Genomic DNA, 57,671 nt, shown 5'->3' with positions numbered 1-57,671 from the left:
ACTCGCATTCGCGTCACGCAAATCGCTCGAGGGAAAGGACGCCCGGTCGATGGCGCTGTGGATGCTGTCACTTTCACGCTCCGAGTACTCCGCCGCATTCAAGGGATCTCCGATGAAGCGGGCGAAGCTGCGGGGACTGAAGCGCAATGCAGCGGTGGTGCTCGGCAACGTGGGATCAGCACAGGATGTACCGTCGCTGATTTCCGCGCTCTCCGACGAAGAGCCGTTGGTGCGAGGGCACGCTGCCTGGGCCCTAGGACGGATCGCCACATCGGCCGCATTGGCGGCGATCCACATGGCGCTGTTATCGGAAGCCGACTCCGATGTCCGGGCGGAACTATCCGCGGCAGCGGACTCGATCTCAGTGAGATCTTCGCCCAGTGAGAGCAAGTAGGGCGCCTTGGGTGCCGTACGTAGCGTCACCAACGCGGCCTTATGGTTTGCGCGTGGCATGTTGGCGACGGGGCGTACCACGATGAGCACGTCTAGCACCCAGTAGTCAAGAATCATCGAACGTTGCTCCAGCGAAGACGATTCCCACAGATCGCCGATGTTTCGACTCTCATCGATGACCGCGTGCAACTGACTCAGCACGTCATCACGTGAGACAGCGAAGTATGCCGCGTCTGCGACTGCACGTCTTACCGCGTCCACGCGAGCAGCAGCTCAACGACGGCGGAAATCACGGGTCCCGTAGAGTCTCCCCCGACGGCAAGTGGCTCGCCTACGTAACGGAGCAAGACGGCCAGAAGAACGTCTTCGTCCGGTCGATGTCGCCAGGCGGGGGACGAGTGCAGCTGTCGACGGAGAATGGCACGGCGCCCACGTGGGGACGGCAAGCGAACACGCTGTACTATCGCGCCGATAGCCGCGTGCGCAAAGTGACGCTCAACCTGACGGGCGCGCTGCCAGCGGTGTCCGCACAGGATTCCCTGCTGGCGCTTCCGTCGAGCAGCGGCACGTTCGATGTGCATCCCGATGGCCGGCAGTTCGTATACGTGCGGGATGGTGTCGAAGACGCGCGGCCGGTGGTGTTCACGAATTGGGCGCGCACGGTCGTTGGTAAGGTGCGCAATCGACAGCAGGAAACATCGCGACACTGTGCCTCGGTCGACTCGATCCGTGGGCATCCGCGCTTGGTGGCGCTCCGACCCGGAGTACGGCATTGGGAACTGTTTACCAACCTGTGTCATCCTGGCGCGGTGCGCGGAAACGTAGGAACCGATGCGACTCATTTTGCGCTCGTGACAGAGGCCGGCGCTGAATGAGTCACGACGGATCTCGACTTCGCCCGATTAGCGGGGTTGCGGAGGCGCCATCCACTTTGTGACTAAAGCGCGGTAGCTTTGGCGCATGACCGATCCCCACCGCGAGCAGCTCCAGACGGCAATTGGCACCGCGTATCAGCTCGATCGCGAGATCGGTGCTGGCGGTATGGCAACGGTGTGGCTCGCCCACGACCCGAAACATCAGCGTGTCGTAGCGATCAAGTTTCTTCGCAATGACGTCGGTGAAGCCGTTGGCGAAGAGCGCTTCTTCCGCGAGATCCGCACGACGGCGGCGTTGCGTCACCCTCATATCCTGCCGCTGTTCGATTCAGGGCGAGCGGGTGATCGTCTGTACTACGTGGCGCCGTTGATCGAGGGTGAGTCGCTACGGGCGCGGATCACGCGAGACGGTGCCCTGCCCCTCACTGACGCGCTGCGATTGCTCCGCGAGGTGACATCAGCGCTGGCTTACGCGCACGAACGCGGTGTGGTGCATCGCGATATCAAGCCGGAGAATATCCTGCTCGGTGAGGGCGGCGCGATCGTGGCCGACTTTGGGATCGCGAAGGCGCAGCTCCCCACGGCGCCCACTGATCTGACGCCGCTGGGGTTCGTACTCGGTACCCCAGCTTATGTCGCGCCAGAGCAAGCCGTGGGAGAGTCGATCGGCCCAGGCGCCGATGTGTATGCGTTGGGGTGCGTGGCGTACGAACTGTTGACGGGATTGCCGCCATTTGCCGGGAGGTCGGCCCAAGGGCTGCTGGCCGCACATCTCATGGAGACGCCGGCGGCGTTGTCGTCGAAGCGCTCGGATGTATCAGCGGAGCTCAACGAGCTTATCGCCCACTGTCTGGCGAAGGAGCCATCGCGACGGCCAGCCGACGCGCGCGAGCTGCTCACGCGTCTCGACGCGCTTGTGTTGCCGACGGCGCAACTGCCATCGACGCCGGCTCGCGCCGCCGCCGTGCCGACGACGGGCGCGACCGAGCGAGCCGTGAGCATCGCGGTCCTGCCGTTCACGAATCTTAGTGCCAGCGCAGACGATCAGTATTTCAGCGACGGTATGACGGAAGACGTGATCGCCCAGCTGTCCGGTGTGCGATCGCTGAAAGTCATCTCGCGGACAACCGTGATGCGGTATCGCGGCACGACCAAGAGCGCCGCGGAGATTGCCGGTGAACTGTCGGTGACTCACCTACTCGAAGGCAGTGTGCGCCGCCACGGCGATCGTCTACGAGTCGTGGCGCAGCTGATCGACGGACGGGACGATCGACAGGTGTGGGCGGAGACGCTTGACCGAAAGCTGACCGACGTCTTCGAAGTGCAGAGCGAACTCGCGCAACACATTGCCGCCGCGCTGCGCACCACCTTGACCGACACGGAGCGACATCGGCTGGTGAGCCGACCCACCACCGACGTGGAGACCTACAATCTCTACCTGCTCGGGCGACACCACTACAATCAGGTCGGGCCGGAATCCTTCGCGCTGGCGTGCGACTACTATCGGCAGGCGATCGCGCGCGACCCGAAGTTTGCCCCAGCGTATTCAGCGCTCGGCAGCGCACAGATCTACCTGGGCACCGGCTATTGGGGCGTACGGCCTGACGACGCGTATCCAGAAGGCGAACGACTCGCGCGTTTGGCACTCGCGCTCGATCCGGATGATGGTGAGGCACAGTGCCTGCTCGGAACCGCCGCTGCCTGGTACCGCTGGGATTTTGAGACATCGCGTGCCGCACTCGAAGCAGCGTTGAAGTGTAATCCGAATGACGGGTGGACGCACAGTGTTCGTGGGCATCTGCTCACGCTGAGCGGTCGATTCGACGCGGCAAAGACGGCGTTGGATCGGTCGATCGAACTCGATCCGAGCTCGCCGATGCTCCGCCTGAACGCTGCGATGCTCGCTGGCATGGGCGGACGACCTGCCGAGGCCATCTCGCACGGAACGGTGTTGCACGCGATGTATCCGGACACCGTGATCGGCGAGCAGGTGCTCGCCATCGGCTATCTGTATGGCGGTCGCGCAGACCTCGCCGTGGCACCGTTTCGGAACGCGCATCAGCTGGCGCCCAGTTCATTCGGTGCACTCTGCCTCGCTTTCTCGCTCGCGATGGCAAAGGAGGAGCGCCAGGCGCGCGAAATCCTCGACGCCCTGCGCACTCGCGAAGCGACCGAGTACATCTGGCCGATGGGTTTTGCGCTCAGCTATGCGCATCTCGGGGAGACGTCGCGCGCGCTGGATTACCTCGAAGAGGCGTGCGACGAGCGCGTGGGGTGGATGCTGTTCATTGGGGTCGAACCTGGCTTTGACGTGCTGCGCAACGAACCACGCTTTCAGGCGGTGCAGCGGCGCGTACTCGGGCACGCTGCACCGTAACCGAGGCGCCGTAACCGAGGCGCCGTAACCGAGGCGCCGTAACCGAGGCGCCGTAACCGAGGCGCCGTAACCGAGGCGCCGTGCGCCGCGCTACATTAGAAACCGGACGTGGTCGATCTTTCCAGCGCGCACGCGATACACGACGCCGATGTGCAACTCTGTGGGGTAGCCCGGCAGGTTCATGCCGCTGCAGTACTCTTCGAGCACGGTGAACTCACCGGTCGTGAATTGTGATCGTACCTCCGCCGAGAGTGACGGGCTGTTGGCGAAGAGCGCCCCGTACATCTCGCGCATCGCGGCTTCTCCGGCGACTAGTCTGTCGCCGGCAGCGTTCTCGATGACTACATCGGTTGCGTAGCAGGCGAGAAAGCGCTCGAGATCGCGGGCGTTGTAGGCGTCGACCTGTTCTTGGACGGGTTTCATGATCTGGTGCTCATGGTAAAAGAGGTGGCGAAGAGCCATTTCTTGCATTCGGAATTTAGGGCGCCTCTTCAAATGCGCTATGCGGCGATGGAGGAGGCACGGAGGGCACGACCGACATCCGTACGTGCTATGTTCTTCCCCATGACTGACACCACCGCGCTGGCGGCCGCGATCGCGGATCGCTACACCCTCGATCGTGAGCTCGGCCGCGGTGGCATGGCAACCGTGTATCTGGCACGCGACATCCGCCACGACCGCATGGTGGCGCTCAAGCTGCTGCATCCGGAACTCGGGGCCGTGCTGGGCGCCGAGCGCTTTTTGTCGGAGATTCGCACCACCGCCAATCTGCAGCACCCGAATATTCTGCCGCTCTTTGATTCCGGATCGGCGGCGGGGCTCGTGTTTTATGTCATGCCGTACGTGACGGGCGAGACGCTGCGCGACAAACTGGCGCGCGAAGGGCAGCTGTCGGTGAACGACGCGGTGCGCATTACCCGTGGAATTGCATCGGCACTCAACTATGCCCATCGACAGGGTGTGATCCACCGCGATATCAAGCCGGAGAACATCCTGCTGCAGGACGGGCAGCCGCTGGTGGCCGACTTCGGCATCGCGCTGGCGGTGAGCAATGCGGGGGGCACGCGCATTACGCAGACGGGCCTGAGCGTCGGGACACCGGCCTACATGAGTCCCGAGCAGGCGGCCGCGGAACGACAGCTTGATGGACGCAGCGACCAGTACTCGTTGGCCAGTGTGCTGTACGAGCTGTTGGCGGGTGGGCCACCGTTTACCGGCGCCAGCGCGGCGGCAGTCATGAGTCGCGTCATGACGGAAGTGCCACGTCCAGTGCATGCGCTTCGGCCGGCAGTGCCGGAGTCGGTTTCCGACGCACTGTCGCGTGCGCTCGAGAAGGTCCCGGCAGACCGCTATGAAAGCGTGGCGCACTTCGCTGACGCGCTCGCGGTAGACGGCTCGTCGGGATATCGCGCGTCGAAAGCCGTCGCCGCCGCTGGGCCATGGAAGCGACGGGCACTGGTGATTGCCGCGATCGGCGTGGTCGCAGCTGGCGCGTCGTGGATGGTGCCGCGTTCGTCGAGTGCCACGTTGTCCGACCATGGCAGCGCACCGCGATTCTTCAGTATTGCGCTGCCTGACAGTCTGCCACTCGTGCCCGGTCGTGATCGATTCGGCGCGGCGCTTCGGTCACTGGATATCAGTGGCGACGGGCGTAGGTTGGTGTATACCGCAGGGCGTGGAGATTCCACAGAACTCGCTATCGCGGACCTCGATGACGGCACGGTGGCGCTGGTCTCGAACACGCCCCGCGCGAGTATGCCGACGTTCGCTCCCGATGATCGCGCCATCGCGTTCATGCAGGACACGCTTCTCCGTCGCATCAACGCGAACGGCGACGGCGGTACTACACTCGCCGTGTTCAGAACGTTGGAGTCGCTGGCGTGGGGCCGTGATGGGCGGGTGTATGGTGCCGGGTATGCAAGCTGCCTTCAGTCGGTGCCGGAAACTGGTGGTGCCGTTCGCATCGACTCGGCGCCGGGCTGCCCGGTAGTCATTACTCCAACACACCAACCACTTGCCCAAGCCACGCCACTCGTGGTCGACTCTCGTTTGCATCTGATACCGGCCACTGGTGGTGCAGCGATACCAATTCGTGCACTCGCAGCAGCGCCGGGCGATTCCGACGTTGTGCAAGGATCGCATCCGCTATTGGTGGACAACCGCTTTCTGGTGTTTGTGCGTGATAGCACCATGTTCGCTGCGCCAATCGACATCAGCAGCGCGCGGCTGACCGGCGCGCCTCGGGTGTTGCTCAGTGGCGTTCACACCGAGCATTTCCCCGTGCAGGCGCATATGGCGTTGAGTGGGGAGGGCACGCTGGTATGGGTGAGCGGCCGTGACGCGTCGCGCGCGCAATTCGTTCGGGTGCGACGCAACGGCACCACCATTGATACGCTGCCGATCCCCGAAGGCGCTGTCAAGAGCTTCGCGCTGAGTCCGGACGGCATGAAGGTGGCGTGGTCCACGCCGGCGCGCTGGAGGAAGGAGCTCATGGTATACGATATTGGCCGTCGCGTCACGGAAACGTACGTAAGCGACCGGCCGATCATGCCGGTGTTGTGGCTTCATCGCGGCGGGGACTCACTGATCACGTCGTACAGCGGCAATACCAGCGCGGTACGTCTAGCCGGACGACGTGTCGATCAAATCAGCGCGCCGCCCATGTTCCACGAGTCAATAGACGGCAAATGGCGTTGTCGCGGAGGGCTGGTCTGGCCGGCCGCGCGGTTACAGGACAGCGTGCGCCTGATACTGTCGCCAACGCAATGTCGATTCTCGTACGATGTGCGATCGATTGTCATGAAGGCCGACGACGGACTGTTCGTCGCACCCGTCGCGAAGCTCGTTCCAGAAACGGTGGTTCGCATCTCCGCTTTCGGGGACGAGCCTCACTGGACCGGCGACAGCAGAAGCGTGTTGTTCCGCGATGGCGATCGCTGGTACGAGGTGCCCATGAGCGCATCCGGAAGCCCACTGTCGCCACCGAAGCTGCTCTTTACCCGATTTTTCAATCAAGCAAATGCCACCAGCTGGGGCCTCGACGAGCAAGGCCGCATGATGATGCTGCAGGGGCCGCCGCTGGTGCGCACGACGCGCATCAACGTGATCACAAACTTCCCACGCTTCGTCGCGGAGAAACTGAAGTAGGGCCTGCCCTATTCGGCATGCGGCGATTCCGCGCCGGGCGATCAACAGCTCTGCCCGGTGCGGCACCTAAAACCTGGTCGCGGGTGGTTCGGCAACGTGCGGCGAGGGCACGCGACTGTCACCGCCGGCTGTTGGCCAGTGTTTTGAGCAACTCTGCCACCGCCCGCTCGAGCTGCGTATCGCGACCGGTATAGCTCTCGCCCATCGGCCGGTCGACGGCGATATCCACGGGGCGTGAGTGCCGCTCGAGGGGCACCAGATCCCGCTGCGCATTGGTCATGAACGGCAGGCGCACTGTGGTCCCGTCCACCATCGTGCCGGCACTGGTATACACATCCCAGCCAGCCGTGGGCTCCCCAACCACCTTGCCGAGGCCGAGCGTACGGTACCCTTCGGTGAAGTTTTCGCCGTCGGACAATGTCTGCTGGCTGGTGAGGGCGATGGTGGGCATGTCGAGCGAACGCTGTCCGAGCACAGGCCGTCCGGGCACCGGCGGCGCGTCGCGACGCTGCATCGTGACGTACGACGTGCGCTGCAGCACGTCGAGCACATGACCGTTCATGAACCCGCCGTTGTTGTTGCGCACGTCGACCACGAGCCCACCACGCAGCTGGTTGTCGTCATCGAGATCGGTATTGAGATTCGCCAGCGCGTTGGCGCCCATGTCGAAGATGTGCGCGTACCCTAACGTCCCGTTGCTGGCTTTAGCGACAATGGCACGCCGCTCTTCGATCCAGGAGCGGTAGAGCGCCACCTTCTCGAGCGCGCCGTTGCGAGCGCTCACCGCTACCGTGCGCCGACGGCTCGCTGCACTCTCGCCGCTGGCGAGCGTGAGGGTCACTCGCCGCCCCACCTTGAAGGCAAGCAGCGAGTCGAGATTCACACCGGCGCCAAGTGGTGCGGCGTCCAGTTCGACCAGCCGATCACCCACGCGAACGTTGCCGGCGAGATCGGCCGCCGCGCCCGGAATCACGGCGCTGATACGGAATTCCCCACGCTGCTCGTACGCGTACCGGTCGAATTCAAGTCCGATTCGTCCGGTCGGTGTCGACTGTGCTGTCGGAGGCGCCGAGATCCCCATGTGCGACGCGTCGAGTTCACCGACCATGAGCGACAGCAGGCGCCGGAGCTCGTCCGCCGTTCCCGCACCCGCGATGAGCGGCGCATAGCTCGTCTGTACCCCATTCCAGTCGAAGCCATGGAAGTTGGGATCGTAGAAATTGTCGGCGAGGAATTCCCATGCCTGGTGGAACACGTCCCACTTTTCGCGATGGAAATCCACATCGAGCTCGGCCCGAACGGTCAACGGTTTGCTGGCGCGCGTGTCCAGCGCCACCGACGTGACGCGTCCACCGTCGAGATACCACAACGACTTCCCGTCGGGTGAAAACTGTACCGACCCCTTCGCACTTCCCGAACTCACCAGAGGCCGCGCCACGGCGGGTTCACTGGACAGATCATCAAGCGAGTACGTGTAAATAGTCGGCTGGTTCGCGACGACCGCGGTCACAGCCAGCTGCTTGCCGTCGCGTGACATCGTTTGCACGCCGACATCCACGCCAAGGGGCAGGAAGCTGAGGCGACCGCGGATCCCTTCGAACACAATGCGCACGTTGCGCGGGTCCGGGCGATAGCTGACACTGTCGCCGCGCATCGCACTGTCGGCGCGCACCGCGACCGGAGCTGGTGCGACCGGAGTCGCGATTCGACCCGGTGTCTCGTCACGAAAAAGCGCTTCGAGTTGCTCCTCACGGAAGCGTGGTGTGTACGGCAGCAGATCGACGCGCGCCACTTGGCCCGCCTCCACGCGCATGCCGGTATCGAGCAAGAGATAGCCACCATCGGCACTCCACGAAATGGAGTTCGCGCGAGTGTTCGACAACCAGCTCACTTGCTTCGCCTCGCCGCCGCTGCTGGAGACAACCCACGCATTTACAAACATCTTCGTGCCGGCGGTGAGAAAGGCGATCCAACGTCCGTCAGGGGACCAGGCGATGGCGCCGTTCGACACCATCGGGGCACGACCGAAGATCCCCTTGGCCATCGTGCGAGTCGTCTTGGACTCGACACTCACCACTCGCAACTCATTTCCATGGATGTACGCCACCTGCTTGCCATCCGGTGAAAAGCGCGGCGCGAGATCGCTCTCCCCACCATCCGTCAGCGCCGCTTCGCGCGAGAGCGTGAGGTCGTACGTGTACAGGCGCCAGCGTCCACCTCGATTGGCGGCGTAGACCAGCCGGCGCGAATCGGGAGCCCAATCCAGATGCGTCTCGGCCGCAGTGCTCGCCGTCACGCGAAGCGCATCGCCTCCATCGCTCGAACCAGCGACGAACACGTCACCGTGTGCAAGGAATGCCACCTTCCGACCATCGGGTGAGACGGTCAACTCGCTGAAGCCCGTTTGCAGATTGAGATGCTGCACGGCGTCGCCTGATACCGCACCACGACGCGCGATGGGAACCGGGCGCGCTGCGCCGCTACGCACGTCGAACGTCCAGATGGCGAAGTCCCGTTCAAAGGCGATGGTGTTGCCGTCGCCAGACATGGATGGCCAGAGCACGCGACCAGTGGTGAAGCGCGTCAGGGCGCGTGCGTCACCGGCCAATGGCTTTTGCCAGAGGTTCTGGCTGCCATTTCGGTCGGAGACGAAGTACAGCGACGTACCGTCGGCGCTCCACATGGGCCACAGCTGTCGCGCCCCTCTCGGCATCACCTGCTCGTATGCCGGGGGCTTCGAGCCATCTCCGCGCACGAGCCAGAGCTCGCTCTCGTCGAGATGACTCCGCCCTTTCCGCCACCATTGCGACAACCCGAAGCCTCGCGCGACGATGGCCGTGATCGAGCCGTCGGCGTTCGGTGCGGACATGAACTCGCTAGCGAACCGGTCGGCCGCCACCGGCATCGGCGTCCCGCCCTCAGCGCGCACGCGATAGACATCATTCATGCTCGAGATGTCGTGTGCGGTGCTCGAGAAGTAGATCCAGCGTCCATCGCGTGACCATCCATCGAGCGACTCGTTGCCGTCGTCGAAGGTCAGACGCCGAACGGCTCCCGTGGAGAGCGTCAGAATCCAGATATCGTTGCCGCCAGCGCGATTCGACACAAAGGCCAGCCGTGCGCCATCAGGCGAATAGAGCGGGTGCGACTCGTTGGCTGCGTGTGCGACGAGCAATCGCGCTTCACCGCCAGCGGTTGGAACGGTCCAGATGTCACCGGCCGATACGAACGCGATCTCACGGGCGTCCGGCGAGATACCTGGTTCGGCGAACGAGGCGCGGGCCTCAGCGACCGGCCGAAGCGGAGTGGACGGCGCCTGCGCAGATGCGGAACGGCCCGCAGCCAATGCGGCCAGAGCGACAGTAGTTACGGCGATGCGAGACATAGAGTATGGGAAGAGGGACCACTTGGGGCATCAACTTCGGTGCCGTCGCAAATCGGTGACCACGATGAGATGATCGGAGGTCCGTCGCGACATATCCCGTATGAGGTTCAGCGACGCCAGCAGGCTATCCGCCAGGCACTCGGATCAGGATCTCGAAACCCGCCTCCACATTGGTCGTCGGGCCCGCCTCGATCTAGGGCAACGGTCGTCCGAGGAATGCCCGCAACGCAGTGAGCGTCTCGGAGCGTGTGAGAATCCCGCGCACGCCGCTATGTGTTGCGCTATCGACTACGACGTACTCAATGGAAGGACGAAGTACCTTCAGCGCATCGAGGTCTGCCTTTAGCGGATCGAGTGATCCTACGATCGCGAGCGTTGGTACAGTCACGGCGGCGCCGGCTGCAGGCGTAATTACCTGGTCGGCTCGCGAGCGTGTGAGTGCTGCAAGAGCGAAGCGGTCCTGCGTTGTATCGGCAATGCAAGCCGCAGAGAGCGCACGCAGACGCTCGGCTGTCGGGGCAGGTTCCGTTGGGGGGCGTAGGCGCGCCATAAGCGTGGGGCTGATGCACTGCGCATCCCGCTCGCGCGCCTCGACGTCGGCGACCTCTGCAAGCGATGCATTCCACACGAGGCGCCCCGCGCCTGCGATCAGGACGGCCGAACGAAACCGCTCAGGATGCAGCGTCAGAAGCTGCGAGGTCACCATGGCGCCGAGCGAATAGCCGACCACGTGTGCCTTAGCGAGGCCGAGATGGTCCAGCAGGCGAACAACGTCCAGCGCCATCTCGCGGCCGTATGACGCTGCCTCGTGCGGCTTGTCGCTCCGGCCGTGTCCCCGCTGATCGATGGCTATGACGCGATAGTCGCGGGCGAGGTCGCCGAAAATTGGCACTCGGCGCCAGCCGGCGAGCGAACCCTCGATGCCGTGAATCAGGACGACAGGGACACCACGCCCCTGTTCCACATAATGAATGCGCACGCCCTTGCTCACGAAGCTCGTATCAACGAGCTGCGCGGGCGCAGCGGCAGGGGCCAGCGCGAATCCAACTGACGCGATAAGTGCGGTGACTCGCCACGACCGCGGGAACGGGGCCATCATGAACTCCATCGAAGTCGGGTGACGATTGACGGTGACTATGTCTGCTGCTGCGGCATAACGCTTACGTTGTGCAGCGGTCGCTCAAAATAGGAAGCCGTGAACGGAGGCGCGCCAGCGCCGCAGTTACACGGCGCACCGCTGAGCGGCCGTCTGCACCAACGTGAGGTTAGGCAGCCACTGCGCGGCCACTGCGGTCGCTCACGGCGACTGCATGTCGAAGCCCACCGTCAGCAGGCGCAGCGCCATCAGGCGTTCAAGATTCGCCAGATCGTGGGCGAGCACCACGTGGACGCCCGCCCGCTGCAGGTCGCGCAGCCAGCGGAGCTCCGCGTCGACCGCCAGCCGATCCTCGCCGCCAAACCGTCGCGTCGTCGCCTCGGGCTTGTGCCGTTGATTCGTGATGCCGTCCATCGTCCACGCGACGTCCCCCGCCAGCAACAGCTCCTCGCCGGTCTCGAGCTTCACAAACACCATCTGCGCGCCCGGCGTGTGCCCGGGGGCTTTGATCACGACCACGCCGGGTGCCAATGGCATCAAGCGGTCATAGTCGAACTGCAGATACTTGGCGCTCGTCACTGAGTCGATGTGGATGTCGGGGCGGCTGGGGTGATCAACAAGCGTGCGAACCTGCGCGCGCAAAAGCAGGGTGTGGGATTGGATGGTTGCGAGGAAGGGCGACTGCAGCACACCCGCGATATGGTCGTAGTGTTCATGCGTGACCAGCACCAAGCGCGCGTCGCGCATCGCCGCATGAATCCGCTGGTGCGTCGTGTCGTTAAAGGTCTTGCTGGTCGGCACGAACGAGCGATCCATCGCGGCGTCCACGATGATCCATCCACGTGGGAATCGGATCTGAAAGACCGGTACCGCCGCGCGCATGGTGTCCGGACCCGCGCCTTCGACCCAATCCGCACGCGGGATCGAGAACGGCGTCTGCAGCTCCAGTCGGATCGCGGTCGGCGCGGCGCCGGGGACGGTGCCGGCCAGGCGCCGAACCTCCGACAGCTGCGGTGCCGCGAAGGGCTCGCCCTGTGCCGCGAGGCGCGTGCGAACGCCAACGCTCAGCAGGGCACACATGACGAGGGAACGACAACCGACGCGTGCCATCAGGATTCGGGAAAGGATGCTGAAAGGAGAGGAGGCTGGTTGGCTGCCTTGTATCTACCGTTTTCATGATTCTGCAGTAGTTCTGATCAGGGCGCCAGCTCGTTGTTGCCTGGGTGATATACACCGTGCGTTAGCCGGAGCGGCGTGCCTGATTGACAGTCGTGAGAGCCCGAACAGTTGCGTGGGCCGACCAGGTGTCGAGCCCGAATTATCACAAGGACGGGCGCGGACGACGACCCCCGAGGCACTGGAGGCATGATGTTCGTCGGAATCGATGTCGCGAAGGCGGAGCTGGTCGTGAGCGTGCTGCCCAGCGCACAGCGCTTCGCGGTCACGAATGATGAAGTCGGGGTCCGCACGCTCGTCGAGCGCCTTCGTGTGGTGGCGCCGCAGCTGGTCGTGCTCGAGGCGACCGGTGGGTACGAACTGCTGACGGTCGCCGCGCTCGCGGCCGCGACACTGCCCGTGGTGGTGGTGAATCCACGCCAAGTGCGGGACTTTGCGAAGGCAACGGGGCAGCTGGCGAAAACGGATCGCATTGACGCCGACATTCTGGCGCGCTTCGCCGATGTCGTCCGACCGGAGGTGCGCCTTATTCCCGACGCGGCGGCGCACGAGGGCGAAACCGTGGTGAGGGCTGAGGGCGTGTCGAATTGCGCCCACACGAGGACGCCACGCCAGTCGTCGAACTGTCCGTCAATCACGACGCGCGGGGGCATCTGTTCGGCGCGCGCGTGCCGTTGGGCTGTGTCGACTCCTGAACTGGCGCGCGCGCAGGCTGCGAGGACGGTGAGCGCGAACAGCATGGCGGTGTGTCGAGTCGGCACTATCGCGTCACTCCGGGCACGCTCAGCAGATAGACGTCGCTGCGAAAGTCGTGGGTTTGACAGGTGCCCACTGGAGCGGCGCGAGCGACGGAAACCGTTTGCACCCAGCAACGAGGCGGGACAGCCATGACCGGAGTCACCGCTCCACCGGTGCTGAGGACGCGATACAACACCGGCGCGCCGGCGGCAATAGACCAACGCGCGAAGTATATAAGGCCGGAGGTGGTCCAGCTCAGGTATGTCGACGGCGCCGCCTGATCAAACCGCACGAGCACGCGGAACTTCCAACCGCTTGAGAGTGACAGCACCCCGAGCACGCTCGTTCCTCCCGACGACGCCACCACCGCTGCTTCACGCTCATCCGGGCCGATTGACATGGACACGATACGCATGCTGTCCGGCGCGACAATATACAGCGGGGCGGCGTCACGCGCGGAGAAGACGACCAACGAATCACCGTTGCGTCGCAGATCCACCATACCGGTCTGCGCGATCGGAAACGGGACGTTTGGTTGATATGTGGTGAGCTTTCGAACGACTCGTCGCGGTACGTCGAGCTCATTCACTTCTCGGATGTATGTACCCTCTTCTGGTTGCTTCAAGAAGATCAAACGGGCTCCGCTGACCGACAGCGAAGGCGCCGCACCGAAGCCGATCCCGAGGCTTGCGCTCAGCGGCTGCTCTTCCAAGCCCGGAGACGCCAAAGAGAGCTCATACATGTTGTCACCGAGTGCATCCCCACGCGAATAGTAGATGCGCTGCCCATCGGGCGACGGCGCGGGCGTCCCATACCAGCTCGTGCCGCGCGTTTGCTGGCGGCCGACGGCGGCGGCTCCGTTCTGAATGGGGAAGCTCCACAAATCCTGCACGGCATCACCAGAAACAAGCGCAACCCGTCCGCTCTTACGCGCCACGTCGAAGTCACCGCGATACAGCGTCTGCATGCGCGGCAGCAGGACCCTCGGCTCGCCACCGAATCGCGCGCCGTCGAGCACAGGAATCGCGACGAGCTCATCGTCGCGCGCAGGGGCAGGACGAAAAATGAGCAGCGCGGTGCCGTCCACATTCCAGCGCATCGTGCGCCTCACGGACCGTGCCGTCGAATCGAGCACGGTGCCATCACGGCGCAGCAGGTAGATGCCGCTCGGCTTGGCTACCGCGAAGCTTTTGCCATCGGGAGACCACGCGATCGATCGAATCTGCCGATCGGGCATGCGAATACTGTCGATAATCGATCCACCTTTCACCTCGACGATGTGGGCAAAAGCTGAGGTAGCTAGTTCATCGACGAGCGGCACGGCAATCAGCGTATCACCCACTGGATGCACATCGAAACGAGCACGAGGGCCGATCTGGCGAGCCACGCCGCCAAGCCGGGGCATTTGATACAGGCCTTCGCGCGCCGAGTCCAATCGCGCGACGAGAAAGAGCGCGCTGTTGTCGGCACTCCACCGCACGTCCGTGATGGATAGGACGTTCTTGAGTATCTCAACCGGCGTGGTCGTACCGCTATCCTGAATGACCAGCGACGAGCGGCACGGGACCTCGCTGTTGCCCACGTCGAAGTCGAGTGGAAACGCGGAATGCCCGGGTTGTTCACACGCGCCGCGAACGTAAGCCAAGACATCCCCATCGGCGCTCAGCGCGGGTACGGCGGTCTGTCCACTGAACGTAACCTGCGCCGAGGAGAGCGAGGAAGAGGTTGCCGTCAAACCCGCACGCCATTGGATGACGGTGATGGTCACGACCGCACTCAGGGTGGCGCCGATCAACACCGGAAGCCAGCGCCGTGACGCCGTTAGAGCCGCGGCTGTCGACGGACGGTCAAATGGGTGCGTATGTTCGTCAGCGGCAAGCGCCTCCGCGAATGCCGCCGCACTGGCATACCGATCGACTGGCAACTTGGCCAAGGCGCGCAGCACCGCCACCTCGGTACCCACCGGAACCGACTTGCGGGTGAGCGTGAGCCGCTCCGGCTCGGCGCTCATCACCTTGGCCACGATCGCCTGCACACTGGCCCCGGTAAAGGGCGGCTCACCGGCCAGCATTTCGTACGTCACCGCACCTAATGCATAGATGTCACTGCGCGCGTCGATGGTGCGTTCGCCCATCGCCTGCTCGGGACTCATGTACTGCGGCGTGCCGAGGGAGAGCCCCGTTTGCGTCATGCGGGCGCCGCCGGCGCTTTGCACGGCGAGGGCAATGCCGAAGTCGGCGACGACCGCGGCGCCATCTTGCAGGAGGATATTCTCCGGCTTGATGTCTCGGTGGATGATGCCTTGCTTGTGCGCGTGGTCCAGCGCGCCGGCGACCTCTCGCGCGATGCGAAGCGCGTCGTCGAGGGGCAGCTGTCGTTCACGATCAAGCCGAGCGCGCAGCGTTTCGCCTCGCACAAACGGCATCACGTAGTACAACAACCCATCGGCCGCGCCGGAATCCAGCAGCGGCAAAATGTGCGGATGCTGCAGCTTCGCAGTGGTTTTGATTTCACTCAAGAACCGCTCAGCGCCCAAGGCCGCACCGAGGTCCGGGTGCAGCACTTTTATGGCGACATCGCGCTCGTGCTTGAGATCGTGCGCGAGGTACACGGTGGCCATGCCGCCGGCGCCGAGTTCGCGCGAAACGCGATAGCTAGGGCTCAGGGCGGTGGTGAGGCGTTCGAGAGTGGAGGTCACCGCACCAATCTGCCACCTGAGCGGTGCGCCGTCGAGGCCGTTTGATTGTTCGCGTTACCTCTGCCAGGCAGTCCTCCACGCCTTCACTGAGTTCGGGCCGCTACTTCGACACGATCACCGCACGACTGGAACGTGCGACCTCGTTCATGACCGAGAAGCAGTTGTCCTTGCAGCCGTAGACCGGAGACAGTGCCTAACCCGCACCACGCGAGCATGCTCAGTCTGTCTATATCCGCAAAGTCGTCGGGGTTCATCGTCACGACCGTCGCCCGGTGCACGATGGCCCGTGTCGCGATCATACGGTCGAGCACCTTGCGGCGGGAGTAGCCGGCGCGCTCCACAATCGTGCGGTATACATCGGCCGCCGCATCGTCAAAGGCGAGCGCCGGAATCGCGCTCAAGACCACATCGAGGCGCGCACGCGCGATCGGCGCATCGACCGAATCGCGGTACACGCCGCCCTCAAGCTCGACACGGGTAACAACCGACATCAACACCGCCCCGTCTAATCCTGCCACGCGTTCGGTGATCGTCGAATCGCGTCGCGCAGATGGATCACTACGTTGGTATCCAGCGCGAACGACATCGGAGCGCCTCGCTGTTCCCGCTACGAAAGGTTCGACTGCGCGCAACGGTCATAGCCTCCCCGTTTTTGGAGATACACGTATATACGTCGTAGCCGTGCACGTGGCACACGGAGGCGCGCCACGAAACACACTTCGCGCGCGCCTAGATTGCCCAACTCATCGCCGCTCGTCTACCGACTCGAGCATCCAGATATTGGCTTCCTCGCGATGGACGGTGTAAAAAACCTTGCGGCCGTCGCGGGACACGACGACCAGTTGCCCCACAGCATGGCCGGGCAACGCGCCAGACACCCGTTGAACGTTGTTGCTGACGACGTCGAGCAGCCCGAATGTTCCGTCGCGCAACTCCGCCAACAGTGTACGGCTATCTGGGAGCCACCCGGGGTACCATGACACGGCCAGGCTGTCGAGCCCCCAGGCGCGCCGTTGCGCACGATCGTAGACCGCGAGTGCAGCGCCCCGGGGTCTATCTCTCCGATTCCCGACGATATACCGCCCATCTGGAGAATAGGAGGAGGGCGCAATCGGAACACCGTCGACGACCGCTCCGGTCAGCCGCCGAACCTGCGCGCGCGTTGCGGGCCACGGACCATCCGCCTCTACTGCAGCGAGCGAACTATCGGCGAAGAGCAACGTCCGTCCATCTGCCGTGAGCTGCGGATACGTGATCATCCCGTACGCGATCGCCGTGAGCGGCTCCAACGCACTGCCATCCGCATTCATGCGAAAAGCCTGATACGTGCCTGTTCTGTTCGAGTAAAACACGAGGCGTCCATCGGCCGTGAACCGGGGCAATCGATTGTTCGTGCCATCGGTGGTGATCTGGCGAAGGTTCCGCCCATCGCTGTCCACCATCCACAGGTCCGCGGGAGGCTCTTGGGAGAACAGCGCCAAGGTACGCCCGTCGTCCGAGACGTCTGACACGGCGAGCGTGACCGCACGGCTACTGAGGGGGCGCGCGTTCGACAGCGTGCGCTGACGTATGTCGAGATCCGCGACCGCCGGGTTCTGCGTGAGCGAGCGGGCCCTGAACACCAGTCTGCCCGCATCACGCGCCACGCGCGGAAACTCAAAGCCGGATTCGGCGCCCGCCGCCACCAACTGCGGCGAGCCCGTGGCTTCGCCAGAGCGTTGGTTCACGCCGATGCGCCAGATGCCCATGGTTCCGCCGCGATTACTCGCGTAGTACACAAAGCGGCCGTCGGCGCTCCACTCCGGCTCGAGATCGATCGCGGCATCACTGGTGAGCCGCACGGGAGTGCCGCCGCTAGCGGGCACGGTCTGGATATCCCGTTGGCCATTACGCAGCACCACCATGGCAAGGCGCTCCCCCGACGGCGACCACACGGGCTGATACACCGCATCAGGGCCGGTCGCCACGGTGCGCACCGCACCTGACCGCACGTCGACGATTTCCAAAGTCCCGACGGCCGTGACCGCGAGTGGATAGCGGCTCGATTCCGTCTCGTACACAATAGCATCACCCTTCGGCGACCAACTGGAGGCAAAACCGCGTGGCGATACGCGCCGTACATTCTCCCCGGTCGCCTCAACCACAAACACCCCATTCGCGCGGGAGAACGCGATGCGCTGACCATCGGGCGAGAAGGTGGGGAACTCTTCGTCGGAGCTGGAATCGCCCGCAATCACAATGGGTGTGCGTCCACCAATGCGCTGCACGTACACATCCCATGTGCCGCCGCGCTTGGAGGAGTACGCCAGCGTTTTGCCGTCGGGCGAGATCGCGGGGGTGGTCTCGATGCCTTCGTCGAGGGTGAGTCGCACCGTGCGATTGAATGTCACTGGTGCAGTACCCTGCCGCGCACCGAGCCAATAGGCCGCGCCGCTGAGCGCCAGCGCCGCAACGACACCCGTGGCGACGCGCCATCGGCTCGGCCTCATCGGCGTGCGGAGCGCCGAACGCTCCGCCGAGCGCGTGTCGGTGGCTGTTGCCAAGGAAGACGCAAACTGCCCGGCCGACGCGGGGCGATCGGCTGGCGAACGGCTCAATGCGCGCATGACCGCATCGTTCAGCGACGGGGGCACGGTATCGCGCAACGTGCCGAGGGACACCGGGCGCTCGCTCAACACTTTCGCCACAATTGCCTGTACGCTGGCGCCGGTAAAGGGCGGCTCGCCGGCGAGCATTTCGTACGTCACCGCGCCGAGCGCGTAGATGTCGCTGCGCGCGTCGATCGTGCGCTCACCCATGGCCTGTTCAGGGCTCATATACTGCGGCGTGCCGAGGCTCAGGCCTGTCTGCGTGAGGCGCGGGCCGCCGGCCTGTTGTACGGCGAGGGCGATGCCGAAATCGGCCACCACGGCCGCGCCATCCTGCAGCAGGATGTTCTCGGGCTTGATGTCGCGGTGGATGATGCCTTGGCGATGCGCGTGCTCGAGAGCGCCAGCCACTTCGCGCGCAATGCGCAGCGCGTCATCGAGTGGTAGCTGACGCTCGCGATCGAGCCGCGCGCGCAGCGTCTCTCCGCGCACATAGGGCATGACGTAGTACAGCAAGCCATCCGCCGCGCCGGAATCGAGCAACGGCAGGATGTGCGGATGCTGCAGCTTCGCCGTCGTCTTGATCTCGCTGAGGAACCGATCGGCGCCAAGTGCTGCACCGAGATCGGGATGCAGGACTTTGATGGCGACGTCGCGCTCGTGTTTCAGGTCGTGCGCAAGGTACACGGTGGCCATGCCGCCGGCGCCGAGTTCGCGGTCGACCGTGTAGCGCTCGGCCAGCGCCATCCTCAACTGCTCGTACACCGTCATTGCAGCGCCCCGCGTACAACGACCGTATGTGGTGGTCGTAGTGCGCGCACGAGCACGAACTCACCGTCGCGGCTTACATCGAACGAGGCAAAGGTGAATTCACTCAAGAGATAGTCACCAGAGAGTACAGACCGGGTGCGAATCACCGACGGTGACGCGCCAAGCGCCACGTCACATGCCATGATCCGATTTCCCTGCCCGTAGTACACGGCATTCCCATCCGGCGCCCACACCACGCTGAACGCGCCGTCTTGGGTTAGCTGCACGCGTCCGCCGGGTCCCGGGAACGCCGCGACAAATGCCTGACGCACGCCGTTGACGTCGGCAGTATACGCGACCCACTTCCCGTTCGGCGAGAAGCGAGGTCCGTAGTCATTCGATGGGCCTGTGGTGAAGCGGTGCGCGGTGGTATCCGCTACGGTCCACCACCAGAGATCACGACCGTCGTCGTCTTGGCGAAGCGTGAACTTGCCGATCATGGTGCGCCGATCCGGGGACATCTCGATAACGCCGACGCCTTTGGGTGAAGGAAGTACAGATTCCGTGTCTCGGCCATCGGCCGCACGCCACACGGGGCCGCGCCCTCCCTTTCCGAGATCCGCATACATCACTCGTGCACCGTCAGCGCTCCACGATGGCGCGGTTCGTCTACCGGGCCTCAGATCTGCCGTCAGATTGGACTGTATTCCGGAAGAACGATCGAGGGTATGAATCGCGATGGCGGTGCCAGTCTCCGCCGACATCATCACCACGTGTCGTCCATCGGGTGAGAATCGGGGCGAGAGAAGGCGCGTTGAGTCAGTGACCCGCTCCGTGACCTCTCCTCGTCGATTGGTGACCACGAGCTGAGAAGCATCCACGCGCTCGCGGTACACCAGATCACCGCGCGATGATAGTGCGGCGTCGGCGATGCTGACGGCCGGATAGGTGTCGAGTCCCGTGGCCAGCCGACGGGGCTTTCCACCGAGCGCTCCCGTGGCGAGATCGATGGGCACGGAGAACAGCTCCTGTTCTGACGAGACGTAGAGTAGCTCACCACGGTACACGCCGAGCGCGAGTAATGCGTCGACCTCGATTTTTGCTGACTTACCTGTGGCGGCGGACACCACGTACAGTTCGTGAGTCGCGCCGTTGGGCGACTGCTCCGTGTACAGCACGTGTTCACCGTCACCGGCGGCCATGGGCCACCGCAGGTCCACGCCTTCCGGTGCGCTAGCCAAGGGACGCACCGCTCCGCCATCAGACGACACGACTGAGAGCGTACGCGATCCCAACACTCCGAAAGCCAACTCGCGGTCGGAGAGCCAGGTAATACCACGCACGGTACTCGTCGCGTACGTCGTGACTCGTGTTGCGCTACCACCCTCAGCGGGAATGCGACGCAGTTCTCCGTTGGCAGTGAAGGCAATAGTGCGACCATCAGGAGAAAACGCTGGATTGAGCGCTCCGGCGGTATTCTCGATCGGCGAAGCACTGACGGCGTTCAGCGGCCGACGATAGAGCTGCGTTTGTCCAGTCGAATCGGCCGCGACATACACCAGCGTTGCCCCGTCTGGCGAAAACGCGTAAATGCGCCCCACCATATACTGCGGGACGACTTCCCCACGCCGAAAGTCGAGAGTGAACCGCGTTTCCAGGGTCGGTGCCACGGAGGACGTCGCTCCCCTGCCCAGCCATCCTGCTGCCGCGCTCACCACAGCACATGCGATGATGCCTGCCGTCACCATGCCGCGCGGAGTACGCGTTGCATACGCGACGGGAGTGCCGACTGTCTCGCGAACATTTGGCAGCGACAGCGCGAGCGCGAAGGCGCCAGCGCTGGAAAACCGATCGGCCGGCAGCTTGGCGAGCGCCTGCATCACGCCCTGCTCGACCACGACGGGGACTGTATCGCGCACCGTGCGCAGAGAGGCGGGGCGCTCCGTGAGAACCCGGGCCACAATGGCCTGTGTCGTGGCACCGGTAAACGGTGGCTCGCCGGTGAGCATTTCGTACGTGACGGCGCCCAGCGCGAACACATCCGTGCGCGCATCGATGGCGCGCTCGCCCATCGCCTGCTCGGGGCTCATGTACTGCGGCGTGCCGAGCGAGAGGCCGGTTTGCGTCATGCGCGCACCGCCCGCGTGCTGCACGGCGAGGGCGATGCCGAAGTCGGCGACCACCGCCGCGCCGTCTTGCAGGAGAATGTTCTCCGGCTTGATGTCGCGGTGGATGATCCCCTGCTTGTGCGCGTGCTCGAGGGCGCTCGCGACTTCACGAGCGATGCGCAGCGCGTCAGGAATTGGGAGCTGCTTCTCGCGCTCCAGCAGCGCACGCAGCGTTTCGCCTCGCACAAACGGCATCACGTAGTACAACAACCCATCCGCCGCGCCGGAATCCAGCAGCGGCAGAATGTGCGGATGCTGCAGCTTGGCCGTCGTCTTGATTTCACTCAGGAACCGCTCGGCGCCCAACGCCGCGCCGAGGTCCGGGTGCAGCACTTTGATGGCGACATCGCGCTCGTGCTTGAGGTCGTGCGCGAGGTACACGGTGGCCATGCCGCCTCGGCCAAGCTCACGCTCTACCACATACCGCTCTGCAATAGCCGCCGAGAAGCGCTCAAAGTCTGTCATTCGTTAACCGCGCTTCTCTGATAGTTTCGCAATTCGGTCACGTGCATTCTGCACGACCGGCTGTAAGGCCCGATCAGCGTGCTTCCACAGCTCTACAAAGTCCCCGTAGCGCTGAACCGCACGCTTGCTGTCTCCACGGGCTTCGTACAGTTCACCAAGACGCCGGTACGCGCGCGCCAGATGACGCATGTGATGTCGACTCGCGCGTTGCGACGTCGACATGACGTAGCGCTCGTAGTACATGACTGCCGAGTCGGCGCGACCCGCGAGATCATAGGCGCGAGCCAGATCTCCCGTGGTGCAGGCGCGGCAATAGGGATCTGCGCCCGCGGTGAACTCACGAATAGCATCGGCTCCGCGTCGCTCGGCGATGGCAATTTCGCCCCGGGCCGTGGCGACCTGCGGACCAAACCGCTTTCGATAGCGATCGGGAATAGCGGTATTCCAGTCTGTTGCCAACCGTTTCGCCTCGGCCACTTGCCCGAGCGACAGACGGGCGGCGATGAGGCTCGGATAGTTCCGGTTCAGCACTGGCAAGTTTTCCCAGCGAGCTTCCGCCAGCGCGTCATCGAGCAATGCGCGCGCGGTGACTGTATCACCCAGTAGCTCCACTCGCAGAATCGCCTCATCGGCAGCGCTGCCCACGACGCCAGCTGGAGCGCCTGTGGCGCGCGTAATCGTGCGGCGCATTTGCTCTACGCCAAAGGTACTATCCAGCTTACCGGAAATCGCGAAGGCAGAACGCCTGTACCGTGCGGCAGTCAGTCGATCGTTGTCGTTTGCCGCACTAGCGAGCATCTGCTCTGAAACCAACAGCACGGAATCAGGGCGGCGGATTCCGATATACAGAGCCATTCGAACCCGGGTTGAAACGGGGTGCGATTTCCCCAGTACGCTTTCTATGCGAGCGAGATTGCTCCGCGCTAATGCAAGTTGTCCTTGCTCCAGCGGCGCAATGACCGAATAGCCGGACACCGAACGTGCCCGCAGTTCGTCGGCCAGATTCTCGCGGAACAATCGGTCTGAGAGTGCCAGTTCCCCCTGAAGCTCATACGCACGGGCAAGGCTATTGCGTACAACGTGCACGCGTATGGGGCTGGCCAGCGACAGTGCTTGCGTCAGAGCCTTTGTCGCCGTCGCGTAATCGCCCGCATGCATTGCCCCCACGCCAACGGCGCTTGCGCGCCCCTCGGCAGACGGAATTCGCGATTGAAGTCGACTCGCTTCGTCGAAGCTACGCAGCGATTCGTCCAAGTAGACATCAAGCTCTGCGTTCTGATCAATGTTGAACGCCATCGCTCCACGCCAGCCCCAGCCGAAGGCAAACTGACTGTCAGTACGCACGGCTGTTCGTAACCGATTTATCGCCTCGAAATATCGTCGCGTGCGAAAGTCATCGGTCGCCTCCAACCACAGTCGCGCCGCCTCTGCGTTCGTGCCCAGGACGCGCCCCGTGGGTTGTGGTGCTTCTACGCGACCAATAGCGGCCGTGATGAACGCTTTGGTGCGCTGTGCAACAGCAGCTGTGGCGGTCGACAGTTCGGTTGCTCCCGCGGCGCTCTGCTCAAAGCGCGCAATGGTGCTGTCTCCCTGCGTGGTTCGTGCTTCGGTAGACAGCACATACCCATCGCCAACACGAGCCACCGACCGCAGCAGATACAGATGGGCACCCAGATCACGTGCGAGCGCGATGACCGAATCGCGCAGTGGCGGCGATTCACGAAATCCGATATCCCGCGCCAGCGACGCAATGCGCTCGTCGCCGAATGTCCACAGCCGAGCATCGGTAGCCAGTTCAGTGAGCTGCGCTGCCGACAGATTTCCTGCCACCACGCTGTCGGCCGGGTCGTGTACTACGGGTACGAAATACACTGCCAGTCGCTCGCTATTGGCGAGCTCCTTGGAGGTGGAAATGCTCGGCGTCGTCGGTCCTCGCCGATTCATCAGTGCGACCACGCCCGTAGCAAAGACGAGCAGCGCGGAACCGGCCATCAGCATCGCGCGCAGTGACGAACGCTTCGTATCACCAACCGCCGGCGGCATCACGTTACCCGACTGCGTCAGCTCCAAGCCATCGAGTGCGCGCAACAACGCCGTCGCGGTCGCCGGTCTGTCGGCCGGCGCCTTGGCGAGACAGTGCATGACCAAGCACGCCAGCTCGGCGGGAACATCGGGACGCCACGTACGCAACTCGGGAGCAGGGGTGGCAATATGCGCCGCAATCATCGCCGACGATGACGTGGCGTCGAATGGTCCACGCCCGGCGAGCATCTCATAGCACACGAGCCCTGCGGCATACAGATCGGCACGGCCATCCACGCTGTCTTCGGCCGCTGCTTGCTCTGGCGCCATGTACGCCGGTGTACCAATGGCCAGCCCTGCCGATGTCATGGTGGCACCGCGTTCCGACTCACGCGTCGACGCCGTCACCGCTTTCGCCACACCGAAGTCCATTACCAGCGCGCGACGGCCATTGAGCAGAATATTCTCCGGCTTCACATCGCGGTGCACAACTGAATGTGCGTGCGCCGCCTCAAGCGCCTCCAGCACGTCACGCCAGATGCGCACTGCATCAGCCACCGGCAGCGCGCCGTCGCGTGCAAGCCGCACCCGCAGCGTATCGCCCTCCACGAAGGGCATGGAGTACCAAAGCAGTTCGTTCGATGCATCGGCCGTGAGCACCGGCACGATGGTCGGGTGCTGCAACTGTGCCGCCAATCGGATCTCACGGCGGAACCGTTCGGCACTCACCGCCGCCGCCATGTCCGGCGGGAGCACCTTGATGACGACCTTGCGGCCGAGGGCGACCTCTTCTGCCAGGAATACTCGACTCATTCCACCGCCGCCAAGATCGCGGATGAGGCGGTAGCTGGTGCCGACGGCAGACTGCAGGGCCGTGTTGAAGCTCGGGCCCGTATGCTCACCCAGCTCGTTGGATCGGCTCACTCGCGCTTCCCCTCATCACCAGCGACGAGCCCTCGAAGTCTGGCAAACCAATCGAGTTCCACCACAAGCTCCCCCTCATACAGATTGCGGCTTTCGACAAACAGAATGCGACCGTCGGGCGCGACGTCGTAGTTGGCGCGGCTCCCATAACTCACGATGCTCCGTCGCATGACAGTGTCCCGTGACGAGAGCGCCAGCGCCGCGTCATTCGCGAATCTCGCGGCGATCAATACGTTACCGCTTCGATAGTAGAGCACGCGACCATCGCGCGACCAGAGGGGCTCGATACCCCCAGTCAGGGAGATGCGGGAGCGACTGCCGCCGGCAAGCGGCACGACATACACCTCACGAGCACCAGATTCATCGCTGACGAACGCCACCCACTGACCGTTTGGTGAGATAGAGGGCGCTTCGTCGCGCGCCGCGCTGTGCGCCAATGGGCGAGGAGATGCCCGGCTCTTAAACTCCCGCACCAAAAGCTGAGACGTCGCTGCACTTCGCATCTGATACACCAAGTGGCGGCCATCCGGTGTCAGTGCCGCGTCCACGATTCTCTGGCCAGCCACCGTGAGCAGCGTCTCGGCGGGTCCGCCGTCCACCGATTGCCACCACACTTCACCATTGGGCGTCGACGCGCTCAAGTGGCGGAACAACACGCGCTTGCCGTCGGGTGTCCACCCGAGAAATACGACGTCTCCCTCCGGTGTATTGAGCCGTCGTGAGGTGTTGAGGGAGCGGTCGTAGATCTGGATGCTGGTGGACCCGTCCGTTGTGGTGACGTGGTACGCGATCAGGCCGAGGTCAGGTGAAAAGCGAGCAGCGGCAATTGCACTCTTGTCTGCGCGCAAGACCTCCTTGGCGTCCCTTTCATCGCCGAGCATCAAATTGCTACTGACCGTACGCGTGCGAGACACCATGACACCGGTGCGCGAGATTGCCACCGTGCAGCGATTCGACGAGACACGCACATCGGCGAGCAGTTGCACCGGTCGCGTGCTTGCACTCGCTCCGGTTGGCGCGTACGGTGCAACGGCGAGGGACCCATCCGGTGCGCAGTAGACGAGATGCTGGTCTACGACGCCGAGCGGCATCGTACCCGCGACTCCGAGATCGGTAGTCTGACCGTTCGTGAGGTCCATCGAGACAATCGATGAAATGGCGGCCGTGCCGTTCCAATGCACCGCGAGCATCGTCTTGCCGTCTTCGAGAACGTGCGGAAGAATGAGACTCCACTTGGCAACCGTGTCGGGCACGGCGACCAGTTCCGGCGTTCCCCCATTCGCTGACACGACCGCGATTCGTCCGTCGAAAGACAGGACGATGCGCAGACTGTCGGCCCATGCCAGACCAGAACCTTGCGAGGTGGCGAACCGGGACAGCAGGACAGGCGAACCACCAGCTAGTCGGGTCTTGTAGAGTTCATTATCCCTCAAGAACGCCAGCCACTCTCCCGACGGCGATATGGCCATATCCCGCGCTCGCTCGGTGCCTTCAATAAGTCGCGGCGTGATATCCGTAAGCTCTCGTGCATAGAGACGCCGCACGCTATCGGCACCTCTCGCGGCGAACACGACAACCCGTCCATCGGGTGTCACAGCATCCTGCTGACCGACCACGGCGGTCGCCGGCGGGCCGAGAATGGTGAAGCGCGCGGCGAGCGGGGATACAGGAGGCACAGTCGAGGGGCGCGTCCACGGCCACGGTGCGAGCGTGAGGAGCGCCGTGACGCCGGCGGCGACAGCGAGCGCTCCGAAGCCAAAGCGACGATCGCGAGGGTGGGCGGTCTGCTCGCTGCGATTCGTTGTTGTGTCGCTTTCTGTTGGGTCGGCGCTGGCCGTGCGCAGCCGGTCCGCGAACGCTCGCGCGCTAGGCGGACGATCGGCCGGAAGCTTTGCCAGCGCATCCATGACGGCACGTTCGACATGGGGCGCGATGGTATCGCGCACCGTCAGCATGGAGGTGGGGCGTTCGGTGAGCACCTTCGCGACAATGGCCTGCAGGCTGCTCCCGGTGAACGGCGCGTCGCCTGTCAGCATTTCGTACGTCACGGCCCCCAACGCATAGATGTCGGTGCGCGCATCAATGGCGCGCTCCCCCATGGCCTGCTCGGGGCTCATGTACTGCGGCGTACCGAGGGAGAGCCCCGTTTGCGTCATGCGGGCGCCGCCGGCGCTTTGGACGGCGAGGGCGATACCGAAATCGGCGACCAGCGCGTGCCCGCCCTGCAGCAGGATGTTCTCCGGCTTGATGTCGCGATGCACAATGCCCAGCTCATGCGCGGCACCGAGCGCATCGGCGACTTCGCGCGCGATGAGCAGGGCGTCATCGAGCGGCAGTTGACGTTCTCGATCGAGGCGCGCGCGCAGCGTTTCGCCACGCACGTACGGCATGACGTAGTACAGCAGGCCGTCGGCCGCGCCGGAGTCCAGCAGCGGTAGAATGTGCGGATGCTGTAGTTTGGCGGTCGTCTTGATCTCACTCAGGAACCGCTCGGCGCCCAAGGCCGCTCCCAGGTCGGGATGCAGCACCTTTATCGCCACGTCGCGCTCGTGCTTGAGGTCGTGCGCGAGGTACACGGTGGCCATGCCGCCAGCGCCGAGTTCGCGGTCGACGCGGTAGCGGTCGGCAAGGGCGGTGGTGAGACGGTTCAGCACATCGCTCATAGCGCACCCACACGCCGACGCAGCGCCTCGAACGGCGGATAGCCGTTCATAAACGCGAATTCGGACATGATCTCAGGACGTAGTGCGCCGTTTACGTCGTGCTCCGTTACCAACAACCAGCGCATCGCGCGCTCGCGGTCGCCCACATTGGCCCATGTCAACGCCAACTGCCACGGGTCGGTGTACCCGGTTTTCGCTGCGCGCTGAAGCAATCGGGCCTCGAGCAGCAGCGCTTCAGCACTGGCCTCGACTTGCCGCCCGAGCTTGCCGAGGATCTGCGCACCGCAGATGGACGGTGGTGGCGTAAAGGCACGACAGGCGACCAACGCCTCAGCGAGCTTGTTCTGATATCGCAGCAACCAGTGGCTACACGGACCGTAGCGCTGCTGGTCCACGTCGCGCGCACGGCGGCACACCTCCTCCGCGGCGTGAACGTACCCGGCCTCCACCAGCGCGCGATTCAGCGTCATGTAGCGAAAACGAAGTCTCGACGATGGATTGCGCCGATCAAGCCGCAGCGTCAGTTCGGCCGCTTCCTTTCCCTGCTTTGACTCCCGCAGCATAAGTGCGAGAAAGATCATCGCGCTCTCATTGAGAGAGTCGATCGCGAGTGCACGCCTAAGGGTGGCGATGCCTTGCGGGCGTTGCCGCCGGTAGTAGTACTGATCCGTGCCAAGACTGACCAACACAGAAGGATTGAGCGAATCGAGTGCCAGTGCCCGCGCGAGCGCGACACGACCGGGAACCACGGCATCCTTTGCGGGCATGTAGTCGTCGCCCATGTAGAACCACGCCTGCGCCAGCCCGGCCCACGCATCGACGTACTGTTCGTCCAGCTGCGTGGCGCGTTCAAACAGCGCGATCGCTTCGCGGAGCGATGCTTGCGTGTATTCGTCGGAAAGAAACTGCGCGCGGAGCACCAGATCGTGTGCGTCCACATTGGCCGTGCCACCGGCGACGCGAAAATCCCCCGTCAATTGCACACGCAGTGCCTCGGCGATCGCGCGCGCGATGCGCTCCTGCACGGCAAACATGTCCTTCATGTCGCCGTCAAATGTGCCGCTCCAGAGCGACAGACCGTCAGCCGCATTCGTGAGCTGCATTGTGACACGGAACTGCGTGCCGCTGCGACGCATCTGCCCTTCGAGCACGGTCCCGACGTTGAGTCGCTCGGCGACATCGCGCACATCGACTGGCTTCGTGACATCGATCGACAGTGCCGAGTTGCGCGACGCCACCCGCAGCCCCGGCACGCGGGCGAGTGCGACTGTCACCTCGTCCGTCATCCCCTGCGCGAAGTACGCGTTCGCGGTGTCGCCGGCAGCGTTGACGAGCGTGAGCACCGCCACGGACTTCGCAAGAGCGGCGTCGCCTTTCGTAGACGTACCTACGGCCGCCGCACCCGCGCCACGGAACTGCCAGACCGCCGCGGCGAGCACGAGTACGGTGAGGGCGACGATCGCCGGCAGGAGCCGACGGCGCGCGACCACCGGAGCCGCCGTCGCCGTCGCGCTCGGCGCGGGACCATGTGCCATCGTCGGCGCGATTCCGCCACTCGGCGACGCGATGTCGTCCAGCGCCCGCACAATCTCCAACGCCGATTGCGGCCGGTCAGCGGGTCGCTTCTCGAGGCAGCGCATCACCAGCGCCACGAGCGCCGGCGGAAGCGCCGCCCTTCGCCGCCCAAGTGATTCGGGCGCCTCCGTGACATGCGCAGCCAGCAGCCCTTGGGCCGACCGACCGGTGAACGGCGGTTGTCCCGACAACAGTTCGTACGCCATGGCGCCGAAGGCATATAGGTCGGCGCGATGGTCTACATTGGGATCAGCACTCGCCTGCTCTGGTGCCATGTACGCCGGCGTGCCGAGGGCGACGCCGAGCGACGTGACCATGCCCGCGCCGGTGTCGCTGGAGGCGCTGAGCGCCTTCGCTACGCCGAAGTCTGTGACCATGGCGCTGCCCGCCGACACAAGCACGTTGTCGGGCTTGATATCGCGATGCACGATGCCGCGGTCGTGGGCGTAGCCAAGCGCTGACGCCACCTCGCGCAGGAGTCGCACTGCTTCGTTCACCGGCAGCTCGCCGCGCTGATCGAGACGCGCCCGCAGCGATTCGCCTTCCACGAAGGGCATGGTGAAGTACGGCACCCCATCCGCGTCGCCCGCGGACAAGAGCGGCACGATGTGCGGATGCTGCAGGCGCGCGGCGACCTGAATCTCGCGCGTGAAGCGCTCGAGCGAGACCTGAGCCGCAGCGTCACTCGGCAACACCTTCACCACGACGGAGCGGCCAAAGGCGTGTTCGGTGGCCACAAAGACACGGCTCATGCCGCCGCCGCCCAGCTCACGATCGATCGTATGGCTGGTGCCGAGCGCCTGCTGGAGGCGCTCGCGTAGGGCGTCTGTCACATGGTGTCGGTGAAAGTCCGCATGGCGAGTGTGCGGGTTCCGACTGGAAGCCAGCGAGCGCCGGGCGGCCGGCGCATTGATTCCGGCGTAGCCAATATGGGACGTGGTGCTTCTTCACGCTACGACGCGTCACCAAGCGACCACCGAGGGCGTAGCGTACATTCACCGCCTTGTCCGTAGGCTGCATGGCACGGGCCAGTGCGCACTTTCCACATTTATGAATCTTCATATGACTGCCGCACGCGCCCGCGGGCATTTCCTCGGTTCATTCGTCGTCGCCGCATTCGCGTTGTTGGGCGCGAAGGTCCTGCCGGCGCAGCCCGTGGCACGCCGCGCTGACAGTGCCGCCACTGTCGAAGTGCAGCGCATGCTCGACCTGCTCCTGGCAACCAGCAGCATGTATGCGGTGCATCCGGCGACCGGGCGGACGGTGGAGGTGCGTGCCGACCTTCCGATGAACACCATGAGCACGATCAAGATTGCGATCATGCTGCTGGCCTATCGCGATGCGGAGGCCGGGCGACTCAATCTCGAGGAGCGCATCACCCTGCGCGAAGAAGATCGGCGGGGAGGAACGGGGATGCTCAAGCGCTTCTCGCCCGGCATGACGGTCACGTATCGCGATCTCGTCGATCAGATGATCATCACGAGCGATAACACGGCGACGGAAGCGTTGATCGTCAAACTGGGCTTCGATCGCATCAATGGAATGTTGCGTGAGCTGGGGTTTCGTGAAACACGGTTAGTTCTCACGCTGTCGCAGTTCTATCGCAATGTTGCGGTGGCCATCGCGCCGGAGCGTGCATCGCTGAGTGATGCAGAAATCTTTCGGGCGCCAGGGTTGAGCGGGCCAGTGGCCGCCGCCAAGCGCTTCGAAGCGGCCGTCGATTCGACGAGGTGGCTCGGACGCACAACCGCCCGCGAGATGACGACGCTGCTCGAGGGTATCTACACGGCGCGGTACGCGAGCAAAGCCAGCAGTGCATCCATGATGGGGCACCTGTTCGGACAATTCTACACGAGCCGATTGCCGGCCACCTTGCGCTACCGTTCCGACGTGCGGATCGCCCACAAGACCGGCGATTTTCCCCCGACATCCGGGAGCGACGTCGGCGTCATCGAGTACCCCGGGGGACCGCTGTTCATCAGCGTGTACACCAATGCGAACCGAGGCGATTTCGGGCAGCTGGAACTCACCATTGGCCGCTTGGCCGAGCTGCTGGTGAACAGGTGGTGACGTGAGCGTCGCGCGAGCACTGAACATCCCCACCCTACGCATTGCACTTTGATCGCGGTGGACTTCACTCGTCATCGCAACACCTTTCGCGTACGCGTAAGCGCTTGAAAGCGCGCGTTCCCGGCCAGCGCGTTCAAGTATGGGAGGTCGGTTGCAGGCATGTTGGCTGATCGCTCCTCGATGGCCTTCGCGACCCATTCGAGCGCGGTATTCGTGTCGCCAAGCTCCGCATAGATCGCTCCGATGAAGTCGGCGGGCACGTAACGGGTCGCGCGCTCCTTCGAGGGCTTACGCGACCGGCACGGCGGCTTCACGTTGGCCGACATGTGCATCTATCATCGCGACCAAGGCCCGTCCGAAATTCCCACTCCTCACGAAGAAGGGGCGAGCCTCCGCCGTGCGCCTCTGCCTGAGAAAGATCAATCCACGAAACATGTTGACGAACGGGTTCTCCGGGTTCAGCTGCAGCGAGCGACTGAGCAGTGAATCCGCTTCCGCGTTGCGACCAGGGGTTGCCAGCGCGCAGGCGCCGTAGCCAGCGGCCAGTCCGTCGGATGGCTCTACGCGCAAGACACGCGTCGGCATGACGATTGCACTCTCTGGACGTTGCTCAAAAAGGAGTGCCGCGGACCGCGTTGCGTGGGCCGATCGCCCTCGCGAATGCTCGACATCCAGCATACCGCCGCGGCTAACCCGTTGTCTTTCTTATAGATAGAGAGCCTGTCCGGAGTTCGACCAGAAAACGGTTTTGCCGACAGATGTCCCAGGAGGTGTGTCCGTGGAACGTGAAGTTCGCAGGCGAGCTGTCCGAGCCAGCATTCGCCTCGCGCGACATGTTGCTCGATGCGGGCTCACGTGAGGGCACGCGGGCGTTGGCGCGTGAGATGCTCATGATGGACGCCGCCGATTACGCCGCAGCGTTCAAGGGCAGCGCGATCAAGCGCGCCAAGCTGTGGATGCAGCAGCGCAACGCGTGTGTGGTACTGGGCAACGTGGGCACCGGCGACGATCTGGCGGTGCTCGAGGCGATGCGGGAGCACGAGCATGCGGTGGTGCGGGAGCATGCGGCGTGGGCGATTGCCCGCATTGGTCGACACCCGCCACCGTGATGCGTTTAATGGGTTTGCGATCAAGACAGTTTTCAACGACTCTGACCCCTCGAAACTCCTCATACACAAAGACGGCGGTGCCGAAACGCACGGGGACGTAGTTCGAGCGTGGAAACACGGGGGCCGTATAGCCAAACGCCGTCGGCAGCATGGGTCCCCAGATCAGCGGCCGCACCGTGAGCACCAGCGAAATCCAGAACTTGTCGCGGAACATCGCGACGGAGTGCCCGGTGTGCTTGTCGTGCCCGGAGCGCACGAGCGCGCACGAGCACGAGCGCCTCGACGAGCATCAGCCCAGTGCTCCCCCTCGTTCCACCGCCCATTCCTCTGTAGTCATGGTTCATCATGAAACCATGACCTGTAAGATGCCGGCAAGCACGTGGGAGCGTTGCAGCACGTGTCCGATCGTTTCGGCTGCTTCCCATACCTGCACTTGCTATGCGAGTACACCCAACGTCCCGCCGCACGCCGCGTGATCGCCCGGCAGTGCCGGAGCCGAGCTTCGCCAAAGCGAATGAGCTTGTTTCGCATGGAACCGGGTAATGGATAGTGGTGGGGTGGTGAAGCCTCGTTGCAGGTGTTGGCACCGCGATGCCATCGGGCGATGAAGGTGCGAGCATCGGTGCCGTCAGCGCCGACGCCACACTGGGCCGGAGTCGTCCGGTGCCCTATGGAGGCGGATGCTGCGGTCGTATCGGCGTGCTGTTCGCGCCAGGACCACCGACGTAACGGCACGGGCGTGCGAAATGCCCGTACTGGCCCGGTCACGCCGCGAACATGTCGCGGCGTGTGCCGGCATCACTGACCCAATTCAAGGAGCGTCACATGGATCGAAGCACGACCCCGTCACGATTGCACGGCGCGCTGAGTGCAGCCCTGTTGTCTGTCATGGTCGGCTGCGGCCGCGATCAGCCCGCATCCACCGGCCCCGAGCTTGCCACGAGTTCCCTGCAAAAGGTCGCTGCCGCTCAGCCGGCGGTCGCCTCGGGCACCCTACGATTGGTGACGACGACGACCACTGGTGCCGCCGCGACCATCGGGAGCACCACGTGTGGCCTGTCGGCAGACGGAAATCTTGTGCTTTTCGCGAGCACCGCGCCGAATCTGGTTGCAGGTGACAACAATGGCACCAATGACCTGTTCCTGCGGAACCTCACGACCGGCCTGACCACGCGCGTCACAACGGGTACCGTCGGGGTTCCGATTGCCGGCTTCCCGAACTGCGCCGGCACCACAATGACGCCGGATGGCCGCCTCGTCGCATTCAATTTGGCCAACATGGTCTTCGTGAAGAACACGCAGACCGGCCAGCTGCAACAGGTGTCGCCGGCGGCGGGCACGGTACCGCAGGTGACCGGCTTTTTCGGTGGAGTCCTGTCGGACGACGGGACCAAGGTGGTCTTTTCCACGACGCCGCAACAAGTCTATCTGGGGGCATACACGTGGGAGAACGTGATCCCGGCGCGACTGATGCTGCGCGATCTCACCACCGGAAGCGTCGTCACACTGCCCACCGACAACGTCGCGCAGGGCGAGGTACTGACCAGCAGGTTTGCCATCTCTCCTGATGGTACGCGTGTCGCATTCGTCTCCTCATCGGCCAATCTCGTGAACGGCGACACGAATGGCCGGCCGGACGTGTTCGTGCGCAATCTCACCGACGGCACCACCGTGCTGGCATCGAGCACCAGCGCCGGGGTGCCGGCCGTCGGTGTCTCCCAGTACTGGTCGCCGAACTTCGTGTCGAACACCCAATTGGCATTCGGCACCGGTGGGCCCAGCAACCTTGGCGAAAGCGGACTCTATCTCAAGGATCTGGTGTCGGGCTTGATGACACTGGTGCTGCGTGACGTCGATGGCGGTAACACCGCCGTCCTCTCCGGTGACGCGCGTCTGGTGGCCTTCTCGAGGAATTACAGCGGCTTCAGCGCACGCATCTTCCTGCGCGACCGACTCACGGGCATCGAGACCGTGGTGAGCGCCAGCGCAAGCGGTGCAGCCAGCGATGGCAGCTCGACGGGAGCGGTCATCTCGCGCAGTGGCACGCACGTGGCCTTCGGGTCCAGCGCCAGCAATCTGGTCTCCCCCCGACCGCCACAAGGGGTATTCCAGATTTACGCGAAAGCGATCGCGAGATAGGCCGCGGCGCGGTCTGCCAGCATGTTGTTGAATCAACGCGCGCGGCGTGAGAGCGCCGCGCGCGAGAACGCCGCGTCTACCGGATGGGCCAGCGCTGGTCGGAAAGGATCTCACACCCGCGTGGTCGGCTCGGCATGACCGCTCGCTAAGCTGCTGGCCACCGTAGCGCCGGATATCTAAGACCGCCGCACGATCTCTAGCACGCATGCCAGAGCCAGTCACTTTCGGCGGACTGCACACGCTCGCCGATCCCTATCGGACAAGCACATTCGTGAGTTCAACCGAATCAGCCTGCAGGCGCACGACGAGCCAGGACTGAACGCGCCTGCGCTCGTCTGCAGACGGAAGGCGCCGCCAACGTGCCACCACTCCAAGGAGCTGTTGCTTTCTCGTGCCCGTGTCGACGACCACGGGAGCGAGACGACTGACACCGAGTGCGTTCAGTGCAGGATAGAGAGCTGCGAGTTCCTGCGTGACCGCTGCCGTCGGGAGTTCACGCGCGCGAAGCCGGGACGCCTCGTCCTGCAGCGTACGAATAAGGGCGTCCTTCGCGCCGGAGTTCGGCTCGGGCCCTCGCTCCAGCCGCGAGTCGTTGCTCTGCTGCAGTCCTTCTCGCACGAGCTCGCCGATCTGTCCTGGGGAAAGCTGTTTCGAAAAGGGCTGACGCAGCGCGAGCCTCGTGCGGGACAGACCATACGAAGGCAGCCGCTGCTTCAGCGAATCGACCGCGGCCGATGTCATCGGTTCACCGATCAGTGTCGCCTCGATCGACGAGCTGTCGCGCCGATAGGTGAGGGCGACGTTCAATGCCGTTTGATCCGCGAAGTTGAGCTGCTCTGCGACAAAACGTCGTGCCGCGCTGCGGAATCGGGTCTCCTGCACCGCGGTCCACGCGGTATACGCGCTCGGTACCAAAAGGCCAAGAGTCATGAGCACGACGAGTACGTGAGCCCGAGCCGTGCGTGATTCGTCATCGGCTGTGGCACGTGCAAACCGCATGACTCTGACGAATACGAGCGTCGCCAAACAGATGAAGAGCGCGTTGATCACAAAGAGGTTCATCGCGCCGAAGAAGAACCACCAATCGAGATGCGCGAGACCAAAGCCGGCGGTACACAACGGCGGCATCAGCGCCGTGGCGATGGCAACGCCAGGAATCACCGTGCTCTTATTCGCCTTCCGTGATGTCGCGACAATGCCAGCGCCACCGCCGAACAAGGCGATCAGCACATCGTACAGGTTGGGGTGCGTGCGTGCGAGCAACTCGGATTGCGCATCCGCCAACGGCGAGATCGCGAAGTAGAGCGTGGAGGCTCCGAGCGCGATGCCCGTCGACACCAACAGGTTTCGCGTGCTGAGGCGCAGCAGCGGCAGATCGTCTGTTCCGAGCGCAAACCCTGCGCCGACGATCGGCCCCATCAACGGCGAAATCAGCATCGCGCCGATGATCACCGCCGTGGAGTTGACGTTGAGCCCGACCGACGCAATGAGAATCGCAAACGCGAGGGCCCACACCCCCCCACTCCGAAGCTCGGAGGCCTCACGCACCTGCTGGATGGTTGACTCGTAGTCGGTTTCCTCGCGAAGCGACAGCACTTGCCGTGCGAGCGCGATGAGCGGCCGGCTGCGTGTCGTAATCATCGTTCGGCCTGCGTCGGACGCACGCCCACCCCCAATCTCAGCAGCGTGTAGCCAACGACGCCCGCCAGCGTCGATGCGCCAAGCACTGCCAACTTGGCGATGTCGAGCTGCTCGGCCGACTTGAACGCCAGTCCGGCGATGAACAGCGACATGGTGAAGCCGATGCCGCCAAGCCAGGCCGCACCGTGGACGTGCCCCCACGATGCGCCGCTCGGTAAGTCGGCTGCCCCGCCGCGCACCGCAAGGAAACTGGCCAGCGTGATCCCGATCGGCTTACCGAGCAACAGACCAAGTGCCACGCCAATCGCGATTGGATCGGTAGCCGCCGCGCCGAGGTCTGTACCGAGCGAGACACCGGCGTTCGCGAGCGCAAAGATCGGCATGATGAAAAAGGCCACGACGCCGTGCAGCGCGTGCTCCATCTGCTGCAGGGGAGACTGTGCGGCGTCGGCGGCGGACTCGAGTGACTGCAGGGCGTCCTGGTGTCCCTGATTGGTCAGCACCGTTGTGCCTTCTTCGTCGGACGCGCGAAAATCGGCGAGACTTGCCTCGGCCGAGGCAAGAAACTCGTCTTCGCTGATGCGCGTCCGTGCAGGCACCGTGAGGGCGAGCAACACGCCGGCGATCGTCGCGTGGATCCCCGACTTGAGCATGAAGAGCCACAGCACCGCGCCGAGGAGCGCATAGGTGGCAGGTCGCCGTGCACCGGCGCGGTTGAGGCCGATGAGAACTAGCAACACGACGCCCGCCGCACCGAGCGCCGACCAGTCGATGGCGCTTGTGTAGAAGAAGGCGATGACCAGTACCGCCCCCAAGTCGTCCGCGATGGCCAGCGCGGCCAGAAACACCCGCAAACTAGACGGGACGCGGTTGCCGAGCAGCGCCAGGATACCAAGCGCGAAGGCAATGTCGGTGGCCATTGGGACGCCCCAGCCAGCTGCCCCGGGACGGCCCGCGTTCACGCTTGCAAAGAGCAGCGCAGGGACCAGCATCCCACCCAGCGCCGCAGCCACCGGTAACGCGGCGGATCGACGCGTGGAGAGCTCACCGATGAGCACCTCACGCTTGATCTCGAGCCCAACGAGAAAAAAGAAGATGGCCATCAGCCCATCGTTCACCCACGCGTGAAGCGGCAGCGCGAGACTGAACGTCGGTGTGCCGACGCTGAACGGCGTGTCCCAGAGGTGATGATAGGCTTCCGCCCACGGCGAGTTGGCCCACACCAGCGCCACGGCGGTCGTCGCGAGCAGCAACAGGCCACTCGATGCGTTCGTTGAGAAGAATCGCTGAAACGGACCGAGCACGCGCTCGATGAGTGGTGCGGGTGCAGACGTTTCTAGCGGCGCTGTTGTCACGGCGTCGAGATGTGATGTGCTGCTCATTGGCTTCACCAGGCTCGCGGGAGAGTCGGGGTTTACTCCCGGTCAAGGTACAACGCTGACGCGGTCCCGATAAAATACCCAGCTCGCGTACGCAAGCTCCCGTCCCCGGCATGCGCCTATCCACCCGCTCGAGACAGGCTTCGTGACGGTTCGCGAAGGGCGGCTCTGTCTCTCGTTTCGGTCGCGGGTGAGCCGGTTTCGTCGGTTTTCGGGTGTGGCTATGTGAGCACCATGCTCTCCAAACCCCACTCAAGGAGAATTGCCGATGACCCGAACTCTCGCCGCGTTGAGCCTGCTCGCGCTCGCCGCTTGCTCCGACACCGCGCCAACCGCGCTTACGCCGACCGCCACCGCCGCTTTCAACAGCAGCGGCGGCCAGTCGGCAGGGGCGGTCTACACATCCACCAATGACGCGGTCGCCAACGAAGTGATCGTGTTCCAGCGCAGCGCCGATGGACGCCTGAGCCAGCGCTCCGATGTACCAACGGGCGGCACCGGAAGTGGCGCCAGTAATCTGGGATCGCAGGGATCCGTGACGCTGGCAGAGAACGGGCGCTGGCTGCTCGTCACGAATGCCGGAAGCAACGATGTCAGCGTCTTCCGCGTCGACGGCACGACACTCACGCTGACCGATCGCGAACCATCAGGCGGCACCTTCCCAGTGAGCGTCGCGATTCGGGGATCCGTTGTGTACGTACTGAACGCCGGCATGCCAAACAACGTGCAGGGCTTCACCCTGTCGCAGGACGGTACGCTGAGTCCATTGGCCGGCGCCACACAACCGCTCAGCGCCGCGATGACGGGACCGGCGCAGGTCGCCGTCGATCCGCAAGGCACCCGGCTTGTGGTCACGGAGAAGGGAACGAACCGCATCTCGACTTACCCCCTGTCGGGTAACGGGCAGATCGGTAACCGTGTCTCGTCGCCATCGGCAAGTCCAACGCCGTTTGGCTTCGCGTTCGACAACCGCGGTCGTCTTGTGGTGTCCGAAGCAGTCGGCGGCGCGCCGAATGGGTCTGTGCTGTCCACATACGCGATAGCCAACGACGGAACGCTACAGGTGATCAGCGCGTCCGTGCCGACGCTGCAAACGGCGGCATGCTGGGTGGTGATCACAAACAACGGCCGCTTGGTATTCACCACCAACACCGGTAGCGGCTCGGTGTCAGGTTTCGAACGCAGCCCGGACAACAGTTTGTCGCTGCTCGCGTCGGTGGCCGCCAACACGGGAGCCGGTAGCAGTCCGATCGACATGGCACTGAGCCGCAATAGCCAGTACGCCTACATTCTCTCTCCCGGAAATAACACCCTGCGCCCGTATACCGTGAACGCCAACGGAACGCTCAGTGGACTGGGCCCGGTGAATGGCATTCCGAGCAGCGCGTACGGACTCGCGGCGCAGTAGGAAACCGCGTAGGCGCGACGCACGCACGGCCCTGAACCGTAGGTTCAGGGCCGTGACGTCGATTCGCTCGTGTCGAGCTTGAGCGTAGCGTTCGTGGAAGGATCGCGAAATTGATGCAGCATGGCGTGGGAGTGCGAACGTATATCCACACTGAGCCGTGACAGTGTCGAACTCTTCCCGGGGGGCTTCGCACGACGGGCTACAAGGGCGCGTGCGCCATCGACACGTTGAACGGGTCGCACCAGATCAGGACCCAGCCATAGGTCACGCCCGGCGGCACCTGGAACGTATATGTCTGCGCGCCTTGGCGACTTTGCAAGGCGCCAACGCGCAACGGCTGTCCCGTGTTCGCGTTGTTGGTCGTATTCAGGTACACGACAGGGCCAGGTGTCTGCGCGATATTGAAGTTGCTCGAGAAGGTCAGCCGCGCGACGCCGTTCTCAGTCACGAGCGTCGCCGTACCAGCCACGGCGTAGCCGGTGCGCACGAATGCCGACGTTCGTCCGGATCCGGTGGGCCCTTCGACCGGGGTCACTGCCACGGCGTCCGGTGCGGTGGGCGGGACCGCACCGTTGCAGCCGACCGCGGAGCCGATACACGTCGCCGCGGCAAGTAAACACCAGCGATGGAGATGGGCACGCTTCATGGTCGAGGTTTCCAGGTGAGGGATTGTACGTCGGCCACCGCGGCCAAGTGCGTCTGATCGGTATCCTGCATCAAGCCGACGCCTTCGATAGGCGGTGGTTCGGCGCCCCACGAGCGCCGATAGTCCGCCGCTGGGTCGACGACGACGTCAACCCACTCCCGCGCGTCCTGCGCGGCACCCGCACGCACTACGTACAAGTCGGGTGAGGTGAAGGAGCGACGCCCTTGGTACGAGGACGGTTCGGCGCCACCGATGGTGTAAAACAGCGCGCGCGGCGTGCGGTTGAGCCAGCCCGTCCGTCGGAACACCACGAAGACACGGATCGCGGCGTCATCGCCGGATCGCGTACGAAGGTCGGTCCCATCGGGCGACCGTACGACTCGCCACCTCCAGTGCAATGCACCACTGGTCTCGCTGATCGGCGGTGTGAGGGCGTAGCCAAGAAACGCGGCGCGAGCCTGACCGGCGATACGCAGGTACCGCATCGAACCCGAGTCGACCACGATGGTATTCGGTGGGCGCTGCCCCCGAACCGGTTCGAGTCGCCAACCCGGAGGCAGCGCGTCGCCTACGCGCGCCAGGTCCAGGCGCAACAGGTCCCGCGTGACGGGCGTGGGAACCCGTCGGCCGGCGATCGGTGCGGTCGATGCCATCGGCCGGAGCCCGGCCTGGCGATCAGTGGTCGCTTCAGCATGCACCGTCGTTGATATCGGGCCGACCGCGCTCAGCAGCCCCAACGCCGTGCGGCAAACTCCCGACGTGAGCAGCCACATGGGACGCCACCGGCGCGTGAACCGTGGCAGTCCGCACACATCGCGGTACCGACCGGTTGGCGACGTCACGAAATGATTGCGGCAGTGTTCATTTGCCGGAAACCGTGAGGCGTTCGGCGACGGTCGCGAGGTATGGACTGTTCCACAAACCGGGGCCATCGCGAAGCGATGCATACCACTGCCCGGCCGCCGCCGTCTGGCCAAGCGCGCGCAGCGCGTCGGAGCGCGCGAGCCGATCGGCCTGCTGACCAAGCGCGGGAGCAAGCGCTCGTATGTCGGAGGGAATGGCCACCGCGCTGCGTTCGAAGGCCGCGAGCGCCTGCGCAGGCTCGCCCCGTGCCATGGCCAGGTGACCGCGCAGTGCGGAGGCAAGCGGCTTCGCCAGGCGGCCCGCACCAACCAGCGTCGACAGTTGCTGCTGCGCCCGCGCGAGTCCCGCGGTGTCGCCGAGTTGTCGGCCGAGCATCCCGACCAGATAGAGCCGCAGCGATGAGTGTTCCTCGCGGGAAAGCTCGCGCATCGAGGTGGCGGGCGCACGCGTACTCTCGAGCAGGCGGCGAACCGCCCGCAAAGAATCCGGATGCACGCTGACCGCCGGTGAAATCATCATCAGCGCGCGATGTAGCAGCGTTGCGTCCGCATCAATCAGGGCGGCCTCACGCCAGCGTTCACCGGCCGCCTCGGTATTGCCACTACTCCAATCGAGCGTGGCAAGCGCAAACAGTCCTTCCACGCGCATGGCCGACGGATTCGTCGGCGACACCAGAACGGTGGCGAATCGTCGCGCGGCGCGCAGGTCGCTTGGATCCGAGCCCGCGCGTCGCAGCGCGATCAGCGCACTCACCGGATCATCGATGGCGCGGTCACCCAGTCCCATCCGCCGTGCATGCAGCGCGAGGTATGTTCGGCGGATCCCGGGCTGTTCGCCGGCGCTATTGGGGCTGAAATACATCTGAAACAGCGTATCCAGCTCCCCACGATGGCCTGCGCGAGCCGCGAGCTCCATGAGATACACCGTCACTTCGCGATTGCGTCCGTCCAACGTCATCACTTTCCGGAACGGGACGGTGGCATCGGTCGTCGCGCGTCCGAGAAACTGGTTGTTCTCGAAGAGAGTCTCGCCAAGCAGCATCCACGCATCGACATCGGTAGGGTAGTCAGACACGATTTGTCGAAACTGCCGTTCCGCTTCCAGGGGACTGCCAACCCTGAGCGCGTGATACCCACGCACGATCTGTTGCAATCGCAGCGGCAATGATGCCGAAAGATCGAACGCCCGCCGGACCGCGAGCGCTTGCAACGAATCCACCTCACTCCATCGTGCCGCCCGCGCGAGCCGATACCACGCCAAGGCGAAGAGCGAATCTTCGCGGATTGCGCGCGAGAACAAGGCGACGGCCGATGCCGGGCGGGCATCGCGCAACTCGCGCTCGCCATCGAGATAGGCGCGCAGGGCCTGGCTCGAGGCGGTCATCGTAGCCGCCAACCCGGCGACGGTATCACCCGGTGCCTGCAACTCGGCGGCGAGCAATTGTCGCACGAGTGACTCCACTCCAGCAAACAGACGATCGAACCGCGCGACACTGACCTGTGCGCGTGCAACGTCGCGGCCGTCGGCGTGGTGCAGCGTGGCGCGAACGGTGAGCCCTTCGCCGGCGCGTACCACACTGCCGACGACGTATCGCTGCGCGCCCAGTTGAATCGCGAGCGTGCGAGCGGTCGCCGAGTCAATGGCCGCCGCACCGATGCTGCGACTCGCGCCGATACTCGAGTTGGGGTCGACGCCCCGAACAAGCGCGGTCGCGTCAAAGGCCGGCGTCAACAAGTCCACCATGCCTTCGCGCAGGTATTGCAGCTCGTTGCCACCGCGCACGGCGAATGGCAGGACGGCGATGGACGGAAGGGGACCGACGATTCGGGCGACTTCGAGTGGAGCGGTGATCGGGCTCGTCGTGCGACTGCGGCCGAGCGTCCACACCACGAACGCGATGAATGCTGTTGCCGCGAGGCCGAATGCGATGCGCGAGAAACGCTGCAATGCGGACGGCCGGACCATCGGTATCGACGGTACGTGGGCGTTCGAGCGCGGCGTGGTTTGCACCGACGGGCCGTCGAGTGACTCGAGTCGCGACAGCACCTCTGCACCATTGGCCGGCCGCTCCGCTGGCGACTTCGCGAGCATGTCAATGATGAGGTTAACGAGCGGAAGGGGAATACTTTCGCCATCTTCGCGCACGATCGGCGCTGGCTCGTGATCTATGATGGAATAGAGCACTGCTGCTTCCGAGCTGCCGGAAAACGGCCGCCGGCCAGTGAGCATCTCATGCAGGATCACGCCGAGCGCCCAGACATCGGCACGCGCGTCGGCGACGGCTCCGCGCAGCACCTCCGGTGCCATGTAGGGCAGTGTACCGGCGGCGGCTGCACTGCCTGCGCTGAAGGTCGCGTCGTCGGCACCGGCGCGTACGACGACGCCGAAGTCCAGAATCTTGGCGACTTCTCCGTCGGCAAAACCAACGTTGGCCGGTTTGAGATCGCGGTGGACGATGCCAGCACGGTGCGCACTTGCCAATCCACTCGCGAGCTGACGTGCGATCGCAATCGAGTCGGCGACTGGCAGTGGCCCAGCGCGAACACGATCACGTAGCGTTCCACCGCGGCAGTAGTTCATCACCAGACACAGGCCACCGTCGTCCGTTTCTTCGATGGCGTGCACCGCGCAGACGTGCACGTCGTCGAGCGCCGAGGCGGCCTGCGCCTCGCGGATCAAACGTCGTCGGGCAGCAGCGTCCGTGAACTGTCCAGGCGCAAGAAACTTGAGCGCGACATCGCGGCCCAGCATCGTATCGCGCGCGAGATATACGACTCCCATGCCGCCAGTCCCCAGCAGCGAACGGACTTCGAAGTGACGCACGCTGCGGCCGACGAGCGACGCGTGTGCACTTGATTGCGCCGGTGGTGACTGTGCTGCCGCGGCCTCGGCGACCGTGTCCGGATGTATCGCGCGCTCAGCGACAATTCGTTGCACTTCGCTGTCTGCTTCCGAGGTCGCGGCCCCGAACGCCGGATGCACGACGTCCGTCGCCAGTGCGCGAAGAAAGTCCGGCGCCGTATCCGCGCATGCGATGAGCGCGAGCAGTTCCGCCCGAAACGTTGCGTCATCCCCGTAGGTCGCGTGCACGAATGCTTCACGCGATGCTGACGGGAGCGACATCGTCGACTCGAACGCGGTAGCCAGACGTTCCCACGCCTCGGCGGAGAGTTCGGATGATGTCCGTCTCACGATGCTATCAGTCATTGCCCGGCGCGTGCTCTTTCAATTCACGGTGGAGCCACGCCTGTGCGAGTGCCCAGTCGCGCTTCACCGTGGCTTCTGAGATGTTCAACGCGAGCGCGGTCTCCGGAATGGACAAGCCAGCGAAATACCGGCATTCAATGACACGACACGGTCGCGGAAACGTGCGCTGGAGTTGTTGCAGTGCCAACTCGAGTGCCCAGAGTCGGTCGAGCGAGATCTCATCCTGCGTCTCGATTGCCGGCACCGCGCTCACCGCTTCCAGATGCTGCATATCTTGGCTGCGCCCCCGTTTCTGCGCACGCGCGCGACGCGCGTAGTTGCTGAGAATCTGTCGGGATGCGCGCGCCGCCACCGCGTAGAAGTGAGCGCGATCCTGTACGTCGAGCACAGCGGCGCCGTTCATGCGCAGGTACACCTCATGAACGAGCGCCGTGGTGTTCAGTGTCTCGTCTCCATCCCAGCGTCGACGTTGACGTCGGGCCACATCCCGCAATTCATCGTAGATGCGCGCGAAGAGGCGCTCCCCGGCGGGAGCATCGCCCCCTGCCCACCGCCGGAGCAGCGCTGTCACCGGCTCATCTGTGTCCTGCGTGTCCATCCGCGGAAGCTCCCTGAAGGGCTGATCCGTATGGTCGCGCATCGTACTCGCGCGGCGCAAGGGAACGCCTCTCAAGCCAGTAATCGGCTTCCAACCACGGGGTGCGGCGAACAGCGTGAACGACGAGGTGCGGGCGTGCATCGGACGTCTATGGAGGGCTGGCACTCAACCGCGCACGCGCCTCCGCCGGACAACAAGCGCCATGGTCATCAACCCTGAGGCGAGCAAGACGACCGTGCTGGGCTCCGGTACGGTGCTCGATACAAAATCGATCTGATACACCGCTTGGTTGGCCGTGAGCTGACTGTCGAACGCATAGTTCGCCGCGGTCTGCTCCCCGTTGAACCCCGCCAGTTCAGCGAAGTTGAACGAGACCACGCCGTTTTGCGGCGTGCGCACCGCATTCACGCCGTTGACGAGAAACGCGGCGCCGGCAATGCTGAACGCCTCCGATCCTGCGTCCCAGATCTGACTTGACGTCTGAGTAATGCGATTGATCAGCAGGTTGCCCATCGCGTCGAACAGGCGGAACGCCTGCGGGTTGTCATTGCCGACGAAGAAGTCGTTGCTTGGCACGACCATCGACGCAAACGAGAAGAACGGATTCAGCGCGGAATTGACCAGAAAGCTCTGGCTGCGCGATTGCCCTGGCAGGAGCGCCATGCCGATCGTGCCGCGCACGGCGGTGGGGTCGGCGAGGGCAAAGTCGCTCTGCCACACATCTCCTGCGCCGCCTTCGGCGACGGAGATGATCCCGGCTCCGGGTGTCTGACCGTCGTTGAAGGCATCGAACACTCCGCGGTGAAAGCCGAGATGCGTTGGTGCGAAGCTGATGCTGTTGGTCGGCGCGAGGTTGCGCACGGTCACGGTGACCTGTTGCTGTTGCGCGCTCGCCGGCGCGGCCAAGGCGAGGGACAGTGCCAGGGAACCAGCGAGGAAAGTTCGGATGCGAATCATGGGGCCTTGGTCCTGAGCTGAGGAGTTCGGGATCCGGAACGACGGTTACGTCCCGTATCAGACATGACCCCAAATCCGCAGAAATCAGCTCATCGTCCCTGGTCGTGCGCCTTAGACCATCGGATGCGCGTCACCGTTACGACATCCCCAGCGCCCTCCTCCCGCGTAATTCCTTCGGCCCTCGAGGAGCGTCCTGCCGTACTGGGGCCCGGACTCGACGCGCTCACTATCCGGGATACCGTAGCCGCTAACCCGTTGTCTTCTTGAGGGTTAAAGAGCCTGTCCGGAGTTCTACCAGAAAACGGGTTTGCCGACAGATCTCCCAGGACGTGTGTCCTTGGAACGTGAAGTTTACCACGGCGTTGCGCGAGCCGGCATTCGCCGCGCGTGACGGGTTGGCATCGCCCAATGCACGAGCGCTCGCGCGCGATTTCCTCACGATGTCACAAAGCGAGTTCAGTGCACGCTTCAAGGGCAGTGCGATGAAGCGCGCGAAGCGGCGCGGGCTCGCGCGCAACGCGGCCGTGGTACTCGGCAACGTCGGCACAAGGGAAGACGTGCCGGTGCTCGAGGCTGCATTGCAGCACGATGAGTTGCTCGTGCGTGACCACGCGACGTTAGCGCTCCGCCAGATCATGGCGAGGTCCATCGCCTAACAACGACACTGCGTCACGTGCTACCTCGGAGCCTGCTCAGCGCGCCGTCGGCGCGGCCTGCGCTCGCTGCAGCTCCGCGAGCCAGTTGGTGATGACGGCGAGCTTCGCGTCGAGATTGACGCGCGACAGCCCAACGAATCGCTTCCCGTCAGGGAGCGAGCATATGCTGGGCGATTGCTTGCTCTCGGCGTGAGGATCGGCGACCGCGTCGCGGTGCGTCTCCGGGTCACACCCATGCTGGCCCCGGGTAATAGCGTTGCTTCCATCACCGTTCAGGCTGACGTGGAAACGCGTTGGACGCCATACGAGTGAGGCACGGAGTCACGGCGTCCGACGCGATGGAACCGGATGGGCACGCGGCTCACACGGCAATCGTTTCGGAAGGCGTCAGGGGTCGCTTCGGATCGGCGCGTGCGCCAAGCAGTTCCCCGAACGGCGCCAGAGAATCGATGTGATCGCAGCAGATCTTGAACACGGACATCAGTGGCACGCCAATGAATGCGCCGGGAAGTCCCCAGATCCAGAACCAGAAGGCGAGGCCCACGAAGAGTGCGACAGAGTTGAGCGCCAGTCGTTTCCCCAAGACCATCGTGGACACGACATTGCCCTGAACGAAATTCGCGATCAGGTATACACCGGGCACCATCAGGATGTGCGGCAAGTCGGTGAATGAGGCGAGCGACGCCAGCGAGAGCAAACCCACCATGATGATCGCGCCGACGAACGGAATGAATTCCATCGCGACCACGATGAGTGACCAGAGCAACGCGTTCGGGAGTCCGATCGCCCAGAGCGCGACGCCGACGATCGCTCCCTCGACGATGTTGAGACCGAGATTCGCGATGAGATAGGTGGACACGGACGATTCGATGTCGCGCGCGATGCGGACCGCTTTCTTCTTGTCGGTCAACAACGGTAAAAGGCTGATGGTTTTCTCGAGGAAGAGATCACCGCCCGCGAGCAGAAAGAACAGCAGCATGAGGATCTGCAGCAACGCTCCGAGGAATCGCTGGGTCGTGCCCGCCAGGCGCGTCGCCATGGACGGACCAACCACGACGACTTGCGCTGGTTGCTTGCCGGGCGCTGGCGCGCCAGCCACCGCTGCCACCTTCTCCGCGTTCGCCGACACGCGGGCCAGCGGTCGCAGCAACTTCCCGATCTGCGCCTGTGCTCTGGCGATGCCCTGCGGCGCTTCGTCGAGAAAGCGTTGCGCAGTGCCGCCGAGCTGATAGGCACCGAACCCGATCGAACCCACGAGCGTCAACACGACGATCGCCGCACCAGCAGGCGTTGGAATGCGCGCCTTGCCCAACAGACGCACGAGCGGGCTCAGGAGAAAATCCAGCAGCAACGCGAACGCGATGGGCACGAGAAACGCCCGGGCGAAGTACAGGCTGTACAGCACGGCGAGTACCGCCACCACGATGAGCGCCGTCGTGGCGTTCGCGAGTTGCCTGCCCCGGTGTGCGCTCATTCGTTTCCTGTAGGAGTCGTGGTACTCGTGGCAGGAATATAGATCGGAAGACGCTCGGTCGAGTCGGATCACGGGCTTCAGATCAGCGCTCGATCTTCACTCCCGTTGCGGCTCGGCCGCCGCGCGGTACAGCCGGATTAGGTCGTCGTACCAGGTGCCGAGGTCGTGCATTGTGCACGGCCACCTGAGGTGCTCTTTCGAGTCGACACGGGCTCACTCCACCCCGCGATTGAAATTGCTATCCCGATGAGTTCGCCCCACTTTCAAGATGCGCATGGTGACGAGTCAGGGACCGCCTTCGTCGCTGCAAGACGCCTTACTGCAAAATCTCCACCGGTCAAGCCGTACGGTCGGGTCCGAATATTTTTTACCGAGAAAGCTCATTCATGAATTCCGCAGTACCTGCCTCGTCTGCCGTGCCGCTGACCACTGATTTGCTCTTCGAGAGCAGCCCGGACTGCGCGAAGGTACTCGATCTTCAGGGCAATCTCGTGTCGATGAACCGGAACGGCCAGTGCTTGATGGAGGTCGATGACCTGAGCCAGATGTGTGGACTGGCATGGACGACCTTGTGGCCAGGGGAGTCGCGCCAACAGATCGAATCGGCGCTGGAGCAGGCGCGCCAAGGCGATCTGGGACAGTTCACTGCCTTCTGCCCAACATCGAAAGGCGTGCCGAAATTCTGGGACGTTTGTGTGTCGCCAATCCATGGGACCGATAGGCAACTACAGGGCTTCCTGGCTGTGTCGCGCGACGTGACTGAGTTGCAAGAGCTACTGCGCGCCCGAGAGCAGGCCGTAATCCTCGCCGACGCGCAGAAGCTCGCCATGGAGCAAGCGGTGTCCGGAGCATCGCTGGAGCAGGTGCTCGGCACCGTGGTGCGGGCTGCCGAGGCGCACTCTCAGGAAGCCATGTTGGTCTCGGTTCTGCTGGCGCACGATGGTCATCTGCGGCATGGCGCGGCTCCATCGCTTCCACAGGCATATTCCGCAGCCATTGACGGGATGGCGACCGGCCCGAACGCCGGCTCGTGCGGAACTGCGGCACACTTCAACCAAGAAGTCATCGTCTCTGACATCGCCACGGACCCCTTGTGGCAGGATTACAAGGAACTGGCTCTCTCGCACGGGTTGCGCTCATAGTGGTCGCAGCCCATCCGCTCGCCGGGTGGTGCCGTGCTCGGCACGCTGGCCTGCTACCGCCGCGAGGTCCATGTCCCCACATCGGCGGAGAAGAACGCGATGGCGCTGCTGGTCAATACCGCAGCGTTGATCTTGGACTATCGACGCGAGATCCACGCACGCCAGGCCACTCAGGAAGCGCTCCTGCGCAACGAACAGCGGTTCAGGTCCTTTGTGACCGCCACGTCCCAGATTACCTGGACCACAGACGCGCAGGGGAATGTCATCGAGGACTCTCCGTCGTGGCGAGCGTTTACAGGGCAGACTTATAAAGAATGGATCCAGACCGGATGGCTCCAGGCACTTCACCCTGACGATAGGCAAGCCACGTTTGCGACCTGGCAAGCCAGCGTGGCGACTCGCAGCGGGTTCGAGGCCGAGTATCGGGTTCTGCACGCCGACGGCGACTATCGTTGGACCGCGGTACGGGGGGTGCCCGTGCTGGCGCAGGATGGATCGGTCCGCGAGTGGGTGGGGACCAACACGGACATCACGGAGCGCAAGCGTGCAGAGGGCGACCTACGCAGGCTGGCAGCGCGACTGAGCGAAGAAGATCATCGCAAGACGGAGTTCCTGGCGACGCTGGCGCATGAGTTGCGCAACCCACTTGCACCTATTCAAAACGGACTGGAACTGCTGCGACTGGCCGGGAATAATCCGGAGATTGCAACCAAAGTGCGGGACATGATGCAGCGGCAGCTCAGCCACTTGGTGCACCTGGTCGACGATCTGCTTGACGTTGCTCGGATCAACAGCGGCAAAGTGGAGCTGCGCAAGGAGCAGGTGGAGCTCAGAACAATCGTGACTAACGCCGTCGAGTCGACACTGGCAGTCATGGAAGCCGCACATCACGAGCTGGACCTGAGCATGGCTGACGAGTCACTGGTGGTCGACGCCGACCCGGTGCGACTGGTGCAGGTGCTCGGGAACCTGCTGACAAACGCCGCGAAGTACACGCCGGAGCACGGGCGAATCAAGTTGTCGGTGGACCGCGAGGGACAGCATGCCGTCATCGCCGTGAGAGACAACGGCATCGGCATCCCGCCGCAGGCTTTGCCAAGCGTGTTCGACATGTTTACCCAGGTCGCCGCCGGCGCTGGCCGCGCGCAGGGTGGGCTGGGCATCGGCTTGTCGCTGGTTCGCCGCCTTGTCGAGATGCACGGCGGCACCGTAACGGCTGCAAGCCCGGGAGAAGGCGAGGGCAGCACCTTCACAGTGCGCCTGCCAGTCGTGCAGCAGCAACAAGTTGACGCCCCTCTAAGCCAGGATCAGGTGGCGCCGATCGGCAAGACCGGTTCAGTGCTCAAGGTGCTAGTGGCCGATGACAACGTCGACGCAGCGGAGAGCCTGGCGACTCTGTTGGAACTCGGTGGCCATAAGACAACCGTCGCTCATGACGGCCACGATGCCCTGCGCCTGGTGTTACAGCGTCAACCAGACGTGGCGTTCCTCGACATCGGCATGCCTGAGCTGAACGGCTATGAAGTGGCCCGGATGGTCCGGCAGACGTCAGGGACGAATCAGACTGTTTTGGTAGCGCTGACCGGGTGGGGAGCGCATCACGACCAAGACCAGGCACGCGAGGCAGGGTTCGACTACCACCTGACCAAGCCAGCCGGCATCGAAGCGATTCATGCGCTACTGGAAGCCGTACACTCCGCACGCGCCGCAACCTCTTAACACGCCGCAGCTGAAAAGCGCATTGCTCTGCTGGCGATTTTATGGACACCTTGTCAAGGTGGCATGCCAGAGGCGTGACATGGGAACGAGACGTCAATGCAGCAGGGAGTTCAAGCTTGAGGGAGTGAAGCTGCTTACGGAGCGAGGCGTTCCTGCGGTGCAGGCGGAACCTGTCAACAGATATGAGACGCTGGGTGGTGGAGTTTACTGAGCCGCGACGACGACGGCGTTCTCCTCAGCGAAGGGGTTGAGCGAGACCGCGGCCGGCGGCGCGCGTGGGGTGGGCGCGCCGCGCACGAAGCGGGCGGGATGCTGCGTGCGCGCAAGGGCCGTTCTCGCGGGCGAAGCGGTCGTCGTAGACCGTCTGCAAGAATGCAGATGATCGGCCACCAACCGAAAGAGTGGCGACGCCTGGGGCCGTCGGGGTTTGTAGACGCCACGCACCGCCGTCGACGCGTCGGGCATCCGCGCTCCGGGACCGAGGAGCGCCGAGCATACACCCACCGACCGTGCCGCCTGTCACCGTTGCGTTGCGCGACGGGCTGTTTCGACGCAAGGTCTGCGTGGCTATTGCGTGGTGACGGCGCAGCTGGTCACGCTGGACTGATCGCGCGACGGAGCGGCGCTACAACATCGGCGACAACAGTCGTGCCGCGCCCTCGTACAGTCGTGCCGGAATCGACAGCCGCGTGATGTCCTTGACCGTCACTTCGCGCGCCTTCCGCAGGTCAGCTTCGTACATCGCCACCAGCTGCTCCACCGGCTCACGCCCGTAGCAGATCGCAATCGCCTCGAAGTTCAGGCGCAGGCTGCGGTTGTCGAGATTCGCACTGCCCACGATCGCCGCGTCGTCGTCCACCACCAGCGTCTTGGCGTGCAGCTGCCGTGGCCCATACAGGAAGATGCGCACGCCGGCCGCCAGCAGTTCGGGGAAGTAGCTGCGCGCGGCCGCATCGGCCAGGCGCTGATCGCTGCGCGTCGGGATCAACACGCGCATGTCCACCCCGCGCAGTGCGGCCGACGAGAGCGCCGACTGCATCGCCTCGTCCGGCACGAAGTACGGCGTCGAGATCCACATGCGCTGACGCGCCGAGGTGATCGCGGTGAAGTAGACGGCGTGGATCGACTGCGGATGGGCGTCGGGTCCCGAGGCGCAGATCTGCACCTGGTGCGTGCCGGCGCCGGTCAGTTCGGGAAGGTACTCGACGCCGTCCACCACCTCCTCGGTGGCATACTGCCAGTCCTCGAGGAAGGCCAGCGCCAGCGGCGCCACCGCATCGCCGGTGATGCGCGCATGCGTGTCGCGCCAGCACTCGTCGACACCGATCACCGATTCGTCGTGGCAGTCATCGACGTTCATGCCGCCGGTGAATCCGGTGGTGCCGTCGCAGACGACGATCTTGCGATGGGTGCGGAAGTTCACGAAGCCCGGACGCATGCGCGGCCCGAACCGCGCCACCTGCACGCCGGCGTCGCGCATCGGCTGCAGGAAGGCCCGCATCCGCTTCGATCCAAGGCCGTCCAGCAGCAGGCGCACCTGCACCCCGGCCTGCGCACGCTCGATCAGCGCATCGCGAAAGCGTCGTGCGACCTCGCCTTCCGTGAAGATGTAGTACTCGAGGTGCACATGATGCTGCGCGGCGGCGATCGCCTCGACGATCGCGGTGTACGTCTCGCAGCCACTGTCGTAGATATCGAGCGTGAGGGCGGGTAGTGGTGGTGCCTGTTCCACTCCCGCCGCGACGGCGGCGAGCCGCGATCCGGCGGAGCCCAGCGCCTCCACCGCCGAGGCGCGATTGGGCCGCGAGCCGCCGCGGCGCTGCCGTTTCGCGGCCCGTGCGACGACGCGCCGACGACGCTTCCGCTCGAGGCTTCGAGGGCCAAGGAAGTAGTAGACCAGCACACCAAGGATCGGCAGCGCCGCCAGTGTGACGATCCACGCCACCGTCGCCAGCGGTGGCCGGCGCTCGGTGAGGATGTACCCGGAGATGGCGATGACCCACGCCACCTCGAGGAACACGAACCAGTCAGGGAGCGTGAAGAATGAGGTCATGCGCCAAATTCGCGCACTGCAACCTCCGGAGCCAGCGTGCGTGCAAATTCATCCGGGTGCCGTTGAAACCAGCTGGAGAGCAGCAGCAGCTCGTCGATCTCGTGGATCGGAATCGATCGCGACGGGCGCTCGGGGGCCTCGAACACGCGACGCGCCCATTCCGTGAACTCCTCCTGTTCGCGTCGCGACGTCGGCACTTTGAGGTCGGCGCGCACCGTGCAGCGCTTCACGAGATAGACACGCGTCTCGTTGTCGTAGCCCGTGATCGGATAGGCGAAGGTCAGCGTCTCCACCGCGAAGCGCAGGCGCTCGAACTGCGCCCGCAGCAGCTTGAGGCGATGCAGCTTGTTGCGCACCTGCGCCGCGCGCTCGAACGCCATCGCGTCGCTGTGCGCCACCATGCGGTGCTGCAACGCCGTCATCGGTCCGTTGCTGGTGCCGTCGAGGAAGGCTCGCGCCATCGACAGCTGTGCCGCGTACGCCTGCTCCGTGACGGCGGGCACGCACGGCCCGAGGCAGCGACCGATCTCGTGACGGATGCAGCCCGGGGTGCGCGGCGTGGCGAGCACGGGGAGCTCGGCCTGATCCTGGAAGTGCATGCGCGGGATACGAATTTCAACCAGGTGCGGATGCCAGTTGGCACCGGAGCCGTGCGTCTGCAGGCACGCGACGATACCAACGGCGAGGTCGCGCTCGCCGGTCAGCGTACGAATGGCAGCCGTGACGGTGCGGGCGGCGACGCGGGCGATCTCGCCGAGCAGGCGACGGCGGTAGAGACAGTACGCTGTCCGTGGAGGAGTGGCGGGTGTTCTCCAAGGGGTCGGCGATCAAACGAACCAAGCGGCGTGGCTTTTTGCGCAACGTCGCCGTGGCCCTGGGCAATGCGGGCGACCCGGCGTCCGTACCGGCGCTCACGAGCGCATTGTCAGATGAGGAGCCGCTCGTCAGGGGCCACGCTGCCTGGGCGCCGGGGAGGATCGCAACCTCGGCCTCACTTGATGCGCCGCGCGCCCGGGCATCCGTGGAGCCGGTCCCGGCCGTGCTCGACGAGATCGCCGCCGCCGTCTCGGGCGCGACGGGGTCGTCGCCGCCTAACCGGAAGTGATGGACTAGCGTGGGCGCGGTGCGCAGGACGACCACCGCGGTCTTGCGGTTTGCGCGCCGCATGCCGGGCACGCGCTCGACGACGATCCAGACGTCGTGAACCCAGTAAGCAAGAAGTGTTGCGCGCTTCTCGACGGAGCAGGTCTCCCAAGCTGCCGCAATATTCCTCGTCTCGTGAAAGACGCTTTCGAGATAGGCGGCGAAATCGAGCGGCGAACGAGATCGGCAGGTGTGGAGGCGGCTGCATACGAACTCCACGGCCGCTTCCACGAGACGGTGCACGCTGATTGCGTGGACCTGCTGGGCTGCCAACCATCGGCAGCCTCGCCCGCCTCGCTGCCGCTCAGTGCGAGGCGTACGGAGGCGCCTCCTCGTCCGTCTGTCCGCGACGCGGAGCGTCGCCCGAGTCGAACACCGGCACGATATGCGGATGTTGCAGCCGCGCGCTCGTGCGGATCTCGAGCAGGAAACGGTCCGCGGCGAGTTCGGCACTCACCTCTGGTCGTATCACCTTGACCGCAACCTCGCGGTCGTGCCGCAGGTCGTGCGCGAGATACACGGTGGCCATGCCCCCCGCGCCCAGCTCGCGCTCGATGCGATACCGGCCCACGAGCGCGGTGGTAAGACGCGAGAGCGTGTCACTCACGAGGCGATGCGTGCGGGCAGGATGATCAGAGCGGCACCCATGCGGGGCAATATGGCACACCTATGCGCGACCTGCCTCGGTTGAGACAAGGCCACCCCGGCGCGTCGAGAGTGCCCCGTGCGCACTCGCGCGGTACCGCCATTGACCGAGGGCAATCGTATCATGAGCAGCTCATCCATTCCGCGCTGCCACACGACCTTTGCCACGCGTTGACAGTGTATATACCGCGTAGTACTTTTCCTCTGGTATTCGAGTGGGACCCGGGCAAAGCCGCTTCGAACGTGACCAAACACGGGATCGACTTCCGTGAGATCGTGCAGGTCTGGCGCGATCCGTACGCGTTGGTCCTCGCGGTCGAACACGAGTCGGAAGCGCGGTATCTGCTGCTTGGTGCGCTGGACGACCGCATCGTGACCGTCGTGTTCACCGTCAGGATGCAGGCCATTCGATTGATCTCTGCCCGTTACGCCAGCCGCGAGGAGCGCCGACGCTATGCCCAAACGCCACGGGATGAGTAAGTCCAAGATCGTACGCGTGCGGGCAGAGCTGGCCACGCCGCGGCCGCGCAAGACCGCGCGCAATCCCGTACCCGATGACGCCGAGATCGAGCGTCGGGCAGCGAACGATCCGGACAACCCACCACTCACGGCCGCGCAGCTTGCGTCGATGCACCTATTGCGCGACGCACCACCAAAAGTGCTACTGAGTCTGCGCGTCGACGCCAACGTACTGGCCGCCTATCGCCGCAGCGGGAAAGGATGGCAAACGCGGATGAATGAGGTGCTGGCGGCCGCGGTTTCCACGAGTGAGCCGAGTGTCTCCACGGTCGTTGACGACATCGAAGCGTCTGCACGACGCACGCTGGCCCTCGCGCAGCAATTACGGCAGCGCGGCGTGGAGACCTGACGATTCGCCCTTGCGGTGCAATTTCAACGACTCTGACCCCTTGAACTCAACCCCTTGTCTTTTGGAGAGTTAGAGAGCCTGTCCGGAGTTCTACCAGTAAACGGTTTTGCCGACACATCTCCCAGGAGGTCTGCCCTTGGAACGTGACGTTCGCGCAGCCGCGCACCGAACCCGCCTTCGCGCCGCGCGCCGGACTGGAGTCGCGTGACGCACGCATGGTCGCGCGTGAGTTGCTCCCGATGTCGCAAGCCGAGTTCAGTGCGCGCTTCAAGGGCAGCGCGATGAAACGCGCGAAGCGGCGCGGGCTCGCGCGCAACGCGGCGGTGGTGCTGGGCAACGTCGGCACGAGCGACGACGTGCCGCTGCTCGAAGCAGCGCTCGCGCACGACGAGTCGCTCGTGCGCGAGCATGCGGCGTGGGCGCTCGCACGGATCAAGCGACGTCCGGCGGATCTGGCTGCTCGCTGGACATGAAGGGATCGGCCGAGAGCGTGTGGGTCGCACTGGAGATGGAAGCGACTTCGCGCCGCGCCATCGGCTGACGATCAGGCCATCTTGTTCCCGCCATATCGCACTCGTAGGTTTGCCCTTGGCTCGCCTCCTTCGGCATTCACCCCTTCTCGGAGGTCAGGTGCGCGCTGCGCTGCCGCTGGTCGCCGCGTTGATCCTCGCGAGCGCGTGTTCACCGACGGCTGACACGAGCCGTCACCCACCCTTTGGGGACACCGCCCTCGTCATCCGGGGCGTCACGGTCGTCGACGTGGAGCGTGGTGCGCTGCTCCGCGACCGCACGGTGGTAGTACGCGGCAGGCGGATCGTGTCCGTGGACTCCGGCGCACCCACGCTTCCCGTTGGCGCGACCGTTGTCGATGGCACCGGGAAGTACGTGATCCCCGGCCTCTGGGACATGCACGTCCACGCCGCGCGTGGGGGACGCGCGCCCCGCTTCTGGCCGCTCTTCTTGGCGCACGGCGTCACTGGTGTGCGCGAGACGGGCAGCTACCTCGACAGCCTACTGCACTGGCGCCGGGTCGCGCGTGAGAACCCGCGCGCGTCGCCCCGCGTGATCTGGTCGAGCCCGATGCTCGATGGAGACCCGCCCCTCTACGCACATGCGCTCGTGATCGCTACTCCATCACAGGCGCGCGCGGTGGTTGCGAGAATGGACTCGCTCGACTTCGACTATCTCAAGGTCTACAGCGGCTTGTCGCGGGAGAGCTTCCTCGCGCTCGCGGACGAGGCACAGCGTCGCGGCGTGCGTATCGCCGGCGAGGTCCCCGACCGTGTCCCGCCCGCGGAGGCGGCGAAGGCGGGCATGCGTAGCTTCGAGCACCTGTGGAACCTGTTCGAGTGGTGCGTACCCGGCGCCGGCGAGTTGCGGGACTCGCTCGCCGCGCTGGACCGCCGCGACGCGACCGACGCGCCGAGCGGCGCCCGCTGCGCGAGCGGCAGTGGTCGCGCTGGCTCGCCGGGTACGACGCCGCCTGTGCCGACACGCTGGCACTGCAGCTCCGGCGTGCCGGCACGTGGCAGACCCCCACGCTCGTCATTAACCGTAGTTACTCGTTCCCCGACTCCACCTGGGGGAGCGACGCGGAGCGGGCATCGGTGGCCGCCGGCGTGCTGGCCGGTTGGGACACCACCCGCGCCGAACTGCTGGCCGAGTACGGCGTGCAGGGTCGGGCGGCGTGGCGCGCACGCTGGATGTACGAGCGGCAAATGCTGCAGCGCATGGTGGCCGCCGGCGTGGGTGTGCTCGCTGGCAGCGATGCGAGCGACGAGCCGTTCGTCTACGCCGGCAGCAGCCTACACGAGGAGCTGGTGCTGCTCGTGCAGGCTGGCCTCACGCCGCTGCAGGCGCTGCAAGCGGCCACAGTGAACCCCGCGCGCTTCCTGAGCGCCACCGACTCCTTGGGCACGGTCGCGGTCGGGAGGCTGGCGGACCTCGTGCTGCTCGACGCCAACCCACTGGTCGACATTCGTCATACGACGCGCATTCGCGGCGTGGTGCGGGACGGTCATTGGCTGGATCGCACGGCGCTCGACGGGCTCCTGATACAGGCACGGCGCGCGCCCAACCCGGCTCCCTGAGCGCGCGCGCTCGACCCGGTCTCAACGAGTTGAGCGGCCACGGTGGCAGGAGCCCTCTTTACCTTCCTGGGCGACGCTCCGGGCGCTCGTGCGGAGCGGGATCGAAAAACGGTTATACCGACAGACCTCCCAGGAGGTGTGTCCGTGGAACGTGACGTTCGCGCAGCCGCGCACCGAACCCGCCTTCGCGCCGCGCACCGGACTGGAGTCGCGTGACGCACGCATGCTCGTGCGCGAGCATGCAACGTGGGCACTCGCGCGAATCATGAGCACGACGTCGGACTGAGTATCAGTGCTGTGCACCGTACGAATCAGCGAATCATTCCCCCGCACGCGCACGTTGGCCCACTGCTCGATGCTCGCCATCATCGTGTTGGCACGCGGATCACGGCGCAGCGCGTCGTATCGCTCGGCATGATTATACATCTGCAACCAGGCGTCAGGCTGCTTCACGGCGCGCTCGATCATCGTCAGCGCGCCCGCATGATCGCCCAGCATTTCCAGGGCTGCGGCGAGCGCGCCCATGGCGGGGAGCTCGCCACCGTTCACCACGCGCAGGTGCTCCATCGACCGTCGCGCATCGCCCGCGCGTCCGGCGCGCGCGAAGACAAACGCGAGAATTCCTTCCGTCTGATTCGGCAGCTTCTTCGGCAGCTGGTCCAAGTTGTGCTGCAGCGCGGCAATCGCTTCGTCGTGACGGCCGAGATAGCTCAGCATTTCGCCGCGCGCGTCCCACGCCAACGCGTAGGTGGAGTGCATCGACAGCATGGCGCGCGTGGCAGCATCGGCAGTGCCTCGTCGCGCGCCAGGAACACGCGCGACA

41 protein-coding genes and 1 pseudogene are annotated in these 57,671 nt (G+C 64.5%); 17 read left to right on the top strand and 25 right to left on the bottom strand.

Annotated elements, in window-relative coordinates; genetic code table 11:
* The first annotated feature begins 49 nt into the window (after positions 1–49).
* The 3 genes from HKW67_RS22870 (at position 50) to HKW67_RS21515 (ending at position 3,645) form a co-directional block, all read left to right on the top strand.
* Positions 50–394 carry a HEAT repeat domain-containing protein gene (locus tag HKW67_RS22870; RefSeq protein ID WP_425486227.1) on the top strand — a complete coding sequence of 115 codons (345 nt, stop codon included), beginning with the start codon at positions 50–52 and terminating at the stop codon, positions 392–394.
* 223 nt (positions 395–617) lie between these two features.
* Positions 618–1,268 (top strand): PD40 domain-containing protein, encoded by a 651-nt coding sequence (locus tag HKW67_RS21520; protein ID WP_171227357.1) that lies wholly within the window; start codon positions 618–620, stop codon positions 1,266–1,268.
* Between the two features lie 85 nt (positions 1,269–1,353).
* Positions 1,354–3,645, top strand: a complete 2,292-nt coding sequence (locus tag HKW67_RS21515) for a protein kinase domain-containing protein (protein ID WP_171227356.1) — start codon at positions 1,354–1,356, stop codon at positions 3,643–3,645.
* A gap of 90 nt (positions 3,646–3,735) precedes the next feature.
* Here the strand turns inward: HKW67_RS21515 and HKW67_RS21510 are convergent, their stop codons facing one another.
* On the bottom strand, positions 3,736–4,068 hold the full coding sequence (locus HKW67_RS21510) for a nuclear transport factor 2 family protein (protein ID WP_171227355.1): 333 nt from the start codon (positions 4,066–4,068) through the stop codon (positions 3,736–3,738).
* Between the two features lie 141 nt (positions 4,069–4,209).
* Between HKW67_RS21510 and HKW67_RS21505 the strand changes: the two genes are divergently transcribed.
* The gene (locus HKW67_RS21505) at positions 4,210–6,792 is read left to right on the top strand and encodes a serine/threonine-protein kinase (RefSeq protein WP_171227354.1); all 2,583 of its coding nucleotides are present in this window, start codon (positions 4,210–4,212) and stop codon (positions 6,790–6,792) included.
* A 118-nt stretch (positions 6,793–6,910) separates the two neighbouring features.
* On the opposite strand, the gene HKW67_RS21500 is transcribed toward HKW67_RS21505, so the two are convergent.
* The 3 genes from HKW67_RS21500 to HKW67_RS21490 form a co-directional block, all read right to left on the bottom strand.
* The gene (locus tag HKW67_RS21500) at positions 6,911–10,177 is read right to left on the bottom strand and encodes a S41 family peptidase (protein ID WP_171227353.1); all 3,267 of its coding nucleotides are present in this window, start codon (positions 10,175–10,177) and stop codon (positions 6,911–6,913) included.
* Positions 10,178–10,370: 193 nt separating this feature from the next.
* Positions 10,371–11,276 carry an alpha/beta fold hydrolase gene (locus HKW67_RS21495; protein ID WP_171227352.1) on the bottom strand — a complete coding sequence of 302 codons (906 nt, stop codon included), beginning with the start codon at positions 11,274–11,276 and terminating at the stop codon, positions 10,371–10,373.
* Positions 11,277–11,474: 198 nt separating this feature from the next.
* A complete protein-coding gene (locus tag HKW67_RS21490) occupies positions 11,475–12,383 on the bottom strand; it encodes an MBL fold metallo-hydrolase (RefSeq protein ID WP_171227351.1) in 909 nt (302 codons plus the stop codon).
* A 255-nt stretch (positions 12,384–12,638) separates the two neighbouring features.
* On the opposite strand from HKW67_RS21490, the pseudogene HKW67_RS22715 reads away from it, so the two are divergent.
* Positions 12,639–12,995, top strand: a pseudogene (locus tag HKW67_RS22715) (IS110 family transposase); the annotation flags it as partial.
* 214 nt (positions 12,996–13,209) lie between these two features.
* Here HKW67_RS22715 and HKW67_RS22710 read toward each other — a convergent pair.
* The 7 genes from HKW67_RS22710 to HKW67_RS21455 form a co-directional block, all read right to left on the bottom strand.
* Positions 13,210–15,885, bottom strand: coding sequence for a serine/threonine-protein kinase (locus HKW67_RS22710; RefSeq protein ID WP_171227350.1), 2,676 nt, complete (start codon positions 15,883–15,885; stop codon positions 13,210–13,212).
* A gap of 83 nt (positions 15,886–15,968) precedes the next feature.
* Complete coding sequence (locus HKW67_RS21480; RefSeq protein WP_206044530.1) at positions 15,969–16,403, bottom strand: PIN domain-containing protein; 435 nt, start codon at positions 16,401–16,403, stop codon at positions 15,969–15,971.
* A 225-nt stretch (positions 16,404–16,628) separates the two neighbouring features.
* Complete coding sequence (locus HKW67_RS21475; protein ID WP_171227349.1) at positions 16,629–19,220, bottom strand: protein kinase domain-containing protein; 2,592 nt, start codon at positions 19,218–19,220, stop codon at positions 16,629–16,631.
* Between the two features lie 20 nt (positions 19,221–19,240).
* The gene (locus HKW67_RS21470; protein WP_171227348.1) at positions 19,241–21,856 is read right to left on the bottom strand and encodes a protein kinase domain-containing protein; all 2,616 of its coding nucleotides are present in this window, start codon (positions 21,854–21,856) and stop codon (positions 19,241–19,243) included.
* 3 nt (positions 21,857–21,859) lie between these two features.
* On the bottom strand, positions 21,860–24,802 hold the full coding sequence (locus HKW67_RS21465; RefSeq protein WP_171227347.1) for a serine/threonine-protein kinase: 2,943 nt from the start codon (positions 24,800–24,802) through the stop codon (positions 21,860–21,862).
* Positions 24,799–27,465 (bottom strand): protein kinase domain-containing protein, encoded by a 2,667-nt coding sequence (locus HKW67_RS21460; protein ID WP_171227346.1) that lies wholly within the window; start codon positions 27,463–27,465, stop codon positions 24,799–24,801. Before HKW67_RS21460 ends, HKW67_RS21465 begins: the two co-directional genes overlap by 4 nt.
* A complete protein-coding gene (locus HKW67_RS21455; RefSeq protein ID WP_171227345.1) occupies positions 27,462–29,873 on the bottom strand; it encodes a serine/threonine-protein kinase in 2,412 nt (803 codons plus the stop codon). The genes HKW67_RS21460 and HKW67_RS21455 overlap by 4 nt, the downstream gene beginning before the upstream one ends.
* A gap of 229 nt (positions 29,874–30,102) precedes the next feature.
* On the opposite strand from HKW67_RS21455, the gene HKW67_RS21450 reads away from it, so the two are divergent.
* Entirely contained in the window at positions 30,103–31,110 is a 1,008-nt protein-coding gene (locus tag HKW67_RS21450; protein WP_171227344.1) for a serine hydrolase, read from the top strand.
* 71 nt (positions 31,111–31,181) lie between these two features.
* Here HKW67_RS21450 and HKW67_RS21445 read toward each other — a convergent pair whose 3' ends face one another.
* Positions 31,182–31,442, bottom strand: a complete 261-nt coding sequence (locus tag HKW67_RS21445; protein ID WP_171227343.1) for a hypothetical protein — start codon at positions 31,440–31,442, stop codon at positions 31,182–31,184.
* 426 nt (positions 31,443–31,868) lie between these two features.
* Here HKW67_RS21445 and HKW67_RS21440 point away from each other — a divergent pair, with 426 nt between their 5' ends.
* Both HKW67_RS21440 and HKW67_RS21435 read left to right on the top strand, forming a co-directional pair.
* Positions 31,869–32,219 carry a hypothetical protein gene (locus tag HKW67_RS21440; RefSeq protein ID WP_171227342.1) on the top strand — a complete coding sequence of 117 codons (351 nt, stop codon included), beginning with the start codon at positions 31,869–31,871 and terminating at the stop codon, positions 32,217–32,219.
* Between the two features lie 825 nt (positions 32,220–33,044).
* Entirely contained in the window at positions 33,045–34,358 is a 1,314-nt protein-coding gene (locus HKW67_RS21435; RefSeq protein ID WP_171227341.1) for a TolB family protein, read from the top strand.
* Positions 34,359–34,610: 252 nt separating this feature from the next.
* Here HKW67_RS21435 and HKW67_RS21430 read toward each other — a convergent pair whose 3' ends face one another.
* Positions 34,611–35,999, bottom strand: coding sequence for a DUF389 domain-containing protein (locus HKW67_RS21430; protein ID WP_171227340.1), 1,389 nt, complete (start codon positions 35,997–35,999; stop codon positions 34,611–34,613).
* Positions 35,996–37,381 (bottom strand): Na+/H+ antiporter NhaA, encoded by a 1,386-nt coding sequence (gene nhaA, locus HKW67_RS21425; RefSeq protein ID WP_171227339.1) that lies wholly within the window; start codon positions 37,379–37,381, stop codon positions 35,996–35,998. Before nhaA ends, HKW67_RS21430 begins: the two co-directional genes overlap by 4 nt.
* Positions 37,382–37,646: 265 nt before the next feature.
* Here nhaA and HKW67_RS21420 point away from each other — a divergent pair, with 265 nt between their 5' ends.
* Positions 37,647–38,786, top strand: coding sequence for a lactonase family protein (locus HKW67_RS21420; RefSeq protein ID WP_171227338.1), 1,140 nt, complete (start codon positions 37,647–37,649; stop codon positions 38,784–38,786).
* A 199-nt stretch (positions 38,787–38,985) separates the two neighbouring features.
* Here the strand turns inward: HKW67_RS21420 and HKW67_RS21415 are convergent, their stop codons facing one another.
* The 5 genes from HKW67_RS21415 to HKW67_RS21395 form a co-directional block, all read right to left on the bottom strand.
* Positions 38,986–39,432, bottom strand: coding sequence for a DM13 domain-containing protein (locus tag HKW67_RS21415; protein ID WP_171227337.1), 447 nt, complete (start codon positions 39,430–39,432; stop codon positions 38,986–38,988).
* A complete protein-coding gene (locus HKW67_RS21410) occupies positions 39,429–40,274 on the bottom strand; it encodes a DUF3047 domain-containing protein (protein WP_171227336.1) in 846 nt (281 codons plus the stop codon). The genes HKW67_RS21415 and HKW67_RS21410 overlap by 4 nt, the downstream gene beginning before the upstream one ends.
* Before the next feature lie 19 nt (positions 40,275–40,293).
* Positions 40,294–43,419, bottom strand: coding sequence for a serine/threonine-protein kinase (locus tag HKW67_RS21405; RefSeq protein WP_206044529.1), 3,126 nt, complete (start codon positions 43,417–43,419; stop codon positions 40,294–40,296).
* Positions 43,420–43,495: 76 nt separating this feature from the next.
* Complete coding sequence (locus HKW67_RS21400; protein WP_171227334.1) at positions 43,496–44,101, bottom strand: ECF-type sigma factor; 606 nt, start codon at positions 44,099–44,101, stop codon at positions 43,496–43,498.
* A gap of 165 nt (positions 44,102–44,266) precedes the next feature.
* Positions 44,267–45,058 (bottom strand): spondin domain-containing protein, encoded by a 792-nt coding sequence (locus HKW67_RS21395; protein ID WP_171227333.1) that lies wholly within the window; start codon positions 45,056–45,058, stop codon positions 44,267–44,269.
* A gap of 344 nt (positions 45,059–45,402) precedes the next feature.
* Between HKW67_RS21395 and HKW67_RS21390 the strand changes: the two genes are divergently transcribed.
* A complete protein-coding gene (locus HKW67_RS21390) occupies positions 45,403–45,714 on the top strand; it encodes a hypothetical protein (RefSeq protein ID WP_171227332.1) in 312 nt (103 codons plus the stop codon).
* Between the two features lie 361 nt (positions 45,715–46,075).
* Here HKW67_RS21390 and HKW67_RS21385 read toward each other — a convergent pair whose 3' ends face one another.
* Complete coding sequence (locus tag HKW67_RS21385; RefSeq protein WP_171227331.1) at positions 46,076–47,188, bottom strand: AI-2E family transporter; 1,113 nt, start codon at positions 47,186–47,188, stop codon at positions 46,076–46,078.
* A gap of 416 nt (positions 47,189–47,604) precedes the next feature.
* Between HKW67_RS21385 and HKW67_RS21380 the strand changes: the two genes are divergently transcribed.
* Together HKW67_RS21380 and HKW67_RS21375 are read left to right on the top strand one after the other, a co-directional pair.
* Positions 47,605–48,330 carry a PAS domain-containing protein gene (locus HKW67_RS21380; RefSeq protein ID WP_171227330.1) on the top strand — a complete coding sequence of 242 codons (726 nt, stop codon included), beginning with the start codon at positions 47,605–47,607 and terminating at the stop codon, positions 48,328–48,330.
* Positions 48,331–48,363: 33 nt separating this feature from the next.
* Complete coding sequence (locus HKW67_RS21375) at positions 48,364–50,049, top strand: hybrid sensor histidine kinase/response regulator (protein ID WP_171227329.1); 1,686 nt, start codon at positions 48,364–48,366, stop codon at positions 50,047–50,049.
* A gap of 625 nt (positions 50,050–50,674) precedes the next feature.
* Here the strand turns inward: HKW67_RS21375 and cls are convergent.
* Together cls and HKW67_RS21365 are read right to left on the bottom strand one after the other, a co-directional pair.
* Entirely contained in the window at positions 50,675–52,102 is a 1,428-nt protein-coding gene (gene cls / locus HKW67_RS21370) for a cardiolipin synthase (protein WP_171227328.1), read from the bottom strand.
* Positions 52,099–52,701, bottom strand: coding sequence for a hypothetical protein (locus tag HKW67_RS21365; protein WP_171227327.1), 603 nt, complete (start codon positions 52,699–52,701; stop codon positions 52,099–52,101). The genes cls and HKW67_RS21365 overlap by 4 nt, the downstream gene beginning before the upstream one ends.
* A 206-nt stretch (positions 52,702–52,907) precedes the next feature.
* Between HKW67_RS21365 and HKW67_RS21360 the strand changes: the two genes are divergently transcribed.
* Positions 52,908–53,207: a HEAT repeat domain-containing protein gene (locus tag HKW67_RS21360; RefSeq protein WP_206044528.1), complete on the top strand. Its 300-nt coding sequence runs from the start codon at positions 52,908–52,910 to the stop codon at positions 53,205–53,207.
* A 342-nt stretch (positions 53,208–53,549) separates the two neighbouring features.
* Here HKW67_RS21360 and HKW67_RS21355 read toward each other — a convergent pair whose 3' ends face one another.
* Positions 53,550–53,852 (bottom strand): protein kinase domain-containing protein, encoded by a 303-nt coding sequence (locus HKW67_RS21355; protein WP_171227326.1) that lies wholly within the window; start codon positions 53,850–53,852, stop codon positions 53,550–53,552.
* 62 nt (positions 53,853–53,914) lie between these two features.
* Between HKW67_RS21355 and HKW67_RS22570 the strand changes: the two genes are divergently transcribed.
* From HKW67_RS22570 to HKW67_RS21340, 3 genes are all read left to right on the top strand, one after another.
* Positions 53,915–54,370, top strand: a complete 456-nt coding sequence (locus tag HKW67_RS22570) for a BrnT family toxin (RefSeq protein ID WP_171227325.1) — start codon at positions 53,915–53,917, stop codon at positions 54,368–54,370.
* On the top strand, positions 54,363–54,758 hold the full coding sequence (locus HKW67_RS21345) for a BrnA antitoxin family protein (RefSeq protein ID WP_171227324.1): 396 nt from the start codon (positions 54,363–54,365) through the stop codon (positions 54,756–54,758). The genes HKW67_RS22570 and HKW67_RS21345 overlap by 8 nt, the downstream gene beginning before the upstream one ends.
* Before the next feature lie 143 nt (positions 54,759–54,901).
* A complete protein-coding gene (locus HKW67_RS21340) occupies positions 54,902–55,231 on the top strand; it encodes a HEAT repeat domain-containing protein (protein WP_171227323.1) in 330 nt (109 codons plus the stop codon).
* Between the two features lie 208 nt (positions 55,232–55,439).
* Here HKW67_RS21340 and HKW67_RS21335 read toward each other — a convergent pair whose 3' ends face one another.
* Positions 55,440–55,727, bottom strand: a complete 288-nt coding sequence (locus tag HKW67_RS21335; protein ID WP_171227322.1) for a hypothetical protein — start codon at positions 55,725–55,727, stop codon at positions 55,440–55,442.
* Positions 55,728–56,092: 365 nt separating this feature from the next.
* Between HKW67_RS21335 and HKW67_RS21330 the strand changes: the two genes are divergently transcribed.
* Positions 56,093–56,848 (top strand): amidohydrolase family protein, encoded by a 756-nt coding sequence (locus HKW67_RS21330; protein ID WP_171227321.1) that lies wholly within the window; start codon positions 56,093–56,095, stop codon positions 56,846–56,848.
* A 21-nt stretch (positions 56,849–56,869) separates the two neighbouring features.
* Here HKW67_RS21330 and HKW67_RS21325 read toward each other — a convergent pair whose 3' ends face one another.
* A complete protein-coding gene (locus tag HKW67_RS21325) occupies positions 56,870–57,616 on the bottom strand; it encodes a tetratricopeptide repeat protein (protein ID WP_171227320.1) in 747 nt (248 codons plus the stop codon).
* Positions 57,617–57,671 lie beyond the last annotated feature (55 nt).

This window comes from Gemmatimonas groenlandica, assembly GCF_013004105.1.
In the GTDB taxonomy this organism is placed as follows: domain Bacteria; phylum Gemmatimonadota; class Gemmatimonadetes; order Gemmatimonadales; family Gemmatimonadaceae; genus Gemmatimonas; species Gemmatimonas groenlandica.
The sequence above is the reverse complement of the archived record's forward strand: the minus strand, read 5'-3'. Positions and strand labels throughout refer to the sequence as shown.

Coding starts and splice junctions, on each gene's coding strand:
- HKW67_RS22870 (WP_425486227.1), top strand. CDS start 50: ATGGCGCTGTGGATGCTGTCACTTTCACGCTCCGAGTACTCCGCCGCA.
- HKW67_RS21520 (WP_171227357.1), top strand. CDS start 618: ATGCCGCGTCTGCGACTGCACGTCTTACCGCGTCCACGCGAGCAGCAG.
- HKW67_RS21515 (WP_171227356.1), top strand. CDS start 1,354: ATGACCGATCCCCACCGCGAGCAGCTCCAGACGGCAATTGGCACCGCG.
- HKW67_RS21510 (WP_171227355.1), bottom strand. CDS start 4,068: ATGAAACCCGTCCAAGAACAGGTCGACGCCTACAACGCCCGCGATCTC.
- HKW67_RS21505 (WP_171227354.1), top strand. CDS start 4,210: ATGACTGACACCACCGCGCTGGCGGCCGCGATCGCGGATCGCTACACC.
- HKW67_RS21500 (WP_171227353.1), bottom strand. CDS start 10,177: ATGTCTCGCATCGCCGTAACTACTGTCGCTCTGGCCGCATTGGCTGCG.
- HKW67_RS21495 (WP_171227352.1), bottom strand. CDS start 11,276: ATGATGGCCCCGTTCCCGCGGTCGTGGCGAGTCACCGCACTTATCGCG.
- HKW67_RS21490 (WP_171227351.1), bottom strand. CDS start 12,383: ATGGCACGCGTCGGTTGTCGTTCCCTCGTCATGTGTGCCCTGCTGAGC.
- HKW67_RS21475 (WP_171227349.1), bottom strand. CDS start 19,220: ATGGCGCTGGCCGAGCGCTACACGGTCGACCGCGAACTCGGCGCCGGC.
- HKW67_RS21470 (WP_171227348.1), bottom strand. CDS start 21,856: ATGACAGACTTTGAGCGCTTCTCGGCGGCTATTGCAGAGCGGTATGTG.
- HKW67_RS21460 (WP_171227346.1), bottom strand. CDS start 27,465: ATGAGCGATGTGCTGAACCGTCTCACCACCGCCCTTGCCGACCGCTAC.
- HKW67_RS21450 (WP_171227344.1), top strand. CDS start 30,103: ATGACTGCCGCACGCGCCCGCGGGCATTTCCTCGGTTCATTCGTCGTC.
- HKW67_RS21445 (WP_171227343.1), bottom strand. CDS start 31,442: ATGCACATGTCGGCCAACGTGAAGCCGCCGTGCCGGTCGCGTAAGCCC.
- HKW67_RS21440 (WP_171227342.1), top strand. CDS start 31,869: ATGTCCCAGGAGGTGTGTCCGTGGAACGTGAAGTTCGCAGGCGAGCTG.
- HKW67_RS21435 (WP_171227341.1), top strand. CDS start 33,045: ATGGATCGAAGCACGACCCCGTCACGATTGCACGGCGCGCTGAGTGCA.
- HKW67_RS21430 (WP_171227340.1), bottom strand. CDS start 35,999: ATGATTACGACACGCAGCCGGCCGCTCATCGCGCTCGCACGGCAAGTG.
- nhaA (WP_171227339.1), bottom strand. CDS start 37,381: ATGAGCAGCACATCACATCTCGACGCCGTGACAACAGCGCCGCTAGAA.
- HKW67_RS21420 (WP_171227338.1), top strand. CDS start 37,647: ATGACCCGAACTCTCGCCGCGTTGAGCCTGCTCGCGCTCGCCGCTTGC.
- HKW67_RS21415 (WP_171227337.1), bottom strand. CDS start 39,432: ATGAAGCGTGCCCATCTCCATCGCTGGTGTTTACTTGCCGCGGCGACG.
- HKW67_RS21405 (WP_206044529.1), bottom strand. CDS start 43,419: ATGTCGCTCCCGTCAGCATCGCGTGAAGCATTCGTGCACGCGACCTAC.
- HKW67_RS21400 (WP_171227334.1), bottom strand. CDS start 44,101: ATGGACACGCAGGACACAGATGAGCCGGTGACAGCGCTGCTCCGGCGG.
- HKW67_RS21395 (WP_171227333.1), bottom strand. CDS start 45,058: ATGATTCGCATCCGAACTTTCCTCGCTGGTTCCCTGGCACTGTCCCTC.
- HKW67_RS21385 (WP_171227331.1), bottom strand. CDS start 47,188: ATGAGCGCACACCGGGGCAGGCAACTCGCGAACGCCACGACGGCGCTC.
- cls (WP_171227328.1), bottom strand. CDS start 52,102: ATGACCTCATTCTTCACGCTCCCTGACTGGTTCGTGTTCCTCGAGGTG.
- HKW67_RS21365 (WP_171227327.1), bottom strand. CDS start 52,701: ATGCACTTCCAGGATCAGGCCGAGCTCCCCGTGCTCGCCACGCCGCGC.
- HKW67_RS22570 (WP_171227325.1), top strand. CDS start 53,915: ATGCGCGACCTGCCTCGGTTGAGACAAGGCCACCCCGGCGCGTCGAGA.
- HKW67_RS21345 (WP_171227324.1), top strand. CDS start 54,363: ATGAGTAAGTCCAAGATCGTACGCGTGCGGGCAGAGCTGGCCACGCCG.
- HKW67_RS21325 (WP_171227320.1), bottom strand. CDS start 57,616: ATGCTGTCGATGCACTCCACCTACGCGTTGGCGTGGGACGCGCGCGGC.